At 60.3% G+C, this 48,873-nt stretch carries 47 protein-coding genes; 23 read left to right on the top strand and 24 right to left on the bottom strand.

From position 1 onward, the window contains the following. Nucleotides 1–106: 106 nt before the first annotated feature. A complete protein-coding gene (locus ACKVY0_RS06610) occupies nt 107–622 on the bottom strand; it encodes a hypothetical protein (RefSeq protein ID WP_409214004.1) in 516 nt (171 codons plus the stop codon). Between the two features lie 97 nt (nt 623–719). Here ACKVY0_RS06610 and ACKVY0_RS06605 point away from each other — a divergent pair, with 97 nt between their 5' ends. The 6 genes from ACKVY0_RS06605 (at nt 720) to ACKVY0_RS06580 (ending at nt 5,755) form a co-directional block, all read left to right on the top strand. After that, nucleotides 720–1,415, top strand: a complete 696-nt coding sequence (locus tag ACKVY0_RS06605; RefSeq protein WP_409214003.1) for a zinc metallopeptidase — start codon at nt 720–722, stop codon at nt 1,413–1,415. A 250-nt stretch (nt 1,416–1,665) separates the two neighbouring features. Further along, nucleotides 1,666–2,370: a prolyl oligopeptidase family serine peptidase gene (locus ACKVY0_RS06600; protein WP_409214002.1), complete on the top strand. Its 705-nt coding sequence runs from the start codon at nt 1,666–1,668 to the stop codon at nt 2,368–2,370. Between the two features lie 78 nt (nt 2,371–2,448). Further along, nucleotides 2,449–2,760, top strand: a complete 312-nt coding sequence (locus tag ACKVY0_RS06595; RefSeq protein ID WP_409214001.1) for a hypothetical protein — start codon at nt 2,449–2,451, stop codon at nt 2,758–2,760. A 73-nt stretch (nt 2,761–2,833) separates the two neighbouring features. Next, nucleotides 2,834–3,052 carry a hypothetical protein gene (locus ACKVY0_RS06590; RefSeq protein ID WP_409214000.1) on the top strand — a complete coding sequence of 73 codons (219 nt, stop codon included), beginning with the start codon at nt 2,834–2,836 and terminating at the stop codon, nt 3,050–3,052. Then, complete coding sequence (locus tag ACKVY0_RS06585) at nt 3,049–3,453, top strand: type II toxin-antitoxin system VapC family toxin (RefSeq protein WP_409213999.1); 405 nt, start codon at nt 3,049–3,051, stop codon at nt 3,451–3,453. The genes ACKVY0_RS06590 and ACKVY0_RS06585 overlap by 4 nt, the downstream gene beginning before the upstream one ends. Before the next feature lie 91 nt (nt 3,454–3,544). Beyond that, entirely contained in the window at nt 3,545–5,755 is a 2,211-nt protein-coding gene (locus ACKVY0_RS06580) for a dienelactone hydrolase family protein (protein ID WP_409213998.1), read from the top strand. A 3-nt stretch (nt 5,756–5,758) separates the two neighbouring features. Here ACKVY0_RS06580 and ACKVY0_RS06575 read toward each other — a convergent pair whose 3' ends face one another. Beyond that, on the bottom strand, nt 5,759–6,322 hold the full coding sequence (locus tag ACKVY0_RS06575) for a hypothetical protein (RefSeq protein ID WP_409213997.1): 564 nt from the start codon (nt 6,320–6,322) through the stop codon (nt 5,759–5,761). A gap of 32 nt (nt 6,323–6,354) precedes the next feature. Then, nucleotides 6,355–6,579 (bottom strand): hypothetical protein, encoded by a 225-nt coding sequence (locus tag ACKVY0_RS06570; protein WP_409213996.1) that lies wholly within the window; start codon nt 6,577–6,579, stop codon nt 6,355–6,357. A 114-nt stretch (nt 6,580–6,693) separates the two neighbouring features. Here ACKVY0_RS06570 and ACKVY0_RS06565 point away from each other — a divergent pair, with 114 nt between their 5' ends. Both ACKVY0_RS06565 and ACKVY0_RS06560 read left to right on the top strand, forming a co-directional pair. Continuing rightward, nucleotides 6,694–7,050 carry a glutaredoxin family protein gene (locus ACKVY0_RS06565; protein WP_409213995.1) on the top strand — a complete coding sequence of 119 codons (357 nt, stop codon included), beginning with the start codon at nt 6,694–6,696 and terminating at the stop codon, nt 7,048–7,050. A 186-nt stretch (nt 7,051–7,236) separates the two neighbouring features. Beyond that, the gene (locus ACKVY0_RS06560; RefSeq protein WP_409213994.1) at nt 7,237–7,872 is read left to right on the top strand and encodes a DUF2959 domain-containing protein; all 636 of its coding nucleotides are present in this window, start codon (nt 7,237–7,239) and stop codon (nt 7,870–7,872) included. 109 nt (nt 7,873–7,981) lie between these two features. On the opposite strand, the gene ACKVY0_RS06555 is transcribed toward ACKVY0_RS06560, so the two are convergent. Beyond that, the gene (locus tag ACKVY0_RS06555) at nt 7,982–8,905 is read right to left on the bottom strand and encodes a D-alanine--D-alanine ligase (RefSeq protein WP_409213993.1); all 924 of its coding nucleotides are present in this window, start codon (nt 8,903–8,905) and stop codon (nt 7,982–7,984) included. A gap of 61 nt (nt 8,906–8,966) precedes the next feature. Between ACKVY0_RS06555 and ACKVY0_RS06550 the strand changes: the two genes are divergently transcribed. From ACKVY0_RS06550 to ACKVY0_RS06525, 6 genes are all read left to right on the top strand, one after another. Continuing rightward, a complete protein-coding gene (locus ACKVY0_RS06550) occupies nt 8,967–10,532 on the top strand; it encodes an N-acyl-D-amino-acid deacylase family protein (protein ID WP_409213992.1) in 1,566 nt (521 codons plus the stop codon). Between the two features lie 50 nt (nt 10,533–10,582). Then, nucleotides 10,583–11,257, top strand: coding sequence for a response regulator (locus tag ACKVY0_RS06545; RefSeq protein WP_409213991.1), 675 nt, complete (start codon nt 10,583–10,585; stop codon nt 11,255–11,257). Further along, on the top strand, nt 11,254–12,324 hold the full coding sequence (locus ACKVY0_RS06540) for a sensor histidine kinase (RefSeq protein WP_409213990.1): 1,071 nt from the start codon (nt 11,254–11,256) through the stop codon (nt 12,322–12,324). The genes ACKVY0_RS06545 and ACKVY0_RS06540 overlap by 4 nt, the downstream gene beginning before the upstream one ends. A gap of 4 nt (nt 12,325–12,328) precedes the next feature. Next, nucleotides 12,329–12,766 (top strand): EamA family transporter, encoded by a 438-nt coding sequence (locus ACKVY0_RS06535; protein ID WP_409213989.1) that lies wholly within the window; start codon nt 12,329–12,331, stop codon nt 12,764–12,766. Between the two features lie 69 nt (nt 12,767–12,835). Further along, the gene (locus ACKVY0_RS06530; protein WP_409213988.1) at nt 12,836–14,170 is read left to right on the top strand and encodes a TolC family protein; all 1,335 of its coding nucleotides are present in this window, start codon (nt 12,836–12,838) and stop codon (nt 14,168–14,170) included. Continuing rightward, nucleotides 14,167–15,213 carry an efflux RND transporter periplasmic adaptor subunit gene (locus ACKVY0_RS06525; RefSeq protein WP_409213987.1) on the top strand — a complete coding sequence of 349 codons (1,047 nt, stop codon included), beginning with the start codon at nt 14,167–14,169 and terminating at the stop codon, nt 15,211–15,213. The genes ACKVY0_RS06530 and ACKVY0_RS06525 overlap by 4 nt, the downstream gene beginning before the upstream one ends. A gap of 115 nt (nt 15,214–15,328) precedes the next feature. Here the strand turns inward: ACKVY0_RS06525 and ACKVY0_RS06520 are convergent, their stop codons facing one another. Together ACKVY0_RS06520 and ACKVY0_RS06515 are read right to left on the bottom strand one after the other, a co-directional pair. Then, complete coding sequence (locus tag ACKVY0_RS06520) at nt 15,329–15,751, bottom strand: putative toxin-antitoxin system toxin component, PIN family (RefSeq protein ID WP_409213986.1); 423 nt, start codon at nt 15,749–15,751, stop codon at nt 15,329–15,331. Then, nucleotides 15,748–15,936 (bottom strand): hypothetical protein, encoded by a 189-nt coding sequence (locus tag ACKVY0_RS06515; protein ID WP_409213985.1) that lies wholly within the window; start codon nt 15,934–15,936, stop codon nt 15,748–15,750. Before ACKVY0_RS06515 ends, ACKVY0_RS06520 begins: the two co-directional genes overlap by 4 nt. A gap of 93 nt (nt 15,937–16,029) precedes the next feature. Here ACKVY0_RS06515 and ACKVY0_RS06510 point away from each other — a divergent pair, with 93 nt between their 5' ends. Genes ACKVY0_RS06510 through ACKVY0_RS06500 form a run of 3 tightly spaced genes read left to right on the top strand, consistent with a single transcriptional unit; the run spans nt 16,030 to nt 22,756 of the window. Next, nucleotides 16,030–19,092 carry an efflux RND transporter permease subunit gene (locus tag ACKVY0_RS06510; protein WP_409213984.1) on the top strand — a complete coding sequence of 1,021 codons (3,063 nt, stop codon included), beginning with the start codon at nt 16,030–16,032 and terminating at the stop codon, nt 19,090–19,092. 43 nt (nt 19,093–19,135) lie between these two features. Beyond that, complete coding sequence (locus ACKVY0_RS06505) at nt 19,136–21,505, top strand: DUF1592 domain-containing protein (RefSeq protein WP_409213983.1); 2,370 nt, start codon at nt 19,136–19,138, stop codon at nt 21,503–21,505. A gap of 12 nt (nt 21,506–21,517) precedes the next feature. Further along, on the top strand, nt 21,518–22,756 hold the full coding sequence (locus ACKVY0_RS06500; protein WP_409213982.1) for a DUF1552 domain-containing protein: 1,239 nt from the start codon (nt 21,518–21,520) through the stop codon (nt 22,754–22,756). Here ACKVY0_RS06500 and ACKVY0_RS06495 read toward each other — a convergent pair. From ACKVY0_RS06495 to ACKVY0_RS06480, 4 genes are all read right to left on the bottom strand, one after another. Further along, complete coding sequence (locus ACKVY0_RS06495) at nt 22,753–23,772, bottom strand: glycosyltransferase family 9 protein (protein WP_409213981.1); 1,020 nt, start codon at nt 23,770–23,772, stop codon at nt 22,753–22,755. The genes ACKVY0_RS06500 and ACKVY0_RS06495 overlap by 4 nt on opposite strands. Then, the gene (locus tag ACKVY0_RS06490; protein WP_409213980.1) at nt 23,769–24,491 is read right to left on the bottom strand and encodes a metallophosphoesterase family protein; all 723 of its coding nucleotides are present in this window, start codon (nt 24,489–24,491) and stop codon (nt 23,769–23,771) included. Before ACKVY0_RS06490 ends, ACKVY0_RS06495 begins: the two co-directional genes overlap by 4 nt. Before the next feature lie 339 nt (nt 24,492–24,830). After that, nucleotides 24,831–26,453 carry a hypothetical protein gene (locus ACKVY0_RS06485; RefSeq protein ID WP_409213979.1) on the bottom strand — a complete coding sequence of 541 codons (1,623 nt, stop codon included), beginning with the start codon at nt 26,451–26,453 and terminating at the stop codon, nt 24,831–24,833. Next, on the bottom strand, nt 26,422–26,703 hold the full coding sequence (locus ACKVY0_RS06480) for a helix-turn-helix domain-containing protein (RefSeq protein WP_409213978.1): 282 nt from the start codon (nt 26,701–26,703) through the stop codon (nt 26,422–26,424). Before ACKVY0_RS06480 ends, ACKVY0_RS06485 begins: the two co-directional genes overlap by 32 nt. A 27-nt stretch (nt 26,704–26,730) precedes the next feature. On the opposite strand from ACKVY0_RS06480, the gene ACKVY0_RS06475 reads away from it, so the two are divergent. Further along, on the top strand, nt 26,731–27,828 hold the full coding sequence (locus ACKVY0_RS06475; RefSeq protein WP_409213977.1) for a DNA cytosine methyltransferase: 1,098 nt from the start codon (nt 26,731–26,733) through the stop codon (nt 27,826–27,828). Nucleotides 27,829–27,890: 62 nt separating this feature from the next. On the opposite strand, the gene ACKVY0_RS06470 is transcribed toward ACKVY0_RS06475, so the two are convergent. From ACKVY0_RS06470 to ACKVY0_RS06420, 11 genes are all read right to left on the bottom strand, one after another. Beyond that, the gene (locus tag ACKVY0_RS06470; RefSeq protein ID WP_409213976.1) at nt 27,891–28,367 is read right to left on the bottom strand and encodes a dihydrofolate reductase; all 477 of its coding nucleotides are present in this window, start codon (nt 28,365–28,367) and stop codon (nt 27,891–27,893) included. 13 nt (nt 28,368–28,380) lie between these two features. Next, nucleotides 28,381–29,739, bottom strand: a complete 1,359-nt coding sequence (locus ACKVY0_RS06465; RefSeq protein WP_409213975.1) for an MBL fold metallo-hydrolase — start codon at nt 29,737–29,739, stop codon at nt 28,381–28,383. A 67-nt stretch (nt 29,740–29,806) separates the two neighbouring features. Then, complete coding sequence (locus tag ACKVY0_RS06460) at nt 29,807–31,003, bottom strand: hypothetical protein (RefSeq protein WP_409213974.1); 1,197 nt, start codon at nt 31,001–31,003, stop codon at nt 29,807–29,809. Further along, nucleotides 31,000–33,522: an ATP-dependent Clp protease ATP-binding subunit gene (locus tag ACKVY0_RS06455; protein WP_409213973.1), complete on the bottom strand. Its 2,523-nt coding sequence runs from the start codon at nt 33,520–33,522 to the stop codon at nt 31,000–31,002. Before ACKVY0_RS06455 ends, ACKVY0_RS06460 begins: the two co-directional genes overlap by 4 nt. Further along, nucleotides 33,515–34,639: a protein arginine kinase gene (locus ACKVY0_RS06450; protein ID WP_409213972.1), complete on the bottom strand. Its 1,125-nt coding sequence runs from the start codon at nt 34,637–34,639 to the stop codon at nt 33,515–33,517. The genes ACKVY0_RS06455 and ACKVY0_RS06450 overlap by 8 nt, the downstream gene beginning before the upstream one ends. Before the next feature lie 100 nt (nt 34,640–34,739). After that, a complete protein-coding gene (locus ACKVY0_RS06445; protein WP_409213971.1) occupies nt 34,740–35,288 on the bottom strand; it encodes an excinuclease ABC subunit B in 549 nt (182 codons plus the stop codon). Between the two features lie 82 nt (nt 35,289–35,370). Continuing rightward, nucleotides 35,371–35,985, bottom strand: coding sequence for an HAD family hydrolase (locus tag ACKVY0_RS06440; RefSeq protein WP_409213970.1), 615 nt, complete (start codon nt 35,983–35,985; stop codon nt 35,371–35,373). Nucleotides 35,986–36,020: 35 nt separating this feature from the next. Next, nucleotides 36,021–36,899: an EamA family transporter RarD gene (rarD, locus tag ACKVY0_RS06435; protein ID WP_409213969.1), complete on the bottom strand. Its 879-nt coding sequence runs from the start codon at nt 36,897–36,899 to the stop codon at nt 36,021–36,023. Beyond that, nucleotides 36,896–38,062, bottom strand: coding sequence for an MFS transporter (locus tag ACKVY0_RS06430; RefSeq protein ID WP_409213968.1), 1,167 nt, complete (start codon nt 38,060–38,062; stop codon nt 36,896–36,898). The genes rarD and ACKVY0_RS06430 overlap by 4 nt, the downstream gene beginning before the upstream one ends. Nucleotides 38,063–38,175: 113 nt before the next feature. Then, entirely contained in the window at nt 38,176–39,225 is a 1,050-nt protein-coding gene (gene gap / locus ACKVY0_RS06425; protein WP_409213967.1) for a type I glyceraldehyde-3-phosphate dehydrogenase, read from the bottom strand. A gap of 100 nt (nt 39,226–39,325) precedes the next feature. Next, nucleotides 39,326–40,117: a DUF4058 family protein gene (locus tag ACKVY0_RS06420; RefSeq protein WP_409213966.1), complete on the bottom strand. Its 792-nt coding sequence runs from the start codon at nt 40,115–40,117 to the stop codon at nt 39,326–39,328. 127 nt (nt 40,118–40,244) lie between these two features. On the opposite strand from ACKVY0_RS06420, the gene ACKVY0_RS06415 reads away from it, so the two are divergent. Genes ACKVY0_RS06415 through ACKVY0_RS06405 form a run of 3 tightly spaced genes read left to right on the top strand, consistent with a single transcriptional unit; the run spans nt 40,245 to nt 43,229 of the window. Beyond that, complete coding sequence (locus tag ACKVY0_RS06415; RefSeq protein WP_409213965.1) at nt 40,245–40,625, top strand: BlaI/MecI/CopY family transcriptional regulator; 381 nt, start codon at nt 40,245–40,247, stop codon at nt 40,623–40,625. A gap of 6 nt (nt 40,626–40,631) precedes the next feature. Next, nucleotides 40,632–42,884 carry a M56 family metallopeptidase gene (locus ACKVY0_RS06410; protein WP_409213964.1) on the top strand — a complete coding sequence of 751 codons (2,253 nt, stop codon included), beginning with the start codon at nt 40,632–40,634 and terminating at the stop codon, nt 42,882–42,884. Nucleotides 42,885–42,929: 45 nt separating this feature from the next. Continuing rightward, on the top strand, nt 42,930–43,229 hold the full coding sequence (locus ACKVY0_RS06405; RefSeq protein ID WP_409213963.1) for a ribonuclease III domain-containing protein: 300 nt from the start codon (nt 42,930–42,932) through the stop codon (nt 43,227–43,229). A gap of 66 nt (nt 43,230–43,295) precedes the next feature. Here the strand turns inward: ACKVY0_RS06405 and ACKVY0_RS06400 are convergent, their stop codons facing one another. After that, complete coding sequence (locus ACKVY0_RS06400) at nt 43,296–44,717, bottom strand: FAD-dependent oxidoreductase (RefSeq protein WP_409213962.1); 1,422 nt, start codon at nt 44,715–44,717, stop codon at nt 43,296–43,298. Nucleotides 44,718–44,850: 133 nt separating this feature from the next. Beyond that, on the bottom strand, nt 44,851–45,132 hold the full coding sequence (locus tag ACKVY0_RS06395) for a hypothetical protein (RefSeq protein ID WP_409213961.1): 282 nt from the start codon (nt 45,130–45,132) through the stop codon (nt 44,851–44,853). Nucleotides 45,133–45,225: 93 nt separating this feature from the next. Here ACKVY0_RS06395 and ACKVY0_RS06390 point away from each other — a divergent pair, with 93 nt between their 5' ends. Both ACKVY0_RS06390 and ACKVY0_RS06385 read left to right on the top strand, forming a co-directional pair. Then, nucleotides 45,226–47,211: a DUF1549 and DUF1553 domain-containing protein gene (locus ACKVY0_RS06390; protein WP_409213960.1), complete on the top strand. Its 1,986-nt coding sequence runs from the start codon at nt 45,226–45,228 to the stop codon at nt 47,209–47,211. A 135-nt stretch (nt 47,212–47,346) separates the two neighbouring features. Further along, on the top strand, nt 47,347–47,958 hold the full coding sequence (locus ACKVY0_RS06385) for a carbohydrate-binding family 9-like protein (protein WP_409213959.1): 612 nt from the start codon (nt 47,347–47,349) through the stop codon (nt 47,956–47,958). Between the two features lie 15 nt (nt 47,959–47,973). Here ACKVY0_RS06385 and ACKVY0_RS06380 read toward each other — a convergent pair whose 3' ends face one another. Further along, nucleotides 47,974–48,570, bottom strand: a complete 597-nt coding sequence (locus tag ACKVY0_RS06380) for a 2OG-Fe(II) oxygenase (protein ID WP_409213958.1) — start codon at nt 48,568–48,570, stop codon at nt 47,974–47,976. Nucleotides 48,571–48,873: the final 303 nt, after the last annotated feature.

Genomic DNA, 48,873 nt, shown 5'->3' with positions numbered 1-48,873 from the left:
CCACCTGCTGGCCAGCACCGCCCGAACTAGAGCGCTGATGAACCCTCGCCCTGCCCTCCAGTATTAATCGCCGCCCAACAATGCCCGCCAGGTTCCAAATCCGAAATCATTTTTGCGCTCTCGTCTTCCCATAACCGTCGAAGACGGCGAACTCGCCGTTCGGAAAGTGAATCGTCTTCGAAGGTCGGTATTCCTTCGCATCGGCATGCAGCTTCGCCTTTTCAGGCCAGGGAAACACCGCCAGCTCCTCGCCATCAAGCGTCAGCTTGCGCACCTCATGCAGTTGCGTGTCCGTGATGAACAAAACCTCGCGTTCTCCTTCACGCACCAGGCTCATGCCATGCGCGCCTGGCATACGGGCCGTCCACTGCTTGATCAAAGCGCCCGTCTTCGCGTCGAGGATGATCACATTGTTCTTCGCGTCGTCCGTGAGGAACAGCAGCCGCCCCTGGCCGTCGATGGCCACGGCGTGACCATTCTTCACGCTCACCTGTGCCAGCGCCTCGCGCCCCCAGCCCGGCACGATGCGATAACGAAACTCGCCCTGCCCCAGCGCATCTTCCGCGCAGGCAGGAATGGCGGTGAGCAGGCAGGCGACAAAGAAAACAACGCGGTGAATCATGCCGCCATGCAATCATGCTCTCCGGTGCCACGCAAGATCAACGCACGGACAGTTTGCCAGCGAACGTATTGCTACGAGGGTCCAATTCCTTCCTCACATGGTCTTTCTTCTTCTCATCGCGGTTCTCGTCCTCGGCATCGGTCTCAGCCGCTGGGCGCTGGCACGCCACGAAGCCATGATGCTCAAAGGCTTTCGCGCCAGTTCCCCCACCGCGCACACCGGCAGCGAGATCGCCCTCATGTTTCTGAAAGCCGAAGGCGTCGAGGATGTGCAGGTCGTCGAGCACAACGCCGTCGTCACCGATTACTTCGATCCCACCCGCCGCCGCCTGTTCCTGCGCAAGGACGTGGCGCAGGGAACCACGCTGGCCGCCTGGGCCATCGCCCTGCATGAAGCCGCGCACGCGCTGCAAACCGGCAACAGCCTCGGCGAACTCAAATGGCGTCAAAGCTGCATCCGCATGAGCCGCTACCTGCCCACCGCCAGCGTTTTCGTCATCGTCGGCCTCATGATCGCCCGCATCCTCATCGCCAAGAACGCCTTGTTTGTCGCTGCGGGCGTGTTCACGCTCCTGCTGCTGTTGAACCTCGGCAGCGTGCCCCTGGAGTTCAACGCCAACAAACGCCTGCGCCGCTTTCTCGACGAACATCTCAAAGATCACGAACAGGCGCATACTCGCCTGGATGAGCTGCTGTTCTGCATGGCGATCCGCGAGATCGGCGACCTGCTGCGTTCACCGCGTTATTTCTTCCTCAGCGCCCTGCCCGGCACGGGGAAGATGCGACCTGGTTGATGTAGGCCGGATGTGTTCGGCGCGTGACGTGTGACTGACACGCGGGGTGACATCGCCGAACTATCCGGCTGGGTTTGGGGAGCGTTCGAGCGTCTTGTAACTTTCGTAAGCCTCCCAAGCCGGATAGTTGGGCGATGGATACAATAGACGAGGCGGTGTTGACTCCGCCCAACACATCCGGCCTACGAGTAGCATGGCACGTCGTTCGCCCCATGCTGCAAGGGTCTTTCCTGCCTCACGTTATGCTCACATGGTCAAAACGTTCGCCTTCCTCCTCGCCGCCTCCTTTGCTCTCGCCGACACGCAAACACCCGGCTCCTACAGCGGCGATTTCGTCATCAAGGTCAACTACCACTACCTGCTGAGCAAACCGGAGGGCTACGAGGCCGATACGACAAAGAAATGGCCACTCGTCATCTTCCTGCACGGCTCCGGCGAGCGTGGCAACGACCTTGAACTGATCAAAAAGCATGGGCCGCCCAAATTGGTCGCCGCCGGGCAGAAGTTCCCCGCTGTCATCGCCAGTTTGCAGTGTGAGTCGGGCAACTTGTGGAACCCGCACGGCGTGAAAGCAGTGACGGATCATCTGGTCAAAACTCTGCGCATCGATCCAACTCGCGTGTATCTCACCGGCATCAGCATGGGCGGCTTCGGCACCTGGGAGACCGCGTTTGAGTATCCCGACACCTATGCGGCCATCGCCCCGATCTGCGGCGGTGCCGGCGTGCGCTGGGTCACGGCAGAGCGCCTCAAGCATCTGCCCTGCTGGATTTTTCACGGCGACAAAGACGGCGCTGTCCCCGTCGAAAACAGCCACAAAATCCACGACGCCCTCAAAAAAATCGACGCTCCGGTCAAACTCACGATCTATCCCGGCGTCGGTCACGATTCGTGGACGCAGACGTATGCCAACCCGGAGTTCTGGCAGTGGCTCTTCGAGCAGAAGCGGCTGTGACAGTACAATCAGCAAGGTGCGGTTGACACGTTTGCGCTACTGAGGCTAACAACCAGAGCTCTGTTACCGCCCACAACTGTGAAACGCCTCTTCAACTGGACCTTCATCCTCGGACTCATCTTCACCTTGGGAGGTGGTTATCTGGCCTGCTACACCGGCCCCGGCTTGATGGACAACATTCAGACGGTCGAGGCACCGAGCACGCAGACGGACAATCCGGTGTTCGCACTGCCGTGGTATCTCATCAAGGGGCTCATCGCCATCGGTGGGCCCATCCTCGTCATCGTGGTGGGAGCGTGCATCGCCCTGGTGGGCCTCATTCTGCTCCTCATCGGTCTCATCCGCGCCATCTGGCCGAAAAAGCAGACCACGCCGCCACCGCTGCCCTGACACGAAGAAACTCGACGGCGAGGTGAGGGAACGGGTGCTTGTCATCGGAGGTGCGGTGGTTACACTTCGCCGCATGAGCTACAAGGGCACCATCCAAAACGGCCAGATCAAGCTGCCGCCCGACGCCGTGCTGCCGGAAGGCGCAAGCGTGGTGGTGGATGTGGAACTGCGTGAGGAGGCTCCCATTGCCGATTTCGCGCAGGAACTCTTGAAGCTCTCCCGACCGCGTGACTGGCCGACGGACATGGCGCTCAACCACGATCACTACCTTCATGGCCTTCCCAAGCGATGAGGGGATTTGCCGACACTTCCTGGTTCCAGGCCATCCTCAGCACCCGTGATCAGCATCATGAGGCCGCCACTGCCGCCTCGCGCCTGCCTTGGTCGCTGCTCGTCACCACCGAATTTATGCTGTTGGAACTGGGCTCCACGTTCAGCCAACCCGACGACCGATCCGACTTTCTGCTCATCGACCGCATGGTTCGAACGAGAGACGATGTGCTATTGATCCCCGCCACCTCCGGCCTCCTCCAACGCGGTCGCGACCTCTTCGCGACCCGGCCGGACAAGGCGTGGTCTTTGACGGACTGTATCTCCTTTGTGGTGATGCAGGAGCACAGACTCACTGAGGCGCTGACTACGGATCACCATTTCAGCCAGGCTGGGTTTCACGCGCTGCTGGCACCTGCTTAAAGCGGGTGTGGATGGCGAGAATTGCCGCGCCTGGCCGCGTATGAAGCTCATGCGCCTTTCGATTCACCTGCCCGCCCACGTCTTGCCCCTCTTGACCGTTGTCTTGACCACCTTGACCCACGGTCAGACTCTCCCCGGCACGCAAGCGCTGGAACCAAATCTCGATTTCTCCGCCACGATGGTCGCGGGCGTCGATAAATTCGCGCTGCGGCTCATTGAACAATCCAAGGCCAATCGCAAACCGACGCGCGAGAAGCTGAAGGCGATCATCGGTGTGGTGGACGAGCGTCTGCCGATCAAGGCGCTCGAATTCGTCGGTGACACGGAATCACCGGCGCTGCTCATGGAAACGGAGCTGTGCCGTGTCTTCCGTGTGCGCTGGCCCGTGCTCGACGGCGTGCATGGCGAGGGCATCTATGTGCAGCCGAAGTCGAAACCGCATGCACGCGTGATTTACCTGCCTGATGCCGGCGGCACGCCGGAGAAGCTGGTGGATGAGTTTTTGCTCACCACCGGCTGTGAGATCGTTATTCCAACGCTCGTGAGCCGCGATTCGGAGTTCAGCACGAACGACAAGTTCGGCGTGAAGACGAACATCCCGCACCGCGAGTGGATTTACCGCCAGTCGTATGAACTGGGACGCCACATCATCGGATACGAGGTGCAGAAGGCGCTGGCGCTCGTCGATTGGTTCAAGGCGCAGCCGGAGCAGGTGCCGCTGCTCATCGCCGGTGTCGGCGAAGGCGGCATGCTGGCGCTGCACGCCGCCGCCATCGACGAACGCATCGACAGCGTCTATTCCTCCGGCTACTTCGCGCCACGCGATGGCGTGTGGGCGGAGCCGATCTACCGCAATGTCTTCGGCCTGCTGCGTGATTTTGGCGATGCGGAGATCGCCAGCCTCATCGCGCCGCGTCCGCTGGCCTTGCAGCACTTGTTTTATCCGAAACTCGCCGGCCCGCCTGAGGCCAAACAGGGTGAGCGTGCCATCGCCGCGCCTGGAAAGCTCACCGCACCGGAATTGGAGCGCTTCAAGGCCGAGATCGAGCGTGCGAAGCAACTCGCGCCCAGCAGCCGCATCCTGACCTGCACGATGGAGACGATGAACGACCAGATCATTCGCCATCTCTTCCCGCAGGCGACGGCGGACGCGGCGTTGAAGGCCTTGAAGGTCACGGGTGCCGCCATCGGCCTCAAACCGGATGCCACACGCCAGAAACGCATGGTGCGCGAACTCGAAGCCTTCACGCAGCGCCTGCTCGTGAGCACCGAGATCGAACGCAACGAGCAGTTCTGGAAGAAGCTGCCGCTGACGTCCGTCGCCGATTTTGAAAAGCACACAGCAAACGAACGCGACCGTTTTTGGAACGAGGTCATCGGTCGTTTGCCTGATCCGAATCTGCCGATGAACGCCAGGAGCCGCTTCGTGCGCGAGACGGACAAAGTCGCCATCTACGAGATCACGCTCGATGTCTGGGAGGATGTTTTCGCCTGGGGCTGGCTGTGTCTGCCGCAAGACCGTAGCCAAGCTCGCCAGAGCTTGGATGGGCGCGCTAACCACGCTCTGGCGAGCGTGGCCACCAAACGCCCCGTCGTCGTCTGCCAGCATGGCTTGGAAGGCATCCCCGAAGACACCATCACCGACGATCCAGCGAATCGTGCCGTCGGCTACTACCACGCCTTCGCGCTACGCCTTGCCGAGCAAGGTTTCGTCACCTTCGCTCCACACAACTTGTATCGCGGCAAGGACGCCTTCCGCACGCTGCAACGAAAGCTCAATCCGCTCGGCCTCACGCTCTACAGCGTCATCAACGGCCAGCATCAGCGCATTCTCGAATGGTTGAAGGCGCAGCCTTTCACGCAGCCGGACAAGATCGCCTTCTACGGCCTCAGCTACGGCGGCAAATCCGCCATGCGCACACCCGCCGTGCTCAAAGACTACTGCCTGAGCATTTGCAGCGGCGATTTCAACGAATGGGTGCGCAAGTGCGTGAGCACCGACATGCCGATGAGCTACGTCGCCACCGGCGAGTATGAAATCTGGGAATGGAACATGGGCCGCACCTTCAACTACGCCGAGATGGCCGCGTTGATCGCCCCGCGTCCCTTCATGGTCGAACGCGGCCACAACGACGGCGTCGGCATCGACGAATGGGTGAACTACGAGTTCGCCAAGGTCCGCCGCCTCTACAACAAGCTCCGCATCGGCGACCGCACCACCATCGAGCACTTCGACGGCCCGCACACCATCCACGGCGTGGGGACGTTTGAGTTCTTGAAGGAGAAGCTGGGCGTGAAGTGACGCTCACAACGCTGCGAGAATTTTCTTCAACAGCAGGCCGGTCGGCTGCACCGGGATCACATCGACCGGAAAGAGCGTGTCTTCCCAGATGAGTAAATTCTGCGGCTTGGCATCGAAGACGGCAATGTTTTGCTCGCGATGATACCAGGCCATCGACGGCCCGATCGACTGGCTGAGGTAGAGTTTCTCAAAGCCGCGTCGCTGGAACCAGATCTCAATGAGGCGCAAGGCACGCTTGGGGCTGTCGTCGCAGACTTCTTCGGTGAGCGGGCGGCCAGGGATGTAGATCTGTCTGGTGACGATGCTGATCTGCCCATGCTGGCGGACAAAGCCTTCCAATTCACAACGCAGGAATGAATGGAGCCGTTCCATGAGGAGCATGCGTGTGAAGTATTGAAGCGGAGTGCCGGGAGAAATGTGCAGGATGGGACTGGCCTGAGGATAGAAGCCATAGCCGTCTTTGGTCACGCGCCGAATCCACAGCGGATCGGGATCGCCAAGGAGCTTGTAATCGTGCTCCTGCCCTCCCACGCTCAGGCCCTGAATGGCATCAGCAGGCAGCCACATGCCACGGCTCTCTGCGAACTCCTCCAAACAGGCTATCTCATCGCGGCGCTGTTGCTCTCGCTCGTCACCTGACCAAGATTGCGTCGAATCGACGCATAAGCTTCGCTGTAAGAATGCCTGGGCATCTTGGAGTAGATGGCGGCTGCTTCCTCGAAGCTCATCCACGGCGTCACGGGCCGGGGTGAATCCGGGCTGTTCGCTTGGTAGGTCGCCGGAGTCTCCTGGAGGCATGCGGTGGATGTGTCGTCTTGGTTCACGAGGGAGGATACTACCCTCACGTCCGGCGGTGGCAAGCACGGCCTCGGTTATGGAGCTGCCGTTGCAATCCCCGCATCGTCCGCTACTCTCGGCGCGTAAACCCCCATACCACCATGCAAGCCCCCAAAATCACCGCCTACCTGAAAACCTACTGTGGCTGGAGCGAAGGCGTCCGCGCCATCTTCCGCAAATACGACCTCGCCTTTGAGGAGAAGGACATCATCAAGAATCCCGCCTTCCGCTGGGAGATGGAACAAAAGAGCGGCCAACCGCTGTCCCCCTGCGTGGAAGTGAACGGCACCATGCTGGCGGACATCAGCGGCGAAGAAGTCGAACGCTGGATGACGGAAAACAGCCTGCTCAACCTCAGTGACGCTCCGGCTGACGCCCCAACGAATTCCGCCTGCACCGACGCCCAGCATGCCGCGATGGCCGCAGGCCAGGTCGGCACGCTGAAGTTTGTGGGCTGAACCGATGCTGCAACGTAGGACGGGTGTGGCGACAGCCCGCCCGTCTGTTTGACGGTCACGGAAACGCCCACGACGCCCTCAAAGCCGGGCAGTTCGGCGAAGGTCGTTGCTTGAAAAATGTGCGCCATGCCGCCGAACACACCCAGCCTACGATTTGACCGCCACCATCCTGCCAATCTCCCCGCCATGACCACGCGCCTTCTCTTCGTTGCCACATTTTCGCTCACGCTCAGCGCCTGCAGCTCGATCTATTACTCCGCCTGGGAAAAACTGGGCTACGAGAAGCGCGATCTGCTCAAGAGCGCGGTCAAAGCCGCGCGTGGCGAGCAGAAGGAGGCGGGCGAGGAGTTTCAGGACGCGCTAACGCAGCTTCAAAAGCTGACCGGCTATCACGGCGGCAATCTCGAAACGGCCTACAACCGCTTCAAGGGCGAATACGAGGACTGCGAAGCCCAGGCTACGGCAGTCCGCAGCCAAATCCGCGAGGTGGACACGGTGGCACGGGATCTGTTCCGTGAATGGGAACGCGAAATCCGCGAGTATCAAAACCCATCGCTTGCCGCTGACAGCCGTCGCAAGCTCGCTGACACACGCAGCCGCTTCGAGCAACTCTCTAGCTCGCTGCATGCGGCTGAATCGACGATGGAACCTGTGCTGCGTCAGTTTCGCGATCAGGTGCTCTATTTGAAGCACAACCTGAACGCCGCAGCCGTCGGCTCGTTGCGTGGCAAGGCGGACAACATCCAGGGCGACATCCAGCGCCTGCTGGCGCAGATGAACCGCTCCATCGCCGAGGCGGACCGCTTTATACAGACGCTCTGAGCGCACGGAGGATGGGCCTCCGGCCTGTCGATGGATTGAGGCTTCCAGCCTTTCTGGGATAAGGCTGGAAGCCTCAATCCGCTGACAGCCTGGAAGGCAGTCCTCCTTATCAACCGCGTGCCGCAATCGACAGCTCGATAATCCGTGCGCACAAATCAGGAAACTCAATGCCCACGGCCTTCGCGGCTTTCGGCAGCAGGCTGCTGCTGGTCATGCCGGGGATGGTGTTGATCTCGAGCACGAAGGGAGCCTGATCGCTGTCGCGCAGCATGACATCAACGCGGCCATAGACCTCGGTGCCGCAGGAGCGGAAGGCCTTCAGCGCAGCGTCCTGCACGGCCTTCGTCACCTCGGGGCTGAGGTCGGCGGGGCAGTTGTAATTCGTTTTGCCAGTGCCGCCCATCCACGGGTACTTGTTGTTGATGTCGTAGAAGCCTTCGACCGGCTCGATGTGGATGATAGGCAGCACTTGATCGCCAAGAATGCCCACCGTCAGCTCCTTGCCGGCCACATAGTCCTCGATCAGCGTCTCCGTGCCGAATTTTTTCGCGTCTTCGATGGCAGCGTCGAACTCGGCTTGATGATGGCAGATGTGAACGCCGACGCTGGAGCCTTCACGCGGCGGTTTGACGACGAGCGGGAAGCCAATCGCGAGCGGCTGGCTGCCATCGAGCGGATAAGTCTGCGAGCGTGGTGTCGGCGCACCGGCGGCGATGAAGCGCAGTTTGCTCAGCAGTTTGTCGAAGGCCAAATGGCTGCTTTTCACCCCCGCGCCGGTGTAGCGGACGCCGCGCCGCTCCAAAATCGCCTGAATCTGTCCGTCCTCGCCGAAGGTGCCGTGAATCAGGTTCATGGCGATGAAGGTGTCCGCAGGGACATCAAAATCCGGTCCGGTCACGTCGATCTCGGTGATGCTCGCGCCCTTGCTGCGCAGCGCCTCGGCGACGCTTTCCGCTGTTTTGAGTGAGACTTTGCGTTCAGAGCCGGGTCCGCCCATCAGGAGGGCGATTTTCTTGTTCGTGAGGTCGAGCATGGTGCGCAGATATGGAATGTGGCGGCTGGATTGGCAAAGGAATCCTGGCAGACTTCATGCCATGAAATCGTGCCAGCTCCTGTTTGCCGCCTTGCTGTTCGCCCAAGCAGCCTTTCCGGCGGATTTTGACCTCCTCATCACGAATGCAGAGATCGCCGATGGCAGTGGCGCACCGCTGTTTCGGGGCAGCATCGCCGTGAAGGGCGGGAAGATCGTCGGCGTCGGCAAAATCGATGGCACGGCCGATGCGGTCATCGACGCGGGTGGCAAAGTGGCTGCGCCGGGTTTCATCGACGTTCACACGCATTCGGAGGACATCTGCCAGATCCCGGCGGCGGAGAATTTTCTGCGCATGGGCGTGACGACCATCATCACCGGCAACTGCGGCCACTCGCGCACGGATGTGGCGAAGTTCTTCCAGGAAATCGAGGAATCCAAGGTCGCCATCAACGTCGCCACGCTCATCGGCCACGGCACCGTGCGTGAGCAAGCCATGGGCGGCAGCTTCATCCGTGCGCCGAATGCCGAACAGCTCGTGGTGATGAAAGGACTCGTCGATCAGGCAATGCAGGACGGCGCGGTGGGATTGAGCACTGGCTTGATCTATGTGCCCGGCTCCTTCGCCAAGACCGAGGAACTCATCGAACTGGCGAAATCCGCCGCCGCGCACGACGGCATCTACGTCAGCCACATGCGCTACGAGACCGTGCGCATCTTTGAAGCGCTCGATGAGATCATCCGCATCGCCAAAGCGGCCCAAATCCGCGCCGAAGTCTCCCACCTCAAGCTTTCCGGCCCCACGGCATGGGGAAAGGCCGCCGAGGTGCTCGCCGTGCTCGACAAAGCACGCGCATCCGGTTTGAAGATCACGCACGATCAATACGCCTACACCGCCTCCAGCACCGGCCTGCGCCAGACCTTGCCGGATAGCGCACTTGAGGGCGAACGCGAAGATTTCATCGCCCGCATCGCCGATCCGAAGCAAAAGGCCGAAATCATCGCCCAGATGGCCGAGATGCGCGCACGGCAGGGCCGCAAGGACTACAGCTATGCCGTGATCGCCCGCTGCAAGGCCGATCCCTCGCTCAATGGCAAGACAGTTCCCGAAGCCGCGAAGCTGAAACGCGGCGCGGACACGCTGGACGATCAAATCGAGTTCATCCTCGATCTCGAAGCCCAGGGTGGTGCCAGCGCCATCTTCCACGGCATGAGCGAAGATGATTTGCAGACCTTCCTGAAACATCCGCTCACCATGATCGCCAGCGACGGCGGCCCGCGTCGTCTCGGCGAAGACGTGCCGCATCCACGCAGCTACGGCAACAACGCCCGCGTGCTAGGCCGCTATGTGCGCGAGTTGAAGCTGCTCAGCATCGCAGAAGCCGTGCGCCGCATGACCTCGCTGCCCGCGCAGACGTTTCGACTCAAAGATCGCGGCCTGCTCAAAGCAGGAGCCTTTGCCGACATCGTCATCTTCGATCCCGCCAAGGTGAACGATCCCTCCACCTTCAACGATCCGCACCACTACGCCGAAGGCTTCAGCAACGTCATCGTGAACGGCGGCGTGGTGATCCGCGATGGCAAGCTTACCGAGGTGCGCAGTGGTGGCCCCTTGAAGATGTCCCGCTGACATGACTACCCTTTCATTTGCAGACGTTGCCCTGCCGTCGAGACACCGTGATGCACATCCTTATCATCGAAGATGACCGCAAAACCGCCGCCCTGCTCAGCACCACGCTGAAGCAGGAAGGCTTTGAGGTGTCATGCGCCGCCAATGGCGAGGTCGGGCTGAAGGAGGCGCTGAAAGGTGGCTGCGATGCGCTGCTGGTGGACATCATGCTGCCGAAGCTCGATGGCCTCAGCCTCGTGCGTGCGTTGCGTGGCCAAGGCCACACCACCCCCGTCATCATGCTCTCTGCTCGCGGCGAGGTGGAGCAGCGTATCGAGGGACTGGATGCTGGCGCGGATGACTACCTACCCAAACCTTTCGCCATGTCCGAGTTGCTGGCTCGTTTGCGCTCACTGGTGCGGCGCAACACGCAGCTCAAGCCGCCTGTGCTGACGCTGGCCGATCTGACCTTCGATACCATCAAACGCGAGGCGCGGCGTGCGGGCAAGCGCATCGATCTGTCATCGCGTGAGACTTTACTGCTGGAGTGCCTGATGCGTGCAGAAAGCGCCGTCGTCAGCCGCCGCGACATCATCAGCGCCGTATGGGAGTATGATTTCGATCCAGGCACCAATCTCGTCGATGTCTATGTGCGCCGTTTGCGCGAGAAGATCGACCGGGATCACTCCCCTGCCCTCATTCAAACCGTGCGCGGCCTCGGCTATGCACTCCGCCTTCAGCCATGACTCTGCGCCACCGCATTCTGCTGTATTATTCCATCACACTCAGCCTCTCGCTGGTGATTGTGGGTTACTGGAGTTGGTTTGAATTCCATGAACAGCGTAATGTCGCGCTGCATGGTGGTGTCGAAGCCGCACTGAAGCATGATCCTTTGCTAGAGACTGCGGAGATCATCCTGTTCGGCGGACTACCGGCCATATTGCTCGGTATCATCGGTGGAGGACTGCTCATGCGTCGTGCTTTGCGCCCGATTGAGGATCTGACGGTGGTCCTGGAGAAAACGGATGCCTCAAATCTCGCTGAACCTGTCCAGGGCAGCGGCAATGGCGATGAACTCGACCGCATGGCCGCCGTGTTCAACGGCATGAAGCAGCGCCTAGGCGTGTCCTTCACACAAGCGCGTGAGTTCACCCTGCATGCCTCGCACGAACTCAAAACACCACTCACCATCATGCACAGCACGCTGGAGCAGATGCTCGGAGATGCCATCACGCCCGCACCACACCGCGAGCGCGTCGCCTCCATGCTCGAAGAAGTGCAGCGCCTCTCCAGCATCGTCGGTCAACTCGCTTTTCTGGCCAAGGCAGATGCCGGACTGCTTACCTTTGCCAACGAAACCGTCGCGCTCGACGAACTGGTGCGCGATCTCACCGAGGACACCACAATGCTCGCCGCCAGTGCCAACATCACCGTCAAGCTCGATGCCTGTGAGCCCGTCCAAGTCAGCGGTGACCGCATGCGGCTGCGCCAGCTCCTGCTCAATCTAGCCGACAACGCGGTGAAGCATAACCAGCCATGTGGCAGCATCACCCTCAGCCTTTGCGCCCAAGATCAACACGCTGTCTTTCAAATCACCAACACCGGCCCCGTGCTCCCACCTGAGCTTCGAGCGCGTGTCTTCGAGCGCTTCTTCCGTGGCGATGCCGCACACGGCACCACCGTCGAAGGCAGCGGCTTAGGCTTGAGCATCGCCGAATCCATCACCCAGGCACACGGCGGCAGCATCGTCATGGCGGCCACGAGCGATGGCCGCACCTGCATCACACTGCGCCTGCCGCTCATCCAAAAATAACTTTATGGAACGCTGGAAACTCTACGCCTTCGCCGCCGCCGTCTTCGCCGGGCTGACCTCCGTCATCGCCAAAGCTGGACTCAAAACACTCGGCGCTGATGTCGGACTCGCTGTGCGAACGGCCTTCGTCTTTGTCTTCATCATGCTAAACACCTGGCTGTGGACCGGCACATCGAAAGCCGCAGTGGCTTTGCAAAGCGCAGGCTGGCGCTCCATCACCCTTCTCGCCCTCTCAGCACTCACCACCACGCTCTCATGGATCTGCTATTACCGCGCCATGAAGGAAGGAACCGTCACCTATGTCTCCCTCATCGACAAAGGCAGCATCATCGTCACGCTTGCCCTTTCTGTGCTGCTGCTCGGCGAGCCCTTTACTTGGCGCATTGCTGGAGGTGCCGCGCTCATCCTCACCGGATTACTTGTTCTGACGGGTGGGAAGTAATGACAGCTATTTCATGATACTTCCTCGCAGAGTCGGCATTAGTAGCGTGTGTCTCATTTCCGCTTTCACATGAAGCTGCCCTTCGCAACGATCCTCATACTGCCAATCCTGCCAATCCTGCTTAGCTGCTGCGTGGCGTTCCAATCACGCCCGATCTCGGCGGATAAAACCAGCGCAGACTTCAACACGCGCACTTTGGCCGATCCTGCCCTGCACAGCTTTTTAGCTGAACAAAAAGCCGGCACCGGCACGTGGTCAGTGAACCGCCTCGCACTGGCGGCGGCGTATTTTCACCCCGATGTCGTCCTGGCCCGCGCAGAGGCCGATGAAGTGGCTGCGACCATCAAGACCGCGCAGATGCGGCCGAATCCGGTATTCACCTTCTCCCCGCAGTATGCCAGCTTCCGTGCGCCAGCTCCCACGCCGTGGTTCTTCGGCCCCAGCCTCTCCATTCCTATCGAAACGGCAGGCAAGCGCTCCAAACGCACCGAACAAGCGCTCGCCGCCGCCGAAGCTGCGCGCTGGCGTGTGTCATCGCGTGCCTGGGCCGCTCGCTCGCGACTCCGCACCGCGATGCTGGAGCTGCACGGCGCGCGCGAAAACATCCGCCTGCTCGAAACCGAGCAAACGCTGCATGACGAAGCCATCAAGAAACTCACCGCGCAGATGGACGCGGGCGATGTCTCCCCCTTTGAACTCACGCAGGCGCGTTTGATGCTCAATCGCACCCGCCTCGCGCTGCAAGACGCCCAGCGCACCGCCGCCACCGGTGAAGCCAGACTCGCCGCCGCTGTCGGCGTGCCGTTGCATGCGATCAAGGCGGTGACGCTCGACTTCTCCGCCTTCCATCGCCTCGCTGATCCCGGCAACAGCCGACGCCGCGCACTCACGCAGCGCGCGGATTTGATGGCCCTGCTCGCCGAATACGCCGCCAGCGAATCCGCGCTCAAGCTCGAACTCGCGAAGCAGTATCCTGACATCAACGTCAGCCCCGGCTACGATTACAACTCCGGCCAGAACCGCTGGCAGCTTGGCCTCAATCTCGCGCTGCCGCTCAATCGCAATCGCGGCCCCATCGCACAGGCCGAGGCAAAACGAGTCACCGCCGAGAAAAAGTTCCTCGCGCAGCAAGCCACGATCCAAGGCGAGCTCGACATCGCCCTCGCCGCTTACCAGGCCTCACGCGCCAAAGCCACCACCGCCGCGCAACTCGCGCAGGAAGCCGACGCGGCCTCTGATACCACCAGGAAGATGGTGGACGCGGGCAATGTCTCCGCGCTCGAACTCACCCGCCGCCAGCTCGAGGCCAGCGCGGCGAAAGTCGCGCTCATGGCCGCCAACATCGAAGCCCAAACCGCCGCCGGTGCCCTCGAAGACGCCATGCAGGCCACTCTGAAGCCATGAACTCACCCGAACCACGGAGCGCGAGTGTGTCGCAGACCACTCGCCACTTTTTATCTCAGCGCTCACGCATCACCCCAGCGTGGCGAGTAGGCTTCGCCATACTCGCGCTCCAAGTTGCGCTCCACGCCGCCGATGCCGGCGGCACCGCACCCGCCACCATCACGAAGGAGGGCGATCTCATCATCCTCACGCTCAAACCGGAAGCTGAGCAGGCCTTGCGCTTGAAAGTCGTCGCCATCGAGAAGCGCACGATTCCCGCGACGCGACTTTTCTCCGGCGAAGTCGTCACGCCGCTTGCTGCCGAAGGCAAACCCGTCGCGCCCGTGCTCGGTGGCACCTTGGATGAAGTGCTGCGCCTCGCCGATCTCCAAGTCGCCGCCGATGGCCGCATCCTGCAGGCGCAGGTGCAGATCGACGCCGCAAAGATCGCCGTCGATCGCGCACAAAAGATGCTCAGCGCCGAAGCCGGCAGCGTGCGCGGTGTCGATGAAGCCAAGGCCACGCTTTCCCTCGCCGAAGCCGCCATGACCACCGCCAAAGCCCAGCGTGATCTCCTCGGCGGCACGCTCGGTCAAAGCCCGCGCAAATGGGCCCGCGTCGCCATTTACAGCGGCGAATCCTCGCTGCTCGATGCCAAAGCGGAGGCCAGCATCCGCACCCTCAGTTCCAACAAACCGAGCAGTGCCAAACCCGTCACCGGCCCGCCCACCGCCAACGCTTTGACCAATACCATCGACTGGTATTTTCAACTGCCCGCTGACACCTCGCTGCGAGCAGGCGAACGCGTCGCCGTCGAAATCCCCACGCTCGACAGCAAGCTCGAAGCCCTCGTCATCCCCTTCAACGCCGTGCTGCACGACATCCACGGTGGCCAGTGGGTCTATGCGCAGACCACTGAGCACACCTACACCCGCAAACGCATCCAAGTCGCCCGCCTCGCCGGCACCGATGCCGTATTGGCCACCGGCCCCGCCGTCGGCACCAAAATCGTCACCGACGGCAGCGCGGAGCTGTTCGGCACGGAATTCATGACGGGAAAGTAGCCGTCATCGCTCCGCGTGACGAGCCAGACGCTCCTCCAACACTTTCCACATGAAATTCCACCTCAAACCTGACATCAACGCCGCTCTGTCATCACGCGGAGCGATGATGACTGCATTACACATACACCCCGCGATACCGCTCAATGAACGCCTCCGGCGTGATCGGCTGCGGCTTGTAGCCCGCATTCGCCAACGACGCGAAGTCGCGATCCGATGTGATGACGTAGTCCGCTCCCGTTGTGATGGCGCAGTCGGTGAACTTGTTGTCATCGGGGTCGTTCGCGATGACTTGAAACTGGAAGTGGGGATTCACGATTACCACGATGGAACGCCGTTCCAGCACTTCAAAAAGCGCATCCATCGCACGCCAGGCCGCGGTCCCACATTTTTGGAGGATGATCTCGCGATATTCTTCCATAACCGAGGGAGACACAGCCCATCGCATACTGCCGAAGATAAATGCGTCGAGGATCACACCATAGGGATGACTCGTCGCACGAGCTTGCAAAAGCACGTTGGTATCGACGCAGACCGTCATGACTGCCGATTACGGTTCCGATACGCCCGAATGACCTCAGGCAGGTCATCCCACTTGCCAGCAGCGCGTTCTGCCTCGGCTTGTTCGGAGATAAGCGTGCGAAGTCTGATCGACTCGGCTAGAAGGTCCAAATCATGGAGACGCACCAGCGTGTCTTCATCCATTTCGGCAACACGATTCATCATCTGTTGGCGCAAGTTCTTTGGAACGGGTGGTGCGAGTGTCATAACGCCCGATTCTAAACCCCACGCCCTCGATTTCCAGCCCCAAAATCCGCCATGCTGAGCTCCATCGTCTCCTGGGCGCTGAACATGCGCGTGCTCGTGGTCGCTGCGGCGGCTGCGTTACTCGTGGTGGGCATCAACGCCACGCGGCATGCGCCGCTGGATGTGTTTCCTGAGTTTGCGCCGCCATTGGTGGAGGTGCAGACAGAAGCGCCGGGACTTTCGACGGAGGAAGTGGATGCACTGGTCACCGTGCCGCTGGAGAACTCGCTCAATGGGCTACCGTTCCTCAAGACGCTGCGTTCGAAGTCGGTGCTGGGTTTGTCGTCGGTGGTGATGATCTTCGACACGGGCACGGACATCCTCAAAGCGCGGCAACTCGTGCAGGAGCGGCTGAATCTCGCGCAAAACCGACTGCCTGCGGTCGTGAAGCCGCCGGTGCTCATGGCTCCGTATTCGTCGTTGAGCCGTGTGTTGAAGGTCGGGCTCAAGTCCGACACGCTCACGCAGATGGAGATGAGCGAACTGGCTCGCTGGACGATGCGCCCGCGCCTCATGTCGGTCAAAGGTGTGGCAAATGTCGCGATCTGGGGGCAGCGGGACAAGCAGTTCCAAGTCCTCGTCGATCCGCAGAAGCTCCGCGCGGCTGGAGTGACGCTCGATGCCATCACGAAGGCCGCTGGCGATGCGGCGGTGATCAGCGCGGGTGGATTTGTCGATACACCGAATCAGCGGCTTAGCGTGGCTCAGCTCGCTCTCATCACCACGCCGGAAGACTTGGCGAGGACGGTCGTGGAGTTTCGCAATGGTGCACCGATCCGGCTTGGCGATGTGGCCGAGGTGAAAATTGGTCATCCAGCGCCCATCGGCGACGCGGTCATCAATGATGGCGATGGCATTCTGCTTATTGTGGAGAAGCAGCCGTGGGGAAACACGCTGGATGTCACGAAAGGCGTCGAGAAGATGCTCGAAGAGCTCAAACCGGCGCTGCCGGGCATGACGATCGACAGCACCATCTTCCGACCTGCGAGCTTCATCGAGATTTCGATCCATCATCTCACGGAGGCGCTGTGGCTTGGTTGTTTGCTCGTGGTGGTCGTGCTGGCGTTGTTTCTCGGAGATTGGCGCACGACGGTCATCAGCATCACGGCGATCCCGCTTTCGCTCGCCATGGCGCTGCTGCTGCTCGCGTGGAGTGGCCAGACGATCAACACGATGATCCTCGCAGGCCTCATCATCGCCCTCGGCGAGGTCGTGGATGATGCGATCATCGACGTGGAGAACATTCTGCGTCGTTTGAGACAAAACCCGACGAAATCGCGCTTCGCCGTTGTTTTGGAGGCCTCGCTCGAAGTTCGCAGCGCCGTCGTCTATGCCAGCGTGATCATCGTGTTGGTATTTGTGCCCGTGTTCTTCCTTCCAGGGCTTGCGGGCACGTTTTTCCGGCCTTTGGCGCTGAGTTACATTTTGGCGATCACCGCGTCGTTGCTCGTCGCATTGACCGTCACGCCCGCTTTGAGCCTCATGCTGCTCAAAGTGAAGCCTGGTGCGCATCGCGATGCCTTTTTGGCTCGCGGCATGAAGGCACTCTATCGCGGCGTGCTGCCCTTTTTTGCCCGCAGTGCTTGGTTGGCCGTGCTGGTGCTCATCGCGGCCTTTGCGGGCACGGGTTGGGTTTGGCAGACGCAGATGAAGGAGGAATTTCTGCCGAACTTCAAAGAACGCGACTTCCTCATGCACTGGCTCGAAAAGCCAAACACCAGCGTCGAAGCCAGCAAGCGTATCACCATCGCTGCGGCGACGGATTTGATGAAAGTGAAAGGCGTGCGCAATCAAGGCTCGCACATTGGCCGTGCGGAAGTCGCAGATGAGGTCGTGGGGCCGGACTTCACCGAATTGTGGATCAGCATCGACCCCGATGCCGATTACGACGCGACCATCAAGAAGGTGCAAGGCGTCGTCGATGGCTATCCGGGCCTCACGCGTGACTTGCTGACGTTTTTGCGCGAGCGAATCAAAGAAGTGCTCACCGGAGCGAGTGCGAGCGTCGTGGTGCGCATCTTCGGTCCCGACCTCGACACGCTGCGCACACACGCCGCCGAGGTCAGCGCTGCTGTGAAGGACATTCCCGGCATCAGCGCTCTCAAAGTCGAATCGCTGAGCCTCGTGCCGCAAATCACAGTCAAAGTGAAGCCAGAGACCGCCGCGCTGCACGGCCTCACCGCAGGCCAAATCCGCCAAGCCGTGACCACACTCATCAGCGGACGCAAAGTGGGCGAGGTGTATCAAGACCAGCGCGTGCATGACGTGCAGGTTTGGAGCGTGCCGAGTGCTCGTGCTGATTTCACCACGCTGCGTGATCTTCTCATCGAGACGCCCAGCGGCGGTCACACACGACTCGCGGATGTCGCCGATGTCGTCATCGTGCCGACACCGAATGCCATCAAACGCGAAGGTGCCTCCCGCCGCATCGACGTGACCTGCAACGTCTCAGGCCGCGCTTTGGGCGATGTCGTTCCCGAGATCGAGGCCGCCATCGCCAAGCTCACCTTCAAACCCGGCCACCATCCCGAAATCCTCGGCGAATGGGCCGAACGACAAGCCGCACAGAGCCAACTCGGTTGGCTGGCACTCGGCTCACTCGCAGGCATCCTCGTCTTGCTGCTCGCCGACTTCCAGAGCGTGCGATTGACGCTGCTCGTCGCGCTCACGCTGCCGTTTGCACTCATCGGCGGCGTGATGGCCGCGTGGCTTGGTGGTGGTGTGCTTTCACTCGGTTCACTCGTTGGTTTTGTCACCGTGCTCGGCATCGCAGCACGCAATGGCATCCTGCTGGTGAGTCATTACCGCCATTTGGAGCAGGAGGAAGGCCACGCCTTCGGTTTGCCGACCGTCCTGCAAGGCAGCGAGGAACGACTCGTGCCCATCCTGATGACAGCCGCCACCGCCGCGCTCGCCTTACTGCCGCTCGTGCTCAAAGGCGATGTGCCGGGCAATGAAATCGAACGCCCGATGGCGCTGGTGATTCTCGGCGGTCTTGTGACCAGCACGCTGCTGAATTTGTTCCTGCTCCCGGCGCTGTATGCGCGGTTTGGCAAAGGTGCGACAGCAGCTTAAATCATTGAAGACCGCGATTCTCCCGGCAGAGTCGGTGAGCCAGATGAACGATCACACCCTGCGGCTTTTGCCCTTCTTTTCGATGCGCCAAGCGGTGCTGACGACCTGCCTGCTCAGCGCAGGCAGTTTGTGGTCGGCTGATACGGTGTTGGCGATGAAACAACAGGCCGGCGCTTTTTTCGACAAGCACTGCCTGGAGTGTCATGACGCGGAGACGAAGAAGGGGGGGCTGAATCTGGAGCGGGTGGACTACGGCATGGTGGGCCGGGTGCAGACTAATCTGTGGACGAGCATTCATGATCGCATGGCGAAAGGCGAGATGCCGCCAGCGAAGCAAGCGCAGCCGTCAAAAGCGGCGCTGGAGCAGGTGCTGGCGGTTATCCGGCCAGCGCTCATCACGGCGGATCGTGCGGAGCGTGAGGTGGTGCAGCGGCGGTTGAATCGCAGTGAGTATCAGAACACGATCAATGATCTGCTGGCCGTGGAGTTGGATTTGAAGGACTTGCTGCCGGAGGATCAGCAGGCGGATGGTTTTGATAACAATGGTGAGGCGCTGGCGGTTTCGACGGAGCAGATGCAGGGCTATCTGGCGGCGGCACGGCGGGCGATTGATGCGGCCATCGTCACGGGTGAGCGGCCGAAGACGGAGACCTTCAAGGTGGACTCGATCAGGGAGGTGAAACAGTATTTTGCGGACGGCTCATACAGCCTCGTGGATGGCCGGGTGGTGATCTTCACTTCATCGGACAACTCGTCGTATTCCAAAATCTCCACGCGTGATCGCCGCATTCCTGTGCGCGGGCGTTATCGCTTCCGCTTTCAAGCGGCGGCGCATGATGCGGCGGATCGTCTGTGGTTCACTGTCTCAGGATCGAGTTTTGCCGGGCTGGAGGCGACACACAAGAATCTGGGTTACTACGAGGTGAGTGCGGAGCCGAAGATGTTCGAGATCGAGGCGCTGCTGGAGGCGAAATCGGCCATTCAGTTCTTCGCGCTCGGTTTGCCGAGCTATCTCAAGAAAAAGCCCGGCGTGATGTATCCCGGCGTTGGGTTCGGCGAGGTGGAAATCACGGGGCCGCTCATTGAGCAATGGCCACCGGAGAGTCACACGCGACTCCTCGGCACCACAGACCTCAAAACCGGCACGCTGGCCGATGCGGAGCGCATTCTGCGCGGCTTTGTGTCACGGGCGTTTCGCCGTGTGTCCGAGGACGGTGAGGCGGCTCGTTTTGTGTCGCTCACTAAGTCACTGCTGGAGTCTGGGCGCGGCTTTGAGGAGAGTTTGCGCGCAGGTTTGATCAGCGTGCTGTGCTCGCCCAATTTCATTTATCTCCGTGAAGCACCGCAGCCTGACACCACGCGCATCACGGAAGCGGAGTTAGCCGTGCGCTTGTCGTATTTTCTCCAGAGCGCCCCGCCGGATGATGAGTTGCTGACTTCGGCTGCGAAGAAGCAACTCAGCACACCAGCCGTGCTGCGTGTGCAGGTCGAGCGCCTGCTGAACAGCCCCAAGAGTGAGTCTTTCGTGAAGAATTTCACCGGGCAATGGCTGCACCTGCGTCAGCTCAATGACACCACGCCTGACGAGAAGCTGTACAAGAAGTTCGATGAGCTGCTGCAAGTGAGCATGCTGTGGGAGAGCGAGGGCTACTTCCGCGAGATGCTGAAGGCGGATGTGCCCATCGAAGACATGCTGGATGCCAAGTGGGCGATGCTCAATCAACGTCTGGCCGAGCACTACGGCATCGCAGGCATCACGGGACTTGATTTGCGCAAAGTGACGCTGCCCGCCAACAGCGTGCGCGGCGGGGTGCTGACGCAAGCGGCGGTGCTGAAGGTCACAGCGAACGGCACCACGACCTCACCCGTGCTGCGCGGTGTGTGGGTGCTGGAGAACATCCTCGGCCAACCCACGCCACCACCACCACCTAACACGGCGGGCATTGAGCCGGACATTCGCGGTGCTGAGACGGTGCGCGAGCAACTGGCGAAGCACCGCAACGTGGAGAGCTGCAACGTGTGCCACCGCCAGATTGATCCGCCGGGCTTCGCACTGGAGAGCTTTGATCCCATCGGCGAATTTCGTGAAAACTACCTGCGCTGGAATGTGACCAACGTGGAGCACAACTGGGGTGGCGTGGTGAAAGGTGCCCCAGTGGATAGCAGCGGCCAAACGGCGAGCGGTGAAGCCTTTGCTGACATTCGCGAGTTCAAGAAGCTGCTGCTTGCACGTCGGGCCGAATTTGCTCGTTGCCTCACAGAGAAGCTGCTGAGCTATGCCCTGGGCCGCGAGATGGGCTTCAGCGACCGTGCGGCCATCACCAAGATCGTCGAGCAAGCGCAAGCAGGCGGCAATGGCCTGCGCACGCTGGTTCACGCCATTGTGCAGAGTGAAACCTTCGCCACCCGCTAACTTAGCCTCTTTATGAAACCGCTCTCTCGTCGCACTTTTCTCCGTGGCTCCGGCGTCAGCTTGGCGCTGCCGCTGCTCGAAGCCATGCTGCCATTTCGTCTGCGTGCCGCGGCTGAGGCCGCACCACGTCGCTTCGTCGCCATCAACATCCCGCTCGGCTTCATTCCGGCCAATTTTTTCCCAGAGCAAGCCGGAGCCGACTATGCGCTGAGCCGTTATTTGCAGCCCGGTGAGGCGTTGCGCAAAAAATTCACCATCTTCTCCGGCACCAGTCATCCGAGCGTCGATGGAGGCCACTCGGCTGAGAAATCCTTCCTCACTGCCGCTCCCTTTCCTGGTGCGCGCACGTTTAAGAACACCATCTCACTCGACCAATTCATCGCAGCGAAGATTGGCGACCAAACCCGCTTCGCCTCACTCACGCTCGGTGAGAAGACGCTCTCGTGGTCGGCGAATGGTGTTGCCATTCCACCGGAGCAATCTGCCGCCAAAGCCTTTGCCAAACTTTTCCTCACTGGCTCGGCCAATGAGGTCGCGGCACAGCAGCGCGACCTGCGAGATGGACGCAGCATCATGGACGCAGTGTTGGATGACGCGAAGGCCATGGAGCGTAAAGTCAGCGCTGTGGATCGTGACAAGCTTGATCAATTCTTCACCGCCGTGCGTGAAACCGAGCAGCAACTCGCCAAGGCAGCGCAGTGGAGCCAAACACCCAAGCCTGAGGTGAAAGCCAAACCGCCGGCTGAAATTTCGTCCATTGACCTTGTTGGCACGCTGCGCGCTCACTTTGAAGTCATGCGTCTGGCGCTGGAAACGGATAGCACGCGCCTGATCACGCTCGGCAGCACCGGCTATGGCAACGTACCACGGATTCCCGGCGTGCAGCTCGGCTATCACGGCCTCTCGCATCACGGCAAGAACCCCGACATGCTGCGCCAGCTCGAACTCATCGAACAGGCGACCATCCAGGCGTTCTTCGACTTCCTCACGAGCCTGCAAGAGAGCCAGTCAAACCTGCTCGATCACACGCAGGTGCTGCTGGGCAGCAATCTGGGCAACGCCAGCGGCCATCTCACTACCAACCTGCCCATGCTCCTCGCGGGTGGCGGCTACCAGCATGGCCAGCACCTCGCGTTTGATGCCAAAAACAATTACCCGCTGCCCAATCTCTTCGTCAGCATCGCGCAGCGCATGGGGATTGAGACGGAGAAGTTTGCGACCAGCACAGGTACGATGCGCGGGCTGGTTTAACGCAGTGCAACATGCACCCATGCGCCGATGTCCTGCGCGGCAGCTTCGTCCACGCTGACATCACCCAAGCACTCCGCAGCAGTGAATTCACCACGTTTGGCGATGCGTCCGGCCTTCCAAACATGAACGTCGGGCGGATAGGGGCCGACTTTGCGGGGATCGCTCCAGGTGTGGATGCCGAGCGTGCGTGGATTGACCGCAGCGGCGATGTGCATTGGACCGCTATCGACGCTGATGCAGAATTTGGCCTGCCGCATGACCCAGATGAGTTCGGGCAGCGTGGTGCGATGGCTCCAGTCGTAAATGTGACTGCCGGTTGGACGCGTTTTGTCGTTCGTCATGCCGACGAGGACGACGGGATGCGGTGCCAGGGCATCGCAGATAGCCTGCAAGGCCGAATTGGAGAGCGATTTGCCCTCGCCGCGTGACCACGGATGCAGCGCGATGAAATTCGGCAGTGATTCCGGCCAGCCAGCAGGTGGATGACCAGGCGTGAGTTCAAACGTGATGTCCTGCGCGTCGATCTGGATGCCTAGGGCACGTGGAAGCTCCAGGTAGCGGTCCACGGCATGCGCCCCGGCATTGACGGGCACGGCGTGGTTGTAAAACCAGTGCGCGCCTTCACGCGCATCGGAAAGACCGATGACGCACTCCGATCCCCGCCAACTGCTGGAGAGCCCGCTGCGCAGCAGGCCCTGGAAATCGAGGACGATCTCCGGTTCCTCGCGCGGCAGGCACATCCAGGTGCGCCGCCAGTTCCAGAAGCGCAGGAGTCCGGCGAGACCACGGAAGGTTTTGCGTGGGAAGGGTATGACTTCGTCGATGAGCGGGCTGCCTTGGAGGATGGGCATCCATTCGGTGTTGGCGAGCCAGCGAATCTTGAGATGTGGATGCGCTTGCCGCAGCGCCTTCACAGCAGGCAGAGTGTGAACGATGTCGCCCAGTGAGCTTGGTTTGACGATGAGCGCGGATTCGAAGTCGCGCAGGCTTTGGAGCTGGCGCGTGGCGGCGCTCATTTGCCCAAGGCAAGTCGATCGGCGAGCAGAGAGGGGAGGCCAGCGGCACGGATTTTTGCCTGCGCGGTCTCGATGTCGTATTCGAGGCGGCGAATCGTGATCGTCTGCGCCTGAATGTCGTAGATAGCGTAGGCGGCACGCCAGTCGCCGTCACGCGGCTGGCCGACGCTGCCGACATTGACGAAATACTTCACGCCGCGTTGCAGGGTGACATCGGTGCCACGGGCGGCACGCACGGCGTCGTCCTTTTCAAAGATGCGCGGCACATGAGTGTGGCCGTAGAAGCAGACCTGCGTGAACTGATAGCTGAAGCTGGCCATCGCATCGAAGCGGTTGGTCACGTAGCCCCAGTTGCCGGGGGAATCGAGCGTGGCATGCACGATGGTGAAATCGCGCACCTGACGCACAAGTTTGAGGTCGCGCAGCCACTGGCGCTGCTCCTCACTGAGCTGCTGGCGGGTCCAGAGCAGGGCGTTTTGGGCCAAAGGGTTCAATTCTTCGAGCGAACTCTCGCTGGCGGCACCTTCATCGTGATTTCCACGCACCACGGGGCAGCCCAAGTCTTGCACGGCTTGCAGGCATTCCACCGGATTGGCCGCGTAGCCGACGATGTCACCGAGGCAAACGTAATTGGCACAACCCTGCTCCTGAGCGTCCCACAGAACGGTCTGCAGGGCTTCCAGGTTGGCGTGGATGTCTCCAAAGATGGCGAATTTCATCGTCTAGGTTGGCGGCGAGGACGCACCTTCGAGACATGCGCCGGGAAATCAAGCTTTTCGGCAGCCAAACCCTGATTGGGCAGATTTCCTGAGCCCGCCCCCCTGTTTTTGAAAAGCAAACGGGGCGGATCACCCGATCCGCCCCGTCGCTTGATAGAGTCCAACAGCCAGAAGGAACCACTATTTGAAATGTTTGACTGAACCGTCGCCGGTTCGTTGTCTGGTGGTATTCTCCCACAGCTCCAAAACAAAGCGTCAGACGCTCGTAAATGAGTTGTAAGGAGGATGTAAATGCGGCGGGATCAATCTTTGGAGTGCAGGTAAATGCACCCGCTCAACTCACAACAGCAATAGCGAACATGCCTTCTGCTTGGTAGCCACGGGGGTATTGGGGGCATCCAGAGGGGCGATAATCCATTGGTTAAACAACTCGACAACCCGTTCCTGGTTCTTGTCCATCCAAGGCAGCAAGGACTCGTAATGTTCGCGATAAGTGGCAACCACAAGCGACTCGACCCGCTGAGGCACCTGGAGAGGATGTGCAGAACGCGCATCCTCGTGCGCAAAGAAGAGAATGCGCAGCTCCCAGTCATCTACGTCCGAGATGCGGGACCATTCTTCGAGTCGCGATGGCAGATTGAGCCTCAGAGTGCGCAAGTGCTCACGCACATAAACATCGGTCAGCCGACCGGCGTGTGCTTCGATGGCCACGCATTCCCGAGCACTGACATTTTGAAAATCGCAGTCCCCCAGCTTTCCCGAAGAAGAGTTGCTCGCATTCACAGGATCTCCCAGCCCACGAGAGCGCCAGTCAGGCAGCGGATGCTCGAGCATTCCGAAAAAATCGCCAACGCGCTGCTCAATGACTCCGCGTGTTCCGGTTTCAGCCTCACCTACCCGTTGCAGGAATCGTTTGATGACAGCGAGATCAGCCTGGGGTTCCAGCCTGACCTCGGCAGGCGTCTGAATCTCGATGTAGCGCATGACAGCGCGACGGATCGAGCCAGTCATCTGGTTTCTCGGCGCATAGGCCAGCGATGTCAGGCATCCCACGACCTCAGCGAGCGACTTGGCCTGCGCTTCCCGCGATTCTGCCCAGTCATACGAGAGCCGGTCCACTGCCTTGAAGTTGTTCAACATCGGACTACCACCGGGAGCCAGCGCCGGAGGAAAAGTGCCGAAAATGATGTTCCCAACATCACCCCGAGGCTTGAAGGTGTAGATGAACTCTGGCGGGTGATCGAAGAAGTGATCGATGACCGAGATGTACAACAGAATTTGGAGATAAGGGACAAAGTGAACCCTGTCGTCGGGTGAGAAAAGCAGGCGTAACGCATGCTGGAAGCGATTATCAAACCCGAGCGCCGAAGCCTGCGAGGAGAGGTCTTCCACCATGGATGCGATGGTGGCATCACCCAGCTCAGCAGCCGAGTCCTGCCGGTCTTTGGCAAGGAGTTCGGTCACTGCTCTAGCGTCGAGATCACATTGGATGCCAAACTCCCGCAGAATGACATCGACGACGCGCCAGCTCACCGACGCACGACCGTCACTTTGATGAAGAAGCCCGGCTATTCTGGCAGGCGAGGCACGAAAATCCCGTGCCAGCAGCAAAACGAGCGGCAGATGGGACAGCACCATGGCGGCCTCTCGCCGCTGCATCTGGAAACGCCCGACAAGTTTCAACAGCAGGGACGCGTAACTTTTCCCTCGAGTCTTCCCATCAGGAGCCGTCCAGTCGGCCTCGCTGAGCAGAATCTCCACCACTGGCGGACAAGAACGCCCAGGCGAGGCGTCATCAAGCCAGGCATCAAACTCGAACCCCAGCTTCAAAACAGCCTCGTCAACAGACAGCCCCTCTGTTGCCAGATGAGCAAGCGCAGCATCGCTCGCGGCATTCAACTGCACGGGAGTCAATGGCAGGATGGAAAGGCTATTCGACATCAGATTCTCCTTGGGAAACAAGTTCAGTCACATCAGAGGCTGTGAGGTTGAGAGCCTTCGCCCAGCGGGCAAGCTCATAAACTGACAGCGTTCGCTTCCCTTTTTCGATTTTGGAGACGTAGGTCTGGTCTCTTCGGAGCATGGTGCCCAGGAAGTCCTGCGAAAGAGCAAGACTCTTCCGGTGTTCCGCGAGTCTTCGCCCAAGTTCTTCATCGAATGCTTTTTGGGTCACATCGGCACCTTGCAGAAAATGCCAGCCGTGTGTTGACAAAAAGCGGGCTCAGGCCAATTAAGCATAATGAAATGCATCTCCCTCTACACCGGATGCGGCGGACTGGACCTCGGGTTCCATGCAGCAGGCTTCTCGACGATCTGGGCCAATGACATCGACCCGTATGCACTTGAGACCTACGCCAACGAACTGCGCCGCAAAGGCTCTCCATTGCCTGAGATTCACTGCGGAGACATTTCCAGTAAACCTCTCCCCTCCCCCTGCTCCGCCGAGGTCGTCATCGGTGGACCGCCTTGCCAGGGATTTTCTGTGGCGGGCAGAATGGACCCGAACGATCCTCGCAGCAGGCAGGTTTGGGAATTTTTTCGCGTGGTGAAGCATGTCCGTCCTCGCGCCTTCGTCATGGAAAACGTGAAGGCGCTCGCCACAAACTCGCGGTGGAAGGGTACGATCCAGGCTCTCGAAGCCAAAGGAGAGGAACTCGGCTATCGCACACGGCTTCTGATTCTCAACGCGGCGGACTACGGCGTAGCACAGCTACGCGAGCGGATGTTTCTCGTTGGCATCAAGGATGCGCTGATGCCGACACCGGCAGGAAAAAAACGGCGTAAAACGGTAAGGCAGGCTTTGAAGCAACTACCCGCGTATGGCGAACCGGGAAATGACGCGGTTTGCAAGGCCGTCGTCACAGCGGCTAAGACACCAGTGCTGCGGAAAAGTCCTTTTGCCGGGATGCTCTTCAACGGCCAGGGACGCCCCATCGACCTAGAGGCGACAGCTCCGACACTCCCAGCATCCATGGGCGGCAATCGCACTCCTATCCTCGACCAAGAGAGCCTGGAAAAAGACTCCGAGCCGTGGGTGGCCTCCTATCATGCGAATCTGATGTCGGGCGGAGAAATCACCTCGCGTGTCCCAAAACGTCTGCGTCGGCTAACCGTGCAGGAAGCGGCCTGTTTGCAGGGGTTCCCGATTGGAATGAGCTTCGCTGGCAGCCAATGCACAAAATTTCGCCAGATCGGCAACTCGGTCCCTCCTGCCTTGAGCGAAGCGGTGGCACGTTCGCTGAAATCAGCCTTGGAAGGCAAGGCATCATCAGAAGAATGGCGAGGGGATCAAAAATGCTGGCTTGCTGAAGATGCCGCCGTCTATAACGCAGCTTGATTTAGTCCACCGATCAACACCATGAGCCGAACTTCCAGAGAGGCTCTGTCACCGGCATGTCGTTATCCAACGGATTCGATTTTTGCGTAATAGCGAAACTCCAGACCTTCCGACTGCCCGATGATTTCTTTGAGCTGGAAGAGATTCTCGAAGGGTGGGAGTAAAACATCGCCTTCGTAGGGCTCGGCAATCCAGGTGAGGTAGAGACCATCACACTGCGGCAGCAGTTCTGCAAAAACGCGGGCACCACCGATGACAAAGACAGTTTCAGCGTCGCCGCAAACCTGGGGCAGTTCGGCAGCGCTGCGGATGACGGTGACGCCTTCGCGGACAGACATCGTCGTGCTCAGAACGATGTTCTGGCGGCCGGGAAGCGGTCGGCCAATGGAATCAAAGGTGGCTCGGCCCATGAGGATGGGATGGCCGAGAGTGGTGCGTTTGAAAAACTTCAGGTCTTCGGGGAAGTGCCACGGCAGCGTGCCCGCGCGTCCGATGACGCGATTGCTGGACATGGCGACGATGGCGATGAGACGCGGCATGGCTGGCCGAAGTTTACCAGAGATCAATAGGCTGGTGCGGCTCGGGACGGATGATTTCCGTGCCGGGGATGGTCTCGTTGAAGCGGCGGGTGAACCACAACTGCGCAGGTTCTTCGCCGTGGACGAGCAGGAGCTTCTTGGGCTTCACTTTCTCGATGTACTCGGCGATCTGCTCGCGCGAGGCATGGGCGCTGAGGTCAAAGCTCTCAACGCGGGCGTGCAAGGCCACGGCGGGCAGATCGCGGGAGAGTTTGATCATCTCGCCGGGTTTGGCATTGCGAATCTTGTAGCCAGGGGACTCGGGATCGGTGTAACCGACGAAGCAAACGGTGTTGCGCGGGTTATCGAGGAACTTTTGGGCAAACGTGTTGGAGACAGTGTGCTCCGTCATCATGCCGCTGGAGAGTGCAAAGAGCGTGCGTGGGCTGGTGACAATTTCCTGGCGCTTTTTATTCTTGCGGGCCACGAGCATCTTCATGTCCTCCAGCAGGCGGAAGCCGGGATAGCTGCGACGGCTGCGTGAAGCGTAGTGATCGTAAAGGACGGTGATCTTGGTGCTCAGACCGCCGATGTAGAGCGGCATTTCAGGGATCAGCCCTTCCTGAAGCAGTTCGTGCAGCATGAGCATGACCTCCTGTGTCTTGCCGAGGGCAAAGACGGGAATCATCACCGCTCCACCGGCCTCATGGGTGTCGCGAATCACGCCAGCGAGGCGTTCCTTTTCGGCTTTGCGGGAAAACCCTTCCGGCCGGGCATAATCGCCACGCGTGGTCTCGGTGATCATCACGTCGATGCCGCTGGTGGGGAAATCGGCGGCACGGCAGATGGTCTGCGCCTCGAAGTTCACGTCGCCGGTGTAAAAGAGCGTGTTGCTGCCTTCGCGGATCAAAACACCGGTGGAACCGAGGATGTGGCCGGCATCAAACATCGTGGCTTCCAGATTGGTGTCGGGAATCTCAAAGGGGCGGTCGATGTCGCGGTAAATCCACCTGGCGCGGATTTCATCGAGTTCGCGATGGGTGAAGAGCGGATACTCGGAGATACTTTCCTCCTCGCGCTGCTTCGTCATGACGTTGACGGAGTTGTGCAGCATGGCGGAGGACAGCTCGCCGGTGATCTCGGTCATCAGTACCGGGGTGTTCGGCTGCTTGCGCTGCAACACGGGCATGGAGCCGATGTGATCGTGATGCGCGTGCGTGATGATGACGGCCTTCGCGGACTGGTGCGGCAGCGGGCCGAAATCAGGCAGGGCGTCAAAGCCCGCACGTTTGGGGTGCATGCCGGAATCCAGCACGACACGATGATCCCCGGCTTCGAGGAGGTAGGAATTGGCACCGATCTCACGTCGGCGCGTCAGGTTGCGAAAGCGCATGTATTTTGGGGGAGGGGGAGGGCGATACTAGGGGCTTGAGGCCCTTCCACAAGGAGGAACTTGCCCCTCAGACCTGGCGACGGCCGGCGATGCGGGCAAACAAAGCCGAAGCAGCAATCAGGGCCGCCGGCATGGTGGGCGGAGACCAGATGAGGTTGGACTGGAAGGCGAGGAAGCAGACGACCAAGGCGGCGAAGATGAACAGCAGGCCGCGGAGCAGCGCTTTTTCCTTGGGAACACGAAACACGAGCCAGAAACCGGCGAGCACAGCCGCCGACCAGATCAGCCACTGCGCATACGACGGCAGCAGCTTCAAACGTGGCATGGCGAGGATCTGCGCGAGCGCCTGCGCATGAGCCTGGACCAGTCCAGCATCATCGGTGCCTATGACGATGACTTTACCGCCGGAGAGATTGGCTTTGTCCTGCGCAGACAGAGCGTCAGCGAGTCCGTCGCTCATCAAATTGAGCGCATCGACCTCGGGGACGGTTTGTTTGGCATCGACGGCGAACTCACCGGCAGTGGTGAGCGGCACAAACGCGCCGTTGGATAGATAGGCACCTGCTCCTGGTCCCAACAGCAGCCGATGCGTGGCATACGGCGTCTGTGTGATGCGGGCGAGTGCCTGCGTGAGCACGCTGGGCCGCAGATTGCCGCTTTCCTGCAAGGCATACGGCAGCAGCATGACGTCCTCGGCATTGCGCGTGACGGCGACACCAAGCTCTGCCTGACGGCGCAGCAGATCATCCGGCGCGGCGATCAAAGCACCGAGAGGCGGCACGGCAGCGATGTCACCCTGCGCTTTTTGAAAGCGTGGCAGCGAGTCTTCGAGTCCACCCATGAATGCAGGGGCATCGGGACTGGCGGCAAGCTGGGCTTCGACGCCAAGAATCGTGCTGGGAAACGGCACCAGAGCCTCGGCGGCTTCACGCACGAACTCGGGTGGAGGTTTGCCCCACATCAGCGTTTCGGGGATCACGAGCACCGCAGGATCGAAGGGCTGCAAACCTTTGAGCACCATCTGCCAGTCGAGCGGACGCGGCGGCCAGCCAGCGTACTCGGCCTTGCTGGCGTTGCGCATCTTCACCCACACGACGGATGGCGAAGCCTGCGGCGCCGCTGTGGCAAAACGATCCCGGGCATTCGCGACGAGGAAGTCGAGGAACAACTCGTCCACGCGCTGAAACCGTCCGGCCTGATGCTCACGCTCCAGCCACCAGCCGAGACTGGCGAGCAGGAGGATGAGAACGAGGGCGCGGATCATGCGGCGGCCACATCTGCAGGAGCGACCGCATCCTCACGCGCATCAGCGGCAAATTTGAGGCGCTTGAGTTCTTCGTCGTGGGAGACTTTGACGATGTCGCCATCGCGGATGTCGCCACGCAGGAGATGCTCAGCCAGCGGGTCTTCGATGTTCTTTTCCACGGCACGGCGCATCGGACGCGCGCCATACTGCGGATCAAAGCCCTCTTTCATGAGGAATTCGCGGGCGCTGGTATCGAGCGTGATGTGGATGTTCTTCTTCTTGAGGCGGGCGACGACCTTGGCGACTTCGAGATCGACGATCACGTTGAGCTGCTCCTTCTCGAGCATGCGGAAAATGACGATGTCGTCGAGACGGTTGAGGAACTCAGGCTTGAAGAACTTCTTCGCGGACTCGGTGATCTTGCTCTTGATGCCGGCGTTGTCGGCAACGTCCTGCTGCATGGCAATGAAGCCGAGGCTGCTCTGCTTTTTGATCTGCTCGGCACCGATGTTCGAGGTGAGGATGACGATGGTGTTACGGAAGTCGATCTTGCGACCGAAGTTGTCGGTCACCTGGCCTTCTTCGAGGATCTGCAGCAGCAGATGCATCACATCCGGGTGCGCTTTTTCGACTTCGTCGAACAAGATCACGGAATACGGGCGACGGCGCACGGCTTCGGAGAGCTGACCGCCTTCTTCATAGCCGACATAGCCGGGAGGCGCACCGATCAGACGGCTGGCGGTGTGCTTCTCCATGTATTCGGACATGTCGATCTGGATCAGCGCCTCAGCGGTGCCAAACATGAACTCGGCGAGGTTCTTCGCGAGGAAGGATTTGCCAACGCCGGTCGGGCCGAGGAACAGGAAGGAGCCAATCGGACGACGTGGGTCCTTCAAGTCGGCACGGGAACGACGCAGCGCCTTGCTGATGGCGATGACGGCCTCGTCCTGACCGATGACCTTGCCTTTGAGTTCGGCTTCCATCTTCAGGAGCTTCTCGGCTTCGGCCTGCTCCATGCGCTGAAGCGGGACGCCGGTCCATTTGGAGACGACGGACATGATGTCGTCCTCGGTGACATCGACGATGCGCTCTTGATTGTTGGAGCGCCAGCGCTCAAGCACGTCATCAAAACGCTTCTTGGCGTTTTTCTCGCGATCACGCAGGTGCGCGGCTTTTTCGAAGTCCTGTTCCTTGATGGAGCCTTCTTTTTCGACGCGAATCTCTTCGATCTCGGCCTCGATGACCTTCAATTCGACCGGACGCGTCATGGCACCGATGCGGGCCTTGGAACCGGCTTCGTCCATGATGTCGATGGCCTTGTCAGGCAGGAAACGGGCGGGCAGGTAGCGCGAACTGAGGTTCACGGCGGCCTTGAGGGCGTCTTCGCTGTACTTCGCCTTGTGGTGCAGCTCGTATTTGCCGCGCAAGCCAAAGAGAATCTTGATGGCGTCCTCAACCGAGGGTTCCTCAATCTTCACGCTCTGGAAGCGGCGTTCGAGCGCGGAGTCCTTCTCGATGTATTTGCGATACTCGTTCAACGTGGTCGCGCCGACGCATTGCAGTTCCCCACGGCTGAGCGCGGGCTTGATGATGTTGCTGGCGTCCATCGCCCCCTCAGCACCGCCGGCACCGACGATGGTGTGCAGTTCGTCGATGAAGAGAATGACGTTCTTGTTGCGGCGGATTTCATCCATGACCGCCTTGATGCGCTCTTCAAACTGGCCGCGATACTTCGTACCAGCGACCATCAACGCGAGGTCGAGGGTGATGACACGCTTGTCGCGCAGCAGTTCCGGCACGTTGCCCGCCGCGATTTCCTGCGCGAGACCTTCAACGATGGCGGTCTTGCCGACACCGGCTTCGCCGATGAGCACCGGGTTGTTTTTCGTGCGGCGGCAGAGAATTTGAATCACGCGGGCGATTTCTTCCGAGCGGCCGATGACAGGATCCATCTCGCCTTTGACGGCGAGTTCCGTGAGATCGCGGCCGAAGGCTTTGAGGGCCGGGGTTTTCTCGTTCTTTTTCTTGTCGCTCGCCGGCGTGTTGCCGCTGGGAGTCACGGATTCACCATCCTCTTCTTCCTCTTCGTTCTGGGAGGAAAAGTTCGGATCAAGTTCCTTGAGGATCTCGCTGCGGGCCTTATCGAGGTTCACATCGAGATTACGCAGCACTTGGGCGGCGACGCCTTCACCTTCACGCAGCAGGCCGAGTAGGATGTGCTCCGTGCCGACGTAGCTGTGATTGAGAGCCTTGGCTTCCTTGGAGGCGAGGGCGAGCACCTTTTTCACCCTCGGGGTGTAAGGAATGTTGCCGACCATTTTCGTTTCCGGGCCGGAACCGACCTGCTGTTCGACCTGCATGCGCACGGTTTCAAGATCGAGGCCGAGTTTGGTCAAAACGTTGACGGCAACACCCTGGCCGAGCTTGATCAGACCGAGGAGCAGGTGCTCGGTGCCGACGTAGTTGTGATTGAAGCGGTCCGCCTCTTTGCGGGCGAGCGCGAGAACCTGCTGGGCGCGTGGGGTGAAATTATTCATCATTGGGGGTGGAGGGAGCGCCTCCGGGGGTTGATTGAGATGGTGGAAAATTACCCGGGCCGTCGATGGATTGCAACCTTGCACGAGTTATTTCAGCGCGCATGCCGTCACGCTCCTCGGGTGACAATTCACGCGCCGCATTGAGTTGCAAATGCGCCGGTTGGATCTCGAGCAGCAGCATGTCGAGCAAGCTGCGGTCACAGTTGCCGACGAGATCGAGATCAGCACCGAGGCGGAGCATGGAAAGCAGGTTCAACGCCTCTTTGGAGGCGAGAATGTGGGCGTAGCGCAGGATGGCAAAGGCGCGGCCGACTTGGTCGCTCAGCATGGTCTCATGGTCTTCCTTGAGCTTGGCACGGGCGGTTTGCTCGGAACGCACGACGCCTTCGATGACTTTTTCGATCTGGGCGATGATTTCAGGCTCCGCCTCGCCCAGCGTATGTTGATTTGAGATTTGGAACAAATTGCCGAGCGCCTCGGTGCCTTCGCCATAAAGACCACGCACGGCGAGGCCGATCTTGCCCACGGCCTTGATGACGGGATTGATCTGGTCGGTCAGCACGAGCGCTGGCAGATGCAGCATGACGGAGGCACGCATGCCGGTGCCGAGATTCGTCGGGCAGGCGGTGAGGTAGCCGAGTTTTTGATCAAACGCATAGGGCAGCGAGCCTTCCAGTTCCGTGTCCACGCGATCCACCAGCTCATAGGCGCTGCCAAGATTCAAACCAGGCCGGATGCCCTGAATACGGAAATGATCTTCCTCATTGATCATGATGGAGATGCTCTGCTTGCGATCCACCACGACCGCGCAGCCGGAAGAACGTGCCGCATGCTCACGGCTGACGAGATGGCGCTCCACCAGCACCTGTTTGCGGATCTTGCTGAGGTCGGTGTAGTCCTCGCTGTAGCCGTCGCGCATCTCAGGCAGGTTTTCGACGACAGGCCGTGCGCGTTCGAGCAACTCGACCCGCTGGCGTTCCTGGCTGAAGCCGGGAAACGGGTGTCCGCGTAGATTGCGTGCGAGGCGCACCCGCGAAGTCATGACGATCTCGGAATGCGGGCCTGCGCCCTTCATCCAGTCGGCGGGGTTTTTGATCAGTGTGGCAAAGCGCATCATAGGGAGACGTAAAATCGACGTACAAAGATGCATACTTGTTGAATGCCACGCAAGGACGGCTCTGGAAATGCCAGCAGTCGTGCTTTCTGCCCCGTCACGTTCATTTCGAGGGGGCTTTGGGCTGGAGACGCTCGATCTCGGCCTTCAAACGAGCCGCATCTTCATAGCGTTCCTCACGCACCGCCAGATCAAGATCCTCACGCAGCTTAGCCGCATCAAGCGGCGGCGGAGCGGGTGGCGCAGGCGGAGGAGCCTCTTGAACCATGGAACGGGCACGCGGCAGCGGTTGCGGCGCAGTGGCGATCTTGCGATTCGGGCGCTTGCCAATGTGGCGCGTGCCTTTGTGCATGTTGCGCAGCAGACCGTCCAACCCTTCGCTGAAGGCGCTGTAACACTCGGGGCAGCCCATGCGGCCGATTTTTTTAAGCTGGGACGCGGTGAAGCCGCAGGCATTGCACACCACCTCCATCGTTTCCGAGTCCACGCGTTGCGAAGGCGTTAGAAACGCTTCGGCCAGACCGAAGCCGGTCTCCTCGGTCACGCCTTTGGCCTTCGAGCAGGTCTCACACAGATTCACCGTGGTCATCTGACCGTTGATGATCTGGGTGAGGAAGACCGAGGCCTCATTCTCGCAAACGTCGCATTTCATGGGTTCAAGCTGTGATGCTGTCGCCTCACATGGGATGATACGGACGGCAACGCGTACTGGTTATGACAGGTATTTCCCCGCGTCAACCGATGCCCTGCATCGCCAGCCATTCATCGAGTTCCGCCTGCAACTGCGGGTGCTTCACAAAGCTGTAGTGAAATGTCCGAAAACCCAGCCGGGAGGCGATCTCGATATTCGGCAGCAGATCGTCGATGTAGAACGTGCGGGCCGGGTCGAGATCGAGCTGTGCGATGGTGTGGTGGAAAATCTCCTCGCCCGGCTTCGCATGGCCGGCCTCATGCGAATAAACGCCGCCCTGGAAGTGCTGGAAGATCGGGAACTCGCTCAGAAAGTAGTTTTTATGCAGGCCGTTCGTGTTTGAGAGCAGATACATGCGCAGTTTGCCAGCCAGCGCACCGAGCGTGTCATGCATCAGCTCGTTCTGGGCAAAAATTTCGCACCAAATCGCCGCAAACTCCGCCGCCGTACCGCGAAAGCCGGTCACCGCCATCGCCTCGCGCACAAAGGCCGCGTCATCCATGCGGCCGTCCTCATACGGCCCCTTAATTTCATCAAACAGCGTCAGCACCGTCTCCGCCGGATGATCGCACTGCTCCGCCAGTCGCCGGGCGGCGATGCTGAAGTCGAAGTCGATGAGAACTTTGCCAACGTCGGAGAGAATTACAGGCTGGGGCATGGTGCGAGATAGAAGTGAACGTGGCGGCTGCCAAGTCATCGTTTGTGCCACAAATCGCCGCAAAATAGCAGCACGCCGGTCCAGATCAGACCAAACGACACCAGCGCCGCTGCACTGATGGGTTCATGATAAATGAAGGCCCCGACGATGAACTGGCCGGTGGGCGCGAGGAATTGCAGCACGCCGAGCAGCGCAAACGGAAGCTGTCGCGCACCATGCGCGAAGCCGAGCAGCGGAATGGTGGTGACGATGCCGAGACCGGTGATGAGCAGCAGATCATGCGTGGACGCCGTTCCCCAGATGGACGCACCGCTATGCTGGCTCCACATCAGATATGCGGCGGCAACCGGAATGCCGACGATGGTTTCCACGCCGAGTCCCGGCAGTGATCCGAGCGGCGAACGCCGTCGTGCGAGGCCATAGAGCGCAAAAGTGCCCGCCAGCAGCAGCCCGATCCACGGAAAGCGGCCCACCAGCACGATCTGCATCACCACACCGCATGCGGCGGAGGCGATGCTGAGCTGTTGCAGCCGCGACAGCCGTTCACCGAGCAACCGGCTGCCGATAAGCACGTTCAGCAGTGGATTGATGAAGTAACCGAGGCTGCAATCAATGATGCGCCCATGCTGCGCGGCCCACACGAACACACCCCAGTTGATCGCCAGCAAAAACGCCGACCACGCATGCGCCTTGAGCAAGACCACGTCCCGCAATGACTTCAGAAAGTCTTTCCACTCACCGCGCAGCATGAGCAGCGGCAGCACGGTGGCCATCGTCCACACCACGCGCTGCGCCAGTGCCACATCGCTGCCGAGATGAACGATCTGCTTCCAATACACCGGCAGCACGCCCCACAGCCCGAAGGCAATGACAGCACTCAGTACGGCGTTGGTGGGTGGTCGTGGCTGGCTCATGCGGCTTTTGATCGACGGCTGGAGAGAATCAGCCCGGCGGCCACGATGCCGAGCACGGCATTGATCGTCCACAAGATCACCGGATGATGATCGTACAGCGGCATCCCCAGCGCGGAGCTGGCGGTGTTGCCCGCGCACCAGGCAAAGCTGAGAAAGCCGACATAGCGCCCGCGCATGTCATCGGGCGCAAGACTGGCCGAATACGCCTGCTGGCGCGAGAACGCGGCCATCTCGCCGAACGTGAACAGCACCATCATCGTCACGAACGCCGTGAGCGACCCGCTGACGAGGAAGATGAGGAAACTTGCGCCCATGAGGATGTAGCCAAGCGCGAGCACCTGTTTCACCGACCATTGACGCAACCCGGCTGCCAGCGGCACTTCCATGAGGCAGATCATCACGCCATTGAGCGCCAGCACGAGGCCGCAGTAATGCAGCGGCAGGCCGTTGCGTTCGAAATGCAGCGGAAAAGTCGTGTTCGTCTGCCGGAAGATCCACGCAATGCACACGCACGCACCGAACAGCGCCAGAAACGGCTTGTTGGCCCGAATGGACCGCCATGCGTGACCCCAGCCCGCGTGCTCACGTGCGGTGCGGTTTCCACGCGGCAGGAAGAGCCATGCGATGATGCCAAAAACCACCGAGGTGGCCGCATCGACGGCAAACAGCCAGAAAAACGAGTGCTCGGCCAGGAAACCCGCCGTCGCCGGCCCCAGCGACCACGCCAGATTCACGGCGAACCGTTGCACCGCGAAAGCGATGACGCGATGCTCCGGTGGCACAATGTCCTGCACCAGTGCCGCACTGGCCGGATGCCCGGCCTCCGTAATCGCTCCTGTGAGAAATGCGAGTGCGGCCAGGGCACGCCAATCGACCGCCTGCGACATGGCGATCATGCACGCAGCACCAGCAAGGGATGAGACCGCCATCGTCACATTCCGGCCAAAACGGTCCGCCAGCCAGCCACCCAGCCATGCGGCGACGAAGCCGCCCAGCGAGTAGGCCGCCACCGCCAAACCGGCTTGTGCAGCGGTGTTGCCATTCCGCGTGATGAAGAGTGCCAGAAACGGCACCACGAACACGCCGAAGCGGTTGACGAACGTGGCTCCTACGAGAACCCAGAAGGGCCGTGGCAGGAGATGGAGTTGAGAAAACAGAGACATGGTTGGAAACAGAAAAAGAGGTTCATGGAAAGTGGAGAGATGAGCTGGAACGCAAAACGGGCCGACTCGCGTGAGTCGGCCCGTTCAGGGAAAGGCTGCTGTGTTCTGGAAGGTTACAGGCCTTTGCTCACGATGTATTTCACGAGATCGACGACGCGGTTGGAGTAACCCCACTCATTGTCGTACCAGCTCACGAGCTTGAAGAACTTGCTGTTCAGTTCGAGGCCTGAGCCGTGATCGAAGATGGAGCTGTGCTGATCATGAATGAAGTCGGTGCTGACCACTTCGTCGGCGGTCCAGTTGAGGATGCCCTTCATGTAGGTCTCGCTGGCCTTCTTCATGGCGGCGCTGATTTCCTTGTAGCTGGTTTCCTTCTCCGTCTTCACGGTGAGATCGACCACGGAAACCGTCGGCGTCGGCACGCGGAAGGACATGCCGGTGAGCTTGCCCTTCACTTCTGGAATGGCGAGACCCACGGCCTTCGCAGCGCCGGTGCCGGAAGGAATGATGTTGATGGCAGCGCTGCGTCCACCTTTCCAATCCTTGGCGCTCGGGCCGTCCACGGTCTTCTGCGTGGCGGTGTAGCTGTGAATGGTGGTCATGAGGCCTTCAGCGACGCCGAATCCTTCCTTCAGCAGCACATGCACCACCGGGGCGAGGCAGTTCGTGGTGCAGGATGCATTGGAAATGACGTGGTGATTGGCAGCATCATACTTCTCATGATTCACACCCATGACGATGGTGATGTCCTCTTCCTTGCCAGGAGCGGAAATGATGACCTTCTTCGCGCCAGCGTCGATGTGGCCCTGCGCCTTGCTGCGCTCGGTGAAGAGGCCGGTGGACTCGATCACGATGTCCACGCCGAGTTCCTTCCAAGGCAGCGCGGACGGACCTGCACGCACCGCGAGGCATTTGATCTCATGACCATCGACGACGAGCACGTCGTCCTCAGCCAGCTCAGGGCTGCTTTTCTTCGAGGAAACGTTCTCGCGGGCCTTGCCCTGCGTGGAGTCGTATTTGACGAGGTATGCGAGGTTGTCTGCGGACACGAGGTCGTTCACAGCGACGACGTCGATCTCTTTGCCCAGGAGGCCCTGATCACAGATTGCGCGAAAGACGAGGCGGCCGATGCGCCCGAAACCATTGATGCCGATTTTGACCATGTTATTTGAGGGAGTTTGGATTTTTGAGGGCGGCAGGCTTACCCCGCCCGAGGGGGGGTGTCAACCCCGTTGCCAGCAGGATGCAGGCCATGAAACAGGCTCAGCTCAATCCCGCTGCCTGCACCTGCTCCGCCACCCACGCCTGGTCTTCGACACCAAGCTGCGGGCCGGGCACAAGGCGATGGTTCTCATTGAAATAGCCGCCCATGCGGTAGCAGCGGTCCACCAGCGGCTGCAAGGCGAGAATGACATCGGCATCGCTCTGGCGCAGCGGAATGCGGACGTTCGGCAGCATCTCGCGCAACGGCGTCTCATACACCTCCTTGCGCGCCGGATTGGCGGCACGCGTGACGCAGACGAGCGTGCGTGCGACCGACACCGATTTCAAACAGTCCGCTGGCACGGCCACCGCGTGGCTGCCGCCGCGCAGCAGGTCGATTTCGACGACGTTCACACCTCCTGCGAGGTAACTTTGCCGTTTCGCCACATAGCGCTGCCAGCCATCGCTCTTGTTCACCGGACTGAGGATTTCAATGACGGTGATGACCCGACCATGCGGATCCAAAATTTCGATCCAGCGCTCGACCTCCTCATTGACGATGACATAGGCCGGCTCCGTCGCGATCACACCGCCCGCAGCCTCCTGCGCTGGCTCCCAGCGTGGAGCGATGCCATGCTTCCACGCTTCCACCACCGCGACATCCGCCCGCGCATTTTTTCCGTCAACATCCTCCTCAGCCAAGGTCACCTGCTCCTCTGAGCGAGCCTTCAGTCCGAGCGGCAGGTTTTCCGCGATAGCATCACGAATGTAGCTGATCAGGGTGGTATGCACATCCGGCCAGAACCGCTCCAGAAAAGGATTCATGCCCGGAAAGGGGTTGTTCTTGTTCATGCGCTGAAAATAGCCGCAGCAGACGACCTTGCAACGCGCCTTCTGCCTGCTGGCACCACCACGCCACTACATTTGTAGTTGTCATTTCACGACAAATGTAGTGAAATGCGGGTAATTCAAAAAAATCATGCCTGCCGCACCCGACATCGCCGAATCCGAATGGTCCATCATGGAAGCGCTCTGGGAATCGTCACCACAGACTGCCTCTGAAGTCACCAAAACCCTGCGCCCCATCACGAACTGGGCGGAAAACACCGTCCGCACACTGCTGACGCGTCTGGTTGAAAAGGGAGCGCTCAAGACCGGCGAGAACACCAGCGGCACGCGCACCTTCCTCCCCGCCGTGAAGCGCGAAGCCTGCGTCCGCGCCGAGGGCGAGTCCTTCATGCAGCGCATGTTCGGCGGCGCGGCGAAGCCCCTGCTCGTCCACTTCGCGCAAAACAGCAAGCTCACCGCCGAGGAGGTGAAGGAGCTGAAGAAGATCCTCGACCAAAATCTCAACGCCTGACACACCATGAACACACTGTCCGACCTCTTTGCATGGCTCATTGCCACCAGTCTCCGTGCCGCGTTGCTCACCATCGTCGTTTTCCTGCTGCAGGCGGCTTTGCATCGCCACCTGACCGCACGCATGCGTTACGCCCTCTGGCTGCCGGTGCTCATCGTGCTGCTCATGCCGGTCTTCCCCCAGAGCAGTTGGAGCATCGAAACCGTCTTCGCCGCACCACCGCAGCCTGTTCAAATCACACCGGCGCCCATTGATCACGCCCTCGTTAGCCTTCCGCTCGATCTCAGCCCGCCACTGCCCACGCCAGCACCCATCGACTGGCAGCGCATCCTCTTCATCACCTGGCTTATCGGGGCCTCGGGCATTCTCCTCTTCGGCAGTCTCTCCTACATGATCACGCTGCGTCGTTTCAAACAATCACGTCAGCCTGTGAGCGAAGCACTCGACGCCACGCTCACTCAAATCGCCCGCGAAGTCCGCCTGCGCCACATCCCATGCATTTGGATCGCCTCCACCATCAGCAGTCCTGCCGTCACCGGCCTGCTGCGGCCCACGCTGCTCCTGCCTGCGCATTGGCATCACGCCTTCACGCCTGCGGAAATCCGCCTCGTCCTCAAGCACGAACTCATGCACCTGAAGCGCCACGATCTTCCGCTCAATGCCCTGCTCTGCGTTCTGATGGCCCTGCATTGGTTCAATCCCCTGCTCTGGCTCGCCTTCTTCAAAGCCCGCCTCGACCGCGAAGCCGCCTGCGACGCCCAGGTGCTGCAACACGACAGCGCCGACCGCCGCCGTGAATACGGCCACGCTTTGCTCAAAGTCGAAACCGCCTTCTGCCCACGCGGCCTCAGCCTCGGCTTTGTCGGCATCTTCCAGCGCGGCAGCGCGCTGCGCTCACGCATTCAGTCCATCGTCAACCACCATCAACCCCATCCCATCATGAAAACCATCCTCGTCATATGCATGCTTTTGATGACCTTCCTTGGCGTCACCAAAGCCGCCCCGCCGGACAACAACGCTCCCCAGGTATTGATCGAAGCCAAGTTCATCGAGGTCAGTGATGGCGCGAAGGACTTGCTGACACCCTTCGCTACCAGTGCTGCGTCACCGAGTATCGCCGGAGTCCTCAATGACGGTCAACTCAGCGCCCTATGGAAGAAGATCGAACAAGCCAAAGGTGTGGACGTGCTCTCCACGCCACGAATGACCACCCGATCCGGTCAGGAAGCCAAAATCGAAATCGGTCGCGAATTCGCCTACAAGGACGCCGAAGGCAAGCCGGCCACGAAACAACTCGGCACCACGCTCACGGTGATTGCCACGAAGGGGGGAGAGAACGACATCGATCTTGAGCTGACACCGCAAATCATGGAGCTGAAAAGCATGATCAAGGATGCAAAGAGCGGAGTGGAGCAACCTGTCTTCAGCGAACGTAAAGCGTCGGCCAGCGTCACGATGATGTCCGGGCAGACCATCGTCCTCGGATTGCCTTCCACCTCCACGTTGCAAACCATCGAAGATCGCTCGGCAGGGCGCGTCACCACAAAGACGGAAAACGTCACCATGAACACGATGGTCTTCGTCACGGCGCGTCTCGTCGATCCCGCCACCGGCAAACCGGTTGATCCCAAACCTGCGGCGAAGAAAAGCCCGCTCCAGACGAAGCTAGATACGATTGTGATCCCACAGATCCAGTTCAGCGACGCCACACTTGAGGAGGCCGTGGCCTTCCTCCGTCAGAAAAGCGCCGATCTAGACACCGCCACGACGGACCCAAACCAAAAAGGAGTGAACATCATCCTCAAAGCTTCCGCTCAAAGCAAAACTGCCCGCATCACGCTCAACCTCAAAGACGTTCCGATGAGCGAACTGCTCCGCTACGTCACCGAACTCAGCCAGACTAAGTTCCAGGTGGCCCCCTTTGCCATTCTCGTCACATCCAGCGACGAACCGGAGGTTAAACCAGCCGGAACTGCGCCACCCACAGCCGCCAAGAACGAGATCATCTTCCCCAGAGTGGAATTCCGCGACGCCACACTTGCCGAGGCCGTCGAATTCATCCGCATCAAGTCCCGCGATCTCGATCCGACAAAAAAGGTCGTCAATATTGTCGTCAAACCCGGCGGTATCACCGACGCCAAGCTCACGCTCTCTTTGAAAAATGTTCCGGTCAGCGAGGCCCTTCGCTACATCGCTGAGCTAGCTGGTCATAAGCTCACCACCGAAGGAAATACATTCATCATCGCGCCGGTGAAGTGAGCCTGGCGTTGCATTGGGTCTGCTCCAGCTCCAAAGCAGCCTCCAATGACGACATCTGACCTCACCCTGCGCCTGCGCGAAAACGCCTGGATCGGCGACGCCGTGCTCGAACTCTACGTCCGCAGTCTCATCCTGCGCCAGCAAGGCAAAGTCGATGCCGAGATGAAAACACGCTTCACCTGCAATCAATTCCTCTCCTGTCACGGCAATCCCACCGCCGTCGAGGCGGAGATCGGCGTCACCTACCAACGCGAAGGCCTCGAAGCCGCCTTCGCATGGATTCGCGACACCTTGGAGCCGCTGTTCATCAAACAAGAAGCCAAACGCAAGCGCCTCGGCAAGTAGCCACGCTCGCCAGAGCGTGGAGAAACGCTCCGCCAACACCCATCGTCCGCATTCTGGCGAATGCGGCTACACGCGCTGTCCCAGCACCTTCAGCTTCGCCTCGCCCTCGCTCCACGGCACCTCATGCGGCATTCGTTTGGTCATTGCTGCCAATGCCGCCGTCACGCCCGCCGCCTCGCCCATCGCCACGGCGTTGCCGGTCACGCGATAGCTCGCATGCGCGATGAAATCCCCGCTGATGCAGCGCCCGGCCATCATCAGGCCATCCACATCCTTAGCGATCAGCGCCCTCAGTGGGATGTCATATGGCTTCACTTTCACCCCCGCATTGTGATAGGCGGCCGTTTTGTTCGCCTCCTTGCTCAGCGCGTGAATGTCCACCGGGAAAGTCGGGCGCACGACCGCATCGTCATAACGCGCACCCGCGATGAGATCGTCCTTGTTCACCGTGTAACGTCCCGCGATGCGCCGCCCATCGCGCACGCCGATCTGCTCCGCCGTCGCGGCGATTTGCAGGCCCTCCCATGGCCCGCCGAGCTTGCGCAGGCCGTTCACGATCTTGTGCATCTCCGCGCGTGCCATCACGGTGGCCTCAGTGATCTTCGCGGCGTCGAAACACGGCACGCCGTATTGATGGTTCATCATCACCAGCAGCAAATTGTCCCGCACCTGAAACAGCGTCGGTTTCGCATACGACGGAAAATGCCCCGTGCGCTCGATCTCGGCCTTGAGCGTGTCTTTAGCGACATTGTCGGCCTTGCTCGGGTCCGATTTGTGAATGAACGCCGCCAGCGCCGCCGCATCTTTGCAAACCAGCAGCGCATTGAGCGACATCGGCTGACACGGGCACGAATCTGACTCACCAAACTCAAAGGCACAGCCCGCCAGCGCGCCGAGATCGCCATCGCCCGTGGTGTCGATGAAAACCGGCGCACGCCACGCCTGGCGGCCCGACTTCGATTCCGTCACGATCGTCGTCAGCCTGCGGCCTTCGCGATACGCCGCCGCCACCCGCGTGTGCAGTTGAAATTTCACGCCTGCCTCCACAAACATCTCCTCCAGCAGCAGCTTCATGCCCTCCGGCTCATAGCAGATGCTTTTCATGCTCGTGCCACGGCGCAGGTCGCGTTCATTGAGACGCTTCAGCAGCTCCTGATTGAAGCCTGGCTTATCAAAATCCAGCAGATAGCCCAGCAAACCCGCCGTCCACACGCCACCGAGGCATCCACGCCATTCAAACACCCGCACCTTCGCTCCCGCCCGCGCCGCCGTAATCGCCGCCGCAATGCCCGCCGGTCCCGCACCACACACAATCACGTCCGCATCTTCCACCAACGGCAAATCCTTCGCCGGTTCATGAAACTGGCCCGCAATCGCCTTCTCCACCTCCGCTGCCGACATCACGCCCGGCGTGACGAGCGCGCCCGAAAAAGCAGCGCGGAGGAAGGAACGGCGTTTCAGGTCGTTGGAAGAGGCGGGAGTGTCCATGATGGGTCAATTGGTTTGCAGACCTTCCAAACGGGCCAGCATGAGTGCATTCTTGTCAAAACTCAGAAGCGGGATTCGCTGTTGTCGAGATCCAAAAAGTAACGGATCAGCACGTTGGCATCCGCATAGACACTCATATCTCGCCTGCGATGATCCGATTGATGTGCTCCAGTTCAGCAGGCGGCGGCGGCACATGGCCGAGCGCTTTGAGCTTTTGTGCATGGCCATCCATTCGCGCCAGAACTGTCGCACGCGCGGTTTCCCGAGCTACGGCATCATCTGGTTTCGCCATCACAAAAATTTCTCCCTCCAGCGTGCAGATTTTCGCACTACCAAAGCGCCGCACGGCATCAAACACTCTGCTGGCCTCGGAAACGAGGTCTTGTGAGGTGAAAGTCAGGGTGGCAGCACTCATGCGGACGAGTTTGCCCTTCCGGCTGCGGACTGTCAACGCTCCATCTCCCGTTACAAGAACCCTCTCCGCCAGTCGTTGGTAGCCATGCCTCACATGCGTTTCTTCCTGTTCATCGCCCTCAGCACCCAACTCCTCGCCAAACCTCCCGCCATCGAGGCAGGCCGGAAGCACTGGGCGTTTCAGCCTTTGAGCGATGCGAAGCCGCCCGCCGTGCAAAACACCGCGTGGCCGAAGAATGACATCGACCGCTTCATCCTCGCGAAGCTGGAGGCAAACGGGCTGAATCCCTCCGCCGAGGCTGACCCCGCCACTTTGATTCGCCGTGTGACTCTCGATCTCACCGGGCTGCTTCCTTCGCCGGAGGAGGTGGAAGCGTTTGTGAGCGCCATGGAGAAAGAAAAGAGTGCTCAGTTCTCAGTGCTCAGTTCTCAGTCCCGGAAACTGAGCACTGAGCACTCGGCACTGAGCACTTCCTCTCCCGCACACAGCCAGGCCTACGAGTTCCTCATCGACCGCCTTCTCTCTTCGCCGCACTACGGCGAACGCCAGGCCCGCCACTGGCTCGATCTCGCTCGCTACGCCGACACCAGCGGCACGCACAACGACCTCGACCGCCCTCACGCCTGGAAATACCGCGACTACGTCATCCGCAGCTTCAACGACGACAAACCCTACGCCCGCTTCGTCGCCGAGCAGATCGCGGGCGATGAAATCAACGGTGCGAACGAAGACAGCCTCATCGCCACCGGCTTCTGCCGCAACGGCACCAGCAACGACGACAACATGGGCAAAAACGACGACGCCCTGGCCCAATACCGCGCCGACCAGCTCGACGACGTCATCGCCACCACCAGCAGTGTCTTCCTCGGCCTCACCGTCGGCTGCGCCCGCTGTCACGATCACAAAACCGATCCGCTGCTGCAACGCGATTACTACAGCCTGCTCGCCATCTTCAACGGCACCGAAAAATACGGCCTCGTCCCCGGCACGCAGGACAAGAACGACAAGCGCGTCAAGATCGACGAGACCGCACAAGTCCACGCCCTCATCGAAACAAAGCCTGTCGTGCCCAAGACCCACATCATGCTGCGCGGCAGCGCCTTGAACCTCGGAGACGAAGTCGGCCCCGCCATTCCCACGCTCTTCAAACCCATCCCCTTCCCCACACCTGCCGCCAAGACTTCCCTGCGCCGCAAAACCCTCGCCGCATGGATCACTGCGCCCGACAACGCTCTCGCCTGGCGTGTCATCGCCAATCGCCTCTGGCAGCATCACTTCGGCCAAGGCATCGTCGCCTCCCCCAGCAACTTCGGCTTCACTGGTGCCACGCCAACACATCCCGAACTGCTCGATTACCTCGCACAGCAGCTCATTCAAAACGGCGGGCACTTCAAACCGTTGCACAAGCTGATCGTCATGTCGGCCGCCTACCGGCAAAGTAGCAAGTGCTCAGTTCTCAGTGCTCAGTCCGGCAAAACTGAGCACTCAGCACTGAGCACTGAGAACTCTTCGCCCTTGGCTCTTCGCCCTCAGCTTCAACGCATGGAAGCCGAAGTCCTCCGCGACTCCATCCTCACCGCCAGTGGCAAGCTCAATCCCAAACTCGGCGGCCCCGGCATCAAACCACGCATGCGGCCCGATCTCCTGCCCACCAGCCAGCGCAACAAGTGGCCACTGCTCAAACAAGAAGGGCCGGAGCAATGGCGGCGCAGCATTTACATCTACATCAAGCGCCAGCTTCTCATGCCCAGCATGGAACTCTTCGACGCGCCCACCACCACCGACAGTTGCGCCGCCCGCATGAGCAGCACCGTGCCCACGCAGGCGCTCGTGCTCATGAATGACGAATTCGTCGAGGAGCAGGCCGCGTTTCTCGCTCAGCGTGCCACCGCTAACACACTCGAACAGACCATCCAGCGCATGTTCATGCTCACGCTCTCGCACCCAGCCGACATGCGGCGGCTTCAGCAGTCCCTCGACTTCGTGAAAACCCGCGAAGCCGCCAGCACACGCGATCAAGCGCTCACCGATCTCGCTCACGTCCTGCTCAACAGCAGCGAGTTCATCTACATCGAATGACAGTAGCCATCATCGCTCCGCGTGATGCGCACAGCGCTTGCGCCAGCAGCACAACGCGCCAAGTCATGCCACGCACCTCCTGCTGGCCGCACCCAAAGCTCGTCACGCGGAGCGATGACGGCCACCTTACCCTCCATGAAGCGCTATCGAGTACTCCACACCGCCAGTTCCAGCCTCGATTGGTCCCAGGCCGAAGCTCTGACCGACTTCACCTTCCCCTGGGAAAATCGTGCTGCGCCCAAAACCAAATTCCGGGCGCTCTGGAATGAAACCCACCTCCATTTCCGCTTCGACTGCCAGGATGACGATCTCGTGCTCCCCGACGGCCCCACCGTCAAAGATCGCGTCCTCGGCTCTGATCGCGTGGAGACCTTCTTCGCGCCGGATCTGAGCCTGAAGCCGTATTTTTGCCTCGAAATGTCCCCTCGTGGCGATGTGCTGGCTTACGAGGCTAGGTTTTATCGGGAGATCAATTGGAGCTGGCAATGCGAAGGACTGCAAATCGCCGCACACATCGACAACGACCACTACACCGTCACCGGCAGCATCCCGCTCGACACGCTGCGTGCCGGGAACGTCCTCAAGCCCGGTTCACAAGAATTTTTCATCGGCATCTATCGCGCCGAGTTCTCCCGCAAGCCCGATGGCACCATCCACTCCGGCTGGATGCCGTGGGTGAATCCACTGACCGAGCGCCCAGACTTCCATGTGCCAGGCTCGTTCGGTATGTTTGAACTCATTGGCTGAGCATCGCTGCGCCGCTCACCGCTGGCGGAACCAGCCGGTGATGCTCATGCGTGTCTTCTTCGCAGGCAGCACCTCATGCCAGAACTCTCCGGCCAGAAAACAGACCAGGGTGTCCATGCGCGGTTCGATCAAGACAAAGTCGCCCGCCTTGTCGCCAGCCGTCGTCCATAGTTTCAACTCACCGCCGTCGCCGGGTTGCCAATCGGGATTCAGGTAAAGGATCGTCGTCACGATCCGATCACTCGTGCCCGCATGACGATCCAGATGCGCTTTGTAAAAGGCACCTTCAGGGTAAATGGCAAAGTGGCCCTCAAACTCGAACAGACCGAGAAAGAACCGTTCGTTCAACGCCAGTCGCAGGAGTTCCAGCTTCGCCAGATAGATACCCTGCTCCACCGAGGTGTCTCCAGGTTGCAGCCACATCATCTGATCACTGCGGATGTCCTCGCGCACTCGCAGGTTGATTCCTTGTCCCACGCCGGCAGGCTTGAACTCGCCCTGCTCGCAGGCATCCACACACTCCTGCCTCAAGCAACGTGAAGCCGCAGCGTCCACAAACCCCGGCATCGACGCCCAGCCATTCAGGTCCATGGCATTGAGGAGAGCGGTCATACGCCTACAAGCGAGAGCGCCAGACCGATAGCGAGACAAATCGCCCCCGGTTCCGGCTTCGGCGGGCACTTGTCCTTCCCTTAGCCGTAACGATGCAGTCAAAGGCAGTGCACGAAGACAGACTCAAACACCCGCAGGTGAAGGCTCGCGGCAGCGTCCTGGAGTGCGCCAGTCCTCTCTGAGCTTTACCCACAAGATAGAAAATATAAATTGTACACTGGCTACAGTGGCTATCTATAGGCGGGTGTCCCCTACTTCTCTCCCTTCGATTTCGCCCGCCCCCGCAACGCCTTTCCCTGGCAA

The organism is Prosthecobacter sp. (assembly GCF_046154365.1).
Taxonomy (GTDB): Bacteria; Verrucomicrobiota; Verrucomicrobiia; order Verrucomicrobiales; family Verrucomicrobiaceae; genus Prosthecobacter.
This window is presented reverse-complemented; position numbering and strand designations above follow the sequence as displayed.

What these genes read in the sequence shown, in the direction of transcription:
- ACKVY0_RS06500 (WP_409213982.1), top strand. Translation starts at nt 21,518, where the DNA reads ATGAAACCGCTCTCTCGTCGCACTTTTCTCCGTGGCTCCGGCGTCAGC.
- ACKVY0_RS06525 (WP_409213987.1), top strand. Translation starts at nt 14,167, where the DNA reads ATGAACTCACCCGAACCACGGAGCGCGAGTGTGTCGCAGACCACTCGC.
- ACKVY0_RS06520 (WP_409213986.1), bottom strand. Translation starts at nt 15,751, where the DNA reads ATGACGGTCTGCGTCGATACCAACGTGCTTTTGCAAGCTCGTGCGACG.
- ACKVY0_RS06400 (WP_409213962.1), bottom strand. Translation starts at nt 44,717, where the DNA reads ATGGACACTCCCGCCTCTTCCAACGACCTGAAACGCCGTTCCTTCCTC.
- ACKVY0_RS06470 (WP_409213976.1), bottom strand. Translation starts at nt 28,367, where the DNA reads ATGCCGCGTCTCATCGCCATCGTCGCCATGTCCAGCAATCGCGTCATC.
- ACKVY0_RS06550 (WP_409213992.1), top strand. Translation starts at nt 8,967, where the DNA reads ATGAAATCGTGCCAGCTCCTGTTTGCCGCCTTGCTGTTCGCCCAAGCA.
- rarD (WP_409213969.1), bottom strand. Translation starts at nt 36,899, where the DNA reads ATGAGCCAGCCACGACCACCCACCAACGCCGTACTGAGTGCTGTCATT.
- ACKVY0_RS06540 (WP_409213990.1), top strand. Translation starts at nt 11,254, where the DNA reads ATGACTCTGCGCCACCGCATTCTGCTGTATTATTCCATCACACTCAGC.
- ACKVY0_RS06430 (WP_409213968.1), bottom strand. Translation starts at nt 38,062, where the DNA reads ATGTCTCTGTTTTCTCAACTCCATCTCCTGCCACGGCCCTTCTGGGTT.
- ACKVY0_RS06495 (WP_409213981.1), bottom strand. Translation starts at nt 23,772, where the DNA reads ATGAGCGCCGCCACGCGCCAGCTCCAAAGCCTGCGCGACTTCGAATCC.
- ACKVY0_RS06605 (WP_409214003.1), top strand. Translation starts at nt 720, where the DNA reads ATGGTCTTTCTTCTTCTCATCGCGGTTCTCGTCCTCGGCATCGGTCTC.
- ACKVY0_RS06600 (WP_409214002.1), top strand. Translation starts at nt 1,666, where the DNA reads ATGGTCAAAACGTTCGCCTTCCTCCTCGCCGCCTCCTTTGCTCTCGCC.
- ACKVY0_RS06385 (WP_409213959.1), top strand. Translation starts at nt 47,347, where the DNA reads ATGAAGCGCTATCGAGTACTCCACACCGCCAGTTCCAGCCTCGATTGG.
- ACKVY0_RS06380 (WP_409213958.1), bottom strand. Translation starts at nt 48,570, where the DNA reads ATGACCGCTCTCCTCAATGCCATGGACCTGAATGGCTGGGCGTCGATG.
- ACKVY0_RS06390 (WP_409213960.1), top strand. Translation starts at nt 45,226, where the DNA reads ATGCGTTTCTTCCTGTTCATCGCCCTCAGCACCCAACTCCTCGCCAAA.
- ACKVY0_RS06505 (WP_409213983.1), top strand. Translation starts at nt 19,136, where the DNA reads ATGAACGATCACACCCTGCGGCTTTTGCCCTTCTTTTCGATGCGCCAA.
- ACKVY0_RS06560 (WP_409213994.1), top strand. Translation starts at nt 7,237, where the DNA reads ATGACCACGCGCCTTCTCTTCGTTGCCACATTTTCGCTCACGCTCAGC.
- ACKVY0_RS06530 (WP_409213988.1), top strand. Translation starts at nt 12,836, where the DNA reads ATGAAGCTGCCCTTCGCAACGATCCTCATACTGCCAATCCTGCCAATC.
- ACKVY0_RS06395 (WP_409213961.1), bottom strand. Translation starts at nt 45,132, where the DNA reads ATGAGTGCTGCCACCCTGACTTTCACCTCACAAGACCTCGTTTCCGAG.
- ACKVY0_RS06465 (WP_409213975.1), bottom strand. Translation starts at nt 29,739, where the DNA reads ATGCGCTTTCGCAACCTGACGCGCCGACGTGAGATCGGTGCCAATTCC.
- ACKVY0_RS06535 (WP_409213989.1), top strand. Translation starts at nt 12,329, where the DNA reads ATGGAACGCTGGAAACTCTACGCCTTCGCCGCCGCCGTCTTCGCCGGG.
- ACKVY0_RS06460 (WP_409213974.1), bottom strand. Translation starts at nt 31,003, where the DNA reads ATGATCCGCGCCCTCGTTCTCATCCTCCTGCTCGCCAGTCTCGGCTGG.
- ACKVY0_RS06515 (WP_409213985.1), bottom strand. Translation starts at nt 15,936, where the DNA reads ATGATGAATCGTGTTGCCGAAATGGATGAAGACACGCTGGTGCGTCTC.
- ACKVY0_RS06610 (WP_409214004.1), bottom strand. Translation starts at nt 622, where the DNA reads ATGATTCACCGCGTTGTTTTCTTTGTCGCCTGCCTGCTCACCGCCATT.
- ACKVY0_RS06575 (WP_409213997.1), bottom strand. Translation starts at nt 6,322, where the DNA reads ATGTGGCTGCCTGCTGATGCCATTCAGGGCCTGAGCGTGGGAGGGCAG.
- ACKVY0_RS06410 (WP_409213964.1), top strand. Translation starts at nt 40,632, where the DNA reads ATGAACACACTGTCCGACCTCTTTGCATGGCTCATTGCCACCAGTCTC.
- ACKVY0_RS06455 (WP_409213973.1), bottom strand. Translation starts at nt 33,522, where the DNA reads ATGAATAATTTCACCCCACGCGCCCAGCAGGTTCTCGCGCTCGCCCGC.
- ACKVY0_RS06555 (WP_409213993.1), bottom strand. Translation starts at nt 8,905, where the DNA reads ATGCTCGACCTCACGAACAAGAAAATCGCCCTCCTGATGGGCGGACCC.
- ACKVY0_RS06510 (WP_409213984.1), top strand. Translation starts at nt 16,030, where the DNA reads ATGCTGAGCTCCATCGTCTCCTGGGCGCTGAACATGCGCGTGCTCGTG.
- ACKVY0_RS06590 (WP_409214000.1), top strand. Translation starts at nt 2,834, where the DNA reads ATGAGCTACAAGGGCACCATCCAAAACGGCCAGATCAAGCTGCCGCCC.
- ACKVY0_RS06445 (WP_409213971.1), bottom strand. Translation starts at nt 35,288, where the DNA reads ATGAAATGCGACGTTTGCGAGAATGAGGCCTCGGTCTTCCTCACCCAG.
- ACKVY0_RS06450 (WP_409213972.1), bottom strand. Translation starts at nt 34,639, where the DNA reads ATGATGCGCTTTGCCACACTGATCAAAAACCCCGCCGACTGGATGAAG.
- ACKVY0_RS06440 (WP_409213970.1), bottom strand. Translation starts at nt 35,985, where the DNA reads ATGCCCCAGCCTGTAATTCTCTCCGACGTTGGCAAAGTTCTCATCGAC.
- ACKVY0_RS06585 (WP_409213999.1), top strand. Translation starts at nt 3,049, where the DNA reads ATGAGGGGATTTGCCGACACTTCCTGGTTCCAGGCCATCCTCAGCACC.
- ACKVY0_RS06475 (WP_409213977.1), top strand. Translation starts at nt 26,731, where the DNA reads ATGAAATGCATCTCCCTCTACACCGGATGCGGCGGACTGGACCTCGGG.
- ACKVY0_RS06545 (WP_409213991.1), top strand. Translation starts at nt 10,583, where the DNA reads ATGCACATCCTTATCATCGAAGATGACCGCAAAACCGCCGCCCTGCTC.
- ACKVY0_RS06415 (WP_409213965.1), top strand. Translation starts at nt 40,245, where the DNA reads ATGCCTGCCGCACCCGACATCGCCGAATCCGAATGGTCCATCATGGAA.
- ACKVY0_RS06405 (WP_409213963.1), top strand. Translation starts at nt 42,930, where the DNA reads ATGACGACATCTGACCTCACCCTGCGCCTGCGCGAAAACGCCTGGATC.
- gap (WP_409213967.1), bottom strand. Translation starts at nt 39,225, where the DNA reads ATGGTCAAAATCGGCATCAATGGTTTCGGGCGCATCGGCCGCCTCGTC.
- ACKVY0_RS06565 (WP_409213995.1), top strand. Translation starts at nt 6,694, where the DNA reads ATGCAAGCCCCCAAAATCACCGCCTACCTGAAAACCTACTGTGGCTGG.
- ACKVY0_RS06420 (WP_409213966.1), bottom strand. Translation starts at nt 40,117, where the DNA reads ATGAACAAGAACAACCCCTTTCCGGGCATGAATCCTTTTCTGGAGCGG.
- ACKVY0_RS06490 (WP_409213980.1), bottom strand. Translation starts at nt 24,491, where the DNA reads ATGAAATTCGCCATCTTTGGAGACATCCACGCCAACCTGGAAGCCCTG.